The following is a 57,671-nucleotide window of genomic DNA, read 5'->3' as shown; positions in this document are numbered from 1 at the left end:
GCCCACCAGATAAATCTTAATACTTCATAATCAAACATAATCAGGTCCTCCGCCTAAGCATCTTGGTTTTCAAAATGGTAACGACCGGTTTTTAAACTGCTTGGGCCGAGACGTGCAAATTTAAACATCAAATAAGCCTCTATCACCAACAGAATAGTGTAGAAAACCGTAATCGAAATAATACTGAACCATAAATCGGCCGGCGTTAAACTCGATGCTGACATAAAGGTGGGTAATACTTCTGAGATGGTCCACGGTTGACGGCCAAACTCTGACACAAACCAACCACATTCAATGGCAACCCAAGGAAGCGGTAAGCTGTAAAGTGCTGCGCGCAGTACCCATTTTTTCTCAGCGATTTTATGACGAGTGCTTTGCCAAAATGCAGCGGCAAATACAAACAACATAATCACCCCGGCGCCAACCATAATGCGGAAGGTCCAGAACATAGGTGCTACCGTTGGAATAGAGTCATACGATGCTGCGATAATTTGCTCTTCAGTCGCATCAACCACTTTATCGGTATAACGCTTAAGCAAGAAGCCATAGCCTAAGTCGTCTTTAACGGCTTCAAATTGTGCTCTTACCTCTGGCGTTTCATCACCAGCACGCAATTTTTCAAGCAGTCCATATGCCACCATACCAGTACGAATACGCACTTCGTGCTCTTTAATAAGATCTTTAAGGCCAGTCACTTCTTCATCTAAAGAACGAGTGGCAATAATCCCCATTAAATACGGTATTTTAACAGCGTAATCTGTGTGCATGGTTTCTTGATTAGGGAAACCTACTGCAGTAAAGGCTGCTGGAGCAGGCTCTGTGTGCCACTCAGCTTCAATAGCCGCTAATTTAACACGCTGAACTTCACCGACTTCGTAGCCAGATTCATCACCCAGTACAATAACCGATAGGATTGAAGCTAAACCGAAACTGGCAGCAATCGCAAATGAGCGACGCGCAAACGGTAAGTCACGGCCTTTTAATATGTAATACGCGCTAATCGCAAGTACAAACATGGCGCCGGCTACATAACCAGAAGCAACAGTATGAACAAACTTAACTTGCGCTACAGGGTTGAATACCAAAGCCGCAAAGTCGACCATTTCCATACGCATGGTTTCATAGTTAAACACCGAACCCACAGGGTTTTGCATCCAACCGTTGGCAATCAAAATCCATAATGCCGACATGTTAGAACCAATGGCCACTAACCAGGTCACGGCAAGATGTTGACGTTTGCTAAAACGATCCCAACCAAAAAAGAACATACCCACTAAGGTCGATTCAAGGAAGAAAGCCATCAAAGCTTCAATGGCCAGAGGCGCACCGAAAATATCACCGACATAATGAGAATAGTATGACCAGTTAGTACCAAACTGGAATTCCATCGCTAAACCCGTAGCAACACCTAAGGCAAAGTTAATCCCGAAAAGTTTACCCCAGAATTTAGTCATATCTTTATATATCTGATTATTTGTCATCACATACAGTGATTCCATAATCGCAAGAATAAAGGCTAAACCGAGGGTGAGTGGAACAAATAGAAAGTGGTACATAGCTGTAAACGCGAATTGATAACGCGAAAGCTCAACAACCTCTTCAATAATCATTGGCAATTCCTTACTTCTTTCAGTACGACCAAATACAACACGGCAATAGCCTAATTACCACTGTGTGATGTTATACCTGAAAACGATAATTTAAAGACAATGGCGCTGCCACGTTTGCCGTTGGAAAGTGACAATTAACCATTAACTTACATTTTTAAATTCTATCTTAAACGCCCTATATCTTACGGTATAAAGTGTTGGTAGATCATATTTTTTACTCAATTATGTGACCAACATTAGATTTTTCGCATGGATATTTATTAGTATATATTATTCAGCGAGTTACGAATTTAACACTTGCGCTACATCGCACAAAAAAGTCAACTTTGTGACGCAAAGCAAATCAACTTTTGCGGTAAAAACCATCAAGACCATTCAATTAGCACTTACCCTCTCGCTAGAGGTATTGACAATACCAACCAAATTGCTAGGCGGACATCATTTAAGATTCAAAACATGAAGGAATGACGCTTAACCAGAAAGGGTTGATTAATCGCAGTAACACACTGCTATTATTTTGTTGCGGATAAGTAAAACTTTAACAAATTAAAACACACAAGAAATAATACTCATTATTAACAAGGTGATAGGAAAATCCCGCTAAGGACAAAGTCATAACAAAAAATCAACCCATTAATAAAACTAATCCCTGGCATCACTTTTTCTCATTTGAGCAAAATTCACACTCACAGTATAATTTGTGCACAATTAAGAACACGAATTACTACATTTATTGCGTCGTAGTCTTAATCCCCTCCCCTAAATGTTCCGAGATCTTGTTATGACGCTATTATTTGAAAATATTGTAAACCTATACAAACTTGCCTTTTCTGAAATGTTTACTAAGAAAGAAGATAAATAACGTAAACTTACGTATCTTATTGATTCCGTTTAGGCGGCAAAACGTGATGCGGTAGATTGTTTTTGTTAGCGCAATTCGATAAAGACCCATCATGGTTTTAATGCCATAGTAACAAAAAGCCCCACAGCCTAATGCCGTGGGGCTTTTTGTTTTGCTTATTGATTTACTTATTGATTAAATACAAAATTAAACCAATAAAAATGGCGACTCAATTGAGTCGCCATTTGTTTTTTAGGGCTTTATTTACAAAAGGTTGCTTACAGCAGTCATTTATAAACTGTAGCTGATAGCCAACCGATTTGAGGGCTTGCCTTCAACCTTAGCCAATCTTAACTCGCGCGTTACGGAACATGCGCATCCATGGACTGTCTTCGCCCCAACCATCTGGGTGCCATGAGTTAGCAACGGTTCTAAATACACGTTCTGGATGCGGCATCATGATGGTGACACGACCGTCAGTGGTACAAATACCCGTTAAACCGTCTGGTGAACCGTTAGGATTTTCTGGGTACTGTGTTGCAATGTTACCGTGACCATCAACATAACGCAGTGCAATTGTGCCTGACGCTTGGGCAGCAGCAAGCGCTTGGGCATTGGCAAACTCTGCTAAACCCTCACCGTGAGATACCGCGATTGGCATGCGTGAACCGACCATACCCTCGAAGAATACCGACGGTGTTTGTTGTACTTCAACCAAACTAAAGCGTGCTTCAAAACGCTCCGAACGGTTGCGCACAAAATGTGGCCAATGCTCACTGCCAGGGATGATTTCTTTTAAGTTAGATAACATTTGGCAACCGTTACACACACCAAGCGCAATGCTTGAATCACGCTCAAAGAAGCGGCTAAATTCGTCACGAGCACGGCTGTTAAATAAAATCGACTTCGCCCAACCTTCACCGGCGCCAAGTACGTCACCATAAGAGAAACCACCACAAGCCACTAGGCCCTGGAATTCTTCTAAGCTGACACGACCCGATAAGATATCTGACATGTGTACGTCACGGCTTTCAAAGCCTGCGCGGTCAAATGCTGCGGCCATTTCAATGTGCGAGTTAACACCCTGCTCACGTAAAATAGCCATTTTTGGCGCGGCGCCTTTTAAAATATAAGGTGCGGCAACATCTTCACTCGGGTTAAAGCCTAATTTTACGGTTAAGCCCGGTGCATCAGCTTGCTGTTTAAGGTCAAACTCTTGCTTAGCGCATTCTGGATTATCACGTAACGCTTGCATACGGTAGGTGGTTTCAGACCACAAAGTGCGTAATGCAGTGCGGGTGTCGGCAAAGATAACGCGTTTGCCATCAGTAATGCTGATCTTATCTGCAGCTTGTAAACCACCAATGTGATGACAGCTCACGCCTTTAGCTTCAAATTGCTCAGCAATGTCAGCGGCTTGAGCTGCGCTAACTTGGATTACAGCGCCTAATTCTTCGTTAAACAAACGCTCTAAATCAGTGCCATTTAAGCCTGCTAAATCGATAGTTAAGCCTGTGTTACCGGCAAATGCCATTTCAACTAGGGTGGTAAATAACCCACCGTCGCTGCGATCGTGATAAGCGATAACAGCCTGGTCTGATACTAATTTTTGTATCACTTCAAAGAAGCCAGCTAGGTTAGCCGTGTTGTCCAGTGTTGGCGCAATATCGCCAAGCTCGCTGTACACCTGCGCTAAACATGAACCGCCTAAACGGTTTTGGCCGTTGCTCAAGTCCAGCATCAATAATGCGCTATCACCTTTGTCTGAGCGCAGCTCTGGTGTAACGGTTTTACGAATGTCTTGCACAATACCAAAGGCAGTAATGACTAACGACATCGGCGATGTCACGGTTTTACTGACGCCGTTGTCTTGCCATGCGGTTTTCATCGACATGGAGTCTTTACCAACAGGAATAGTAATACCCAGCGCTGGACATAAGTCTTCACCGATAGCTTTAACGGCTTCATAAAGCCCGGCATCTTCACCAGGGTGACCGGCTGGCGACATCCAGTTGGCCGATAATTTAATTCTTTTGAACGAACCTATATCGGTACCGGCAATGTTCATAATCGACTCAGCAACAGCCATACGAGCCGATGCATCAAAATCGAGTAGTGCTAACGGAGTGCGCTCGCCCATCGACATCGCTTCGCCGGTGTAGCTGTCATAACTTGATGCCGTGACTGCACAATCCGCAACAGGTACCTGCCAAGGACCGACCATTTGGTCACGATTAACTAACCCGGTTACAGAGCGATCGCCAATGGTGATTAAAAAGGTTTTGTCAGCAACGGTTGGTAACGTCAGAATGCGTTTAACTGCCTCAGTTAGCTCAATTTTAGTTTGATCTAACGCGGGTGACACTGCCTTAGCAGACACCACATCACGACTCATTTTAGGCGCTTTACCTAATAATACTTCAAGCGGTAAATCAATTGGCTTGTTATTGAAGTGGCTGTCAGCAAGCGTTAAATGCATCTCTTCTGTGGCTTCACCTACAACCGCAAATGGCGCACGCTCACGAGCACAAATATCAGCAAACTGTTGCAGATTTTCTGGGGCAACCGATAACACATAACGTTCTTGAGATTCGTTACACCAAATTTCAAGTGGGCTCATGCCAGGTTCGTCCGAAGGCACATTACGTAAATTGAACACGCCGCCACGATTACCATCATTAACCAATTCAGGGAAAGCGTTTGATAAACCGCCCGCACCCACGTCATGAATAAATTGAATGGGGTTGGTGTCGCCTAATTGCCAACAGCGATCAATCACTTCCTGGCAGCGACGTTCCATTTCAGGGTTTTCACGTTGCACAGAAGCAAAATCTAAATCTTCACTCGATTGACCAGATGCCATAGAAGAGGCTGCGCCGCCGCCCAATCCGATATTCATTGCTGGGCCGCCCAACACAATGAGCTTAGCGCCAACGGTGATTTCGCCTTTTTGAACGTGCTCTTCCCGGATGTTACCTAAACCACCCGCAATCATAATCGGCTTATGGTAACCCCTTACTTCAACACCATTATGGCTCGAGACTTCTTGCTCATAGGTACGGAAATACCCGGTAATAGCAGGACGACCAAACTCGTTATTAAATGCCGCGCCGCCTAATGGGCCTTCTAGCATAATTTCTAATGGGGTGACAATACGATCAGGTTTGCCGTAATTACCTTCCCAAGGCTGTACAAAACCCGGGATTTTAAGGTTGGACACAGTAAAACCATTTAAACCGGCTTTTGGCTTAGAACCACGACCCGTCGCACCTTCGTCACGAATTTCACCGCCAGAACCTGTTGCTGCACCTGGATATGGGCTGATTGCCGTTGGGTGATTGTGGGTTTCCACTTTCATCAACACGTGCATAGGTTCTGTATGGTAATTGTAAACGCCATCAGGATCGGGAAAGAAACGCCCTGCAACCGAACCGGTCATTACCGCAGCATTATCTTTATAAGCTGATAATACAAAATCTGGCGTCACTTCAAAGGTGTTCTTAATCATTTTGAACAATGATTTAGGCTGCACTTCACCATCGATTGTCCAATCAGCGTTAAAAATTTTATGACGGCAATGTTCTGAGTTTGCTTGAGCAAACATCATTAATTCGATGTCGTTGGGATTACGATTTAAGCGAACAAAGTTTTCAACTAAATAGTCGATTTCATCATCTGCTAATGCTAAGCCTAACTTCGTATTCGCCACTTCTAACGCGCGGCGACCTTCGGCCAAAATGTTTACGCTGTTAAATTTAGCCGGTTCTGTGCGAGCAAATAACACTTGGGCGTCATCAAAGCTTGGCAACATGACTTCGACCATGCGGTCGTGCAATAAACTTTGTAATTGTGTTTGCTGTTCGGCTGTTAAGGTGGCCGACTCAACATAATAGGCAATACCGCGCTCTAAACGCTTTACCTTATTTAAACCACAATTTTGCGCGATGTCGGTTGCTTTAGATGACCAAGGAGAAATCGTGCCAGGACGAGGAGTAACAAACAGTAATGCACCTTGTGGAGCGTGCGATTCAATCGCTGGGCCGTAGGTAAGAATAGTTTCGAGTTGTAGACGTTCATTATCATCGAGTGGTTCAGTCAAATTGGCTAAATGCACATATTCGGCATAAATTTGCGACACTGGAAGCGATGCGTTTTCACAAGCCTCCATGAGTTTTTGAACTCTAAATGCAGATAGTGCAGGGGCTCCGCGAATGATTTCCATCACGTCTATTCACCTTATAATTTATATAGGAGGGTCAGAATTGGCGCTATTATAGGGAATTGCACCATACAAATCACCTTCAAGCACGGGTGAAAACAGTGTTTCCTGATAGGGAAAATATCCCATGATAATAATGCTAAAGTGAATAGCATGACGACTTTACATCTGAATGCAAAACAACCAAATTCTGCTGCTTATTTATACAAGTCTAGGCGTTTAGGAAAACACCTGATAAAGTATCGCAAAAAAAACGCTATCCCCCTGCATATTTAAAGGCTATTTACACTCGTTTTTCTCTTATTACTCTCGTGAATTTTACGAACAACTTAAGATAACCAGTTAATAAATATGATTAAAACCTTATTTGTCATTTTACTCTGCGCAATACTCAGCGCCTGTCAGCCAGTTGATATTCAACAGGTGGATATTGCTGCGCCAGCGCAAAAACGTACGGTCCTTAAGGTCGGTACGCTTTATGGACCACAGATATATCTCAATTCTGAGTTAGGTGAAACCGGCTTTGATTTTGAAATGGCTCAACGTTTTGCCGATTACCTAGCGGTTCCGTTAGAAATGATCCCTTTTACCGATCGTAAGGCACTGTTTAAAGCATTAAAAGATAATGATATCGATATTATTGCGGCAGGCATTGCCAAAACCCCCAATCGCAGTAAACAGTTTAAACTTGGCCCTACGCTATATAAAGTCAACCAGGTTCTGGTTTATAAAGAAGGCACGCCAGAACCTAAAGACATTGGCACCTTGTCTGGTGAAATTACCGTTATGGCGAACTCATCATCGGTAAATACTTTAACGCAATTACAAAAAGATCACCCTGAGTTAATGTGGAACCAGGTTAATGACAAAGATAACGAAGAGTTATTTGCATTGGTTGCCAAAGGTGAATTGAACTACACCATTTCAGACTCAAATAGCTTATTAATCAACCAACGTTTTTTACCCGAATTACGCGCGGGCATGATTTTGGAAGAAAAACTCGAAGTTGTTTGGTTATTACCGCCAAAAGACAGTGACCGTTTAATGAGTCAACTGCTGGCCTTTTGGCACAAAGAAAAACGTGCAGGTACTTTAGAGCACCTCAACGAAAAATATTTTGGCCATGTAAAACGCTTTGATTATGTTGATACTCGTGCATTTATCCGCGCGATTGACAATATTTTGCCCGAATATCGCAGCATGTTTGAAGAACATGCGGGTGAATTAGATTGGCGTAAACTGGCCGCAGCGAGCTACCAGGAATCACATTGGAACCCTACGGCTCGTTCGCGAACCGGTGTACGGGGAATGATGATGCTCACCCGCCCTACAGCAACCTATGTTGGTGTTGAAAACCGCTTGGATGCTGAACAAAGTATTCGTGGCGGCGCATTTTATTTAAAAGATATGATGGAACGTTTACCCGATACAATTTCTGAATCACAAAGAATTTGGTTTGCATTAGCAGCTTACAATATAGGGTTAGGTCATGTTGAAGATGCTCGCCGCTTAACCGAGTCGATGGGGAAAGATCCGAGTGCCTGGCGTGATGTTAAAAAGGTTTTACCCCTGTTACAGCAGTCAAAGTATTACAAACAAACTCGTTATGGTTATGCCAGAGGCAGTGAAGCGGTTCATTATGTTGACAGTATTCGCCGTTATTACGACACTTTAGTGTGGGTTGATAATCAAACCAAACAGATGGAAGTGATCGACGAAAGCGACAGCATGGAAGTGATTGCCGAAGAAGTACAAATTAATACCATTACGAATTAATAAGTGACCACTCAGAATGCATCCAGCGGTTTTTGATTAAGGCGTCGCTATGTAGTAATGGTGTTCCCTTTCAAATAGCGAGAACGCAAAGCAAAAGCCGCTGGGGCATTCCTTTCAGGCGAGTTTTAAAAGGGCTTACACTGCGTTGCATGACTTCGAAAGAGAACAACTATTCATTCAGTCATTCGCCTTGTTTAAGCCCTTTTAAATTCTCGCTGAGAGATCATTTACTAACGCGCAATGGTATAATACCAATGTGTCGGCTCAGCAGCCATAATGATACCAATTCCACTAATTATCTGGTCATTCAGCGGGAGTTCTGTGCCTTCTAGGCAAGTAATAGGATTGAAGACATAGTTGCTCTACGTCAAAATGCTATTAAGCAGCATAGAAGGCACAGAAACCCGCCTTGCAGGAGACACTCAGACTGTCCATTTCTTTGTTGCATTGTCTCAGAAGGGAATAACCATTATTTCAACAATGCGCCTCAAACTGAACAATCTGAGTGACTCTGATTGGTCACATAATTAATGGAATTGGTATGATTGCATTGTTAAGTGTGAAAAAATACTATGGCTTATCAACAGCGCTCACTTGCGGCGTTGTTAAGCGATTTAATTCAGCAACATGATTTAAAGGGTATCGGTATGAGAAGAAGAGCGATAAGCAACACCATGTCACGCCGTCGTGTCATGCTAAAAGTACATAAAAACCGCATTCAAAACCGTCAACGCGCACATTTTTTATTAGTTCAAACAGATAGTTAATCGACGATTAACTGCTCAAACAAATTAGTCTTCAATCTGTTGCTTTTTAGCTAATAGTTTGAGGGCTTTTTTTTCGGCTCGCCTGCGCTTAAAAAATGCACTTAACTGCTCTGCACACTCATCGGCTAACACCCCTGCACTCACGGCTAATTGATGATTAAACGCAGGATGTTGCAGTAAATCAATCACGCTACCCGCAGCACCGGTTTTTAAATCATCCGCGCCATAAACCACGCGCTTAATGCGTCCGTGGACCATTGCGCCCGCGCACATCGCGCAAGGTTCGAGTGTCACATACAAAGTCGTGTCTAACATTCGATAATTATTAAGCACCTTACCTGCCTGGCGAATACATTCCATTTCGGCGTGGGCGGTGGGGTCGTTATTGATAATGCTTAAATTAAACCCACTGGCAATCATGACATCATCTTTAACTAACACGGCCCCAACAGGCACTTCACCTTTTAACTCTGCTTGCTCAGCTAGCTGCATGGCCAAACGCATCCATTGGCGATCAATAATCTGTTGAGCTTCACTCACAGGTGTATCGATAACCTCTGGATTAGCATTCGCATGCGAAGCTGAACAGGAAGAGAGATTGGGATCAAGTTGAGTGGCACACTCTGCCTTGGGAATATTTGTCACGCGATTAGCCTAAGTCATGGGATCTACTCGACTATTCTAACAAATAAAAAAGACGCCGCAGCGTCTTTTTTGTTTAACCTCTACACAAGATTAACCCCGTTGGGTTATTCCCATTCGATAGTCGCAGGTGGCTTACCTGAAATATCGTAAACCACACGAGATATACCATCAACTTCATTGATAATGCGGTTTGAAACGCGACCTAAGAAATCGTATGGCAAATGAGCCCAATGTGCAGTCATAAAGTCGATAGTTTCTACTGCTCGTAGCGACACAACCCAATCATATTTACGACCATCACCCATTACACCAACCGAGCGTACCGGTAAAAAAACCGTAAATGCCTGGCTGACTTTATTGTATAAATCGGCTTTATGCAGCTCTTCAATGAAAATAGCATCAGCACGGCGTAACAGGTCGCAGTACTCTTTTTTCACTTCGCCAAGTACACGCACGCCAAGGCCAGGCCCTGGGAACGGGTGACGATAAAGCATGTTATAAGGCAGACCTAGTTCTAAACCAATCTTACGGACTTCGTCTTTAAATAATTCACGTAGTGGTTCAACTAAGCCCATTTTCATATCAGCAGGTAAACCGCCAACATTATGGTGCGACTTAATAACATGTGCCTTACCTGTGGCGCTACCAGCAGATTCAATAACGTCTGGATAAATAGTTCCTTGAGCTAGCCATTTCGCATTTGCACATTTTTTAGATTCTTCGTCGAAGATTTCAACAAAGACACGACCAATGATTTTGCGCTTAGCTTCAGGCTCAGCTTCGCCAGCCATCGCATCTAAGAAACGGTTTTCAGCATCGACATGAACAATATTGAGTCCAAAGTGATCGCCAAACATTTCGAGTACTTGCTCTGCTTCGTTTAAACGCAGCAAGCCGTTATCCACAAAGACACATGTTAACTTGTCGCCAATGGCGCGGTGCAATAGCATCGCCACTACCGATGAATCAACACCGCCAGACAGACCCAGAATGACTTCGTCATCACCAATTTGTTGCTTTAAACGCTCAATCGCATCTTCAATAATTGATGACGGTTTCCAGTTTGCTTCACATTCACAAATGTCTAACGCAAAATGCTCAAGCATACGCTGACCTTGGCGAGTGTGCGTCACTTCTGGGTGAAATTGCACACCGTAAAAGCGCTTTTCTTCGTTGACCATAGCGGCAAACGGACAGGTGGCCGTTTTAGCAACGGTCACAAAGCCTTCTGGGATCACAGATACCTTGTCACCGTGGCTCATCCATACATCAAGCAATGGCTTGCCATCTGCACTTACGGCATCTTCAATGCTTTTAAACAATGCTGACGTGGTTTGAAGTTCGATTTGAGCATAGCCAAACTCGCCTTCGCCAACGCCTTGAATCACTTTACCGCCAAGTTGTTCTGACATGGTTTGCATGCCATAACAAATGCCTAACACTGGTACGCCAGCATTAAATACGTATTCAGGTGCACGTGGTGAATTGTCTGCGGTTACGCTTTCAGGACCGCCGGCTAAAATAATGCCGTTCGGTGCAAATTCACGAATTTGAGCTTCGCTCACATCCCAAGCCCATAACTCACAATACACGCCAATTTCACGAATACGACGGGCAATAAGTTGAGTGTACTGAGAACCAAAATCGAGGATCAAAATCTTATGATCATGAATATTAATCATGGGTAACCTTTACAAATTGATTAAATGCCATGGCCAATACAGTGGCCATAATGCGTGTAACAAAAGGGCGACAAATGTCGCCCTTGCCGTAATTATGAACGATAGTTTGGTGCTTCTTTGGTAATGGTCACGTCATGTACGTGTGACTCACCCATTCCAGCTGAAGTAACTCTTACAAATTGTGCTTTTTCATTTAAATCTTTAATGGTGGCACAACCTGTTAAGCCCATGCATGAGCGTAAACCGCCCATGTGCTGGTGAATAATTTCTTTTAACTTACCTTTGTAAGGTACGCGGCCTTCAACGCCTTCAGGCACTAATTTGTCTGCGGCGTTGTCACTTTGGAAATAACGATCTGATGAACCTTGAGTTTGGCCCATTGCGCCAAGAGAGCCCATACCACGGTATGACTTATACGCACGGCCTTGATAAAGCTCAGTCTCACCAGGTGCTTCTTCAGTACCGGCAAACATTGAACCCGCCATAATGCATGATGCACCTGCGGCTAATGCTTTAGCTAAGTCACCAGAAAAACGAATACCACCATCGGCAATCACAGGGATGCCTAACGCTAATACCGCTTCAGCAGCATCAGACACGGCTGTAATTTGAGGTACACCTACGCCAGTAACAATACGAGTAGTACAGATTGAGCCTGGGCCGATCCCTACTTTAACCGCGTTAACACCGGCTTCAACTAACGCTAGCGCGCCAGAAGCCGTAGCAACGTTACCGCCAACAATTTGTAAATCTGGGTATTTAGCGCGGGTGTCACGAATGCGTTGTAATACGCCTTCTGAGTGACCATGTGATGAGTCGATCAACAGTACGTCAACACCGGCTTTAACAAGGGCGTCAACACGCTCTTCGTTACCAGGACCAGCACCAACTGCGGCACCAACACGTAAACGACCTAACTCGTCTTTACAGGCGTTTGGCTTGCGCTCAGCTTTTTCGAAATCTTTTACAGTGACAAGGCCTTTAAGTTTAAAATTATTGTCAACCACAAGGACTTTTTCAATACGATGAGAATGCATTAACTTTTGCACTTCATCTAACTTGGTGCCTTCGGTTACTGTCACAAGGCGATCTTTTGGCGTCATCATGTCGGCAACGGTTTTGCTCCAGTCGGTAACAAAACGTACGTCGCGGCCTGTAATAATACCCACAAGTTCGTGTGCATCATTCACCACAGGGTAACCAGCAAAACCATTTCGCTCAGTTAATTCACGTAGGTCAGTTAAACTTGTCGCGGGAGTGACGGTAACAGGGTCTTGAACAATCCCTGCTTCATAGCTTTTAACTTTGCGGACTTCTTCGGCTTGTTGCTCAATACTCATGTTTTTATGAATAAAACCTAAACCGCCTTCTTGCGCCATTGCAATTGCAAGACGAGACTCGGTTACTGTATCCATAGCAGCAGACACCAGTGGAATATTCAGTTCGATTTTAGTCGTTAAACGGGTTTTGAGAACAGCGGTATTAGGGAGTACGGTCGAGTGGGCAGGAACCAACAACACATCATCAAAGGTTAGTGCATCTTTCAGTAAACGTAGCATGGCAACATCTCCCTAGTAAGTAGGATTTGAGGTGAAATATTGCGGCGAGATTATACCTTGCATATTGCAGTTGGTAAATGGAAAATAGATTTTTATTACCGTTAGAATGAGAACATTCATGAGTGCCACAAAAAACAATGTTTACACCGTTTCGCAATTAAACGGCGAAGTGAGGCATATTCTTGAAGGTCAAATAGGTAAAATCTGGTTAAATGGTGAAATTTCAAACTTTTCCTCGCCAAGTTCTGGCCATTGGTATCTCACTTTAAAAGACAGCCAATCACAAATTCGCTGTGCGATGTTTAAAGGCCGTAATCAATCGGTACGCTTTAAACCTGTCAATGGTCAACAAGTCTTAGTTAAAGGCGCTATCAGCGTTTACGAGCCTCGTGGCGACTATCAATTGCTACTCGAGTCAATGTTACCTGCTGGCGACGGCTTGTTAGCACAAGAATTTGAAGCATTAAAGCTTAAATTAGCTGCAGAAGGTTTATTTGCCACAGAAACAAAGCGCCCTATTCCAAGCAATATTCAACGCATTGGCGTGATTACCTCTGCCACTGGCGCAGCGCTTCGAGACATATTGCACGTATTAGCCAGACGCGACCCATCTATCGAAGTGATAGTTTACCCAACCCAAGTGCAAGGTGCAGCCGCGAGCCAATTAATTTGCCAAGCCATTGCTACGGCAAATCAACGTCTTGAAGTGGATGTATTACTATTGACTCGTGGCGGCGGCTCGTTAGAAGATTTATGGTGTTTTAACAGTGAACACCTAGCTCATGCTATTTATAACAGTGCCCTGCCGGTAATTAGTGCTGTCGGCCATGAAATAGACACCACTATAAGCGATTATGTTGCCGATGTGCGCGCACCAACACCTTCTGCTGGCGCCGAGCTATTGTCTAAAGACAAAGGTAACAAAGCTGAAAAGCTGATATTACTGTTAGCCCGATTACAACAAAGCATGAAGCATTATCAGTTGCAGCAAAATGGTCGCTTAACCCAATTAACCCACCAGCTTCAGCGCCATGAGCCGCAGCGAAAACTGCAACAATTTGAACAGCGTTTTGATGAAATGCAGATGCGCTTAGAGCATGCCTTACAACACAAACTCAGCCGTTTAACGTTGCGCCACCAGCAACTGAACAATCGCTTACAACAGCGATCGCCAGTCAATACCTTAACGCTTGAAACACAACGCTTGCAGTACCTCACGGAGCGATTTAACGACGCCAGCACCGACTACTTTAAGCAGGCCTCATTGCGCGTAGCTCAAGCAGCCCATAAGCTTGATACTGTTAGCCCACTGGCCACATTGAGCCGAGGCTATTCAATCACTAGCGCGAATAAAAAGGTTGTCGAAAATGCCGAACTATTGAATAAAGGTGATGTGATTCATACTCGATTAAAACAAGGAAGTGTCACTTCGACTGTGACCAAAATATCGTTAAAATAATCCGCTATATAATGCCAAGGAAAATATGCATTCGCTAAAGGAACTAGCTTGAAGAAAATTAATTACCGTAAATACAAAAATGCTGAACTGTTACATGCTCGATATCGGATTAATCAGCAAGTATTTCCTGGAAGATATCAGCAATTATGTGATGAAATAGCTCGCCGCAAACAAAATGGCCAACTCAAAGTTGAAAAAAGTAGCGTGATCGATCATGTCGGCTTCTGGGATCATCGGGAGCTGATTATCGAGTTTACTCAAACCCACAAAATATTGCGCATCACTTTTCTGGTGCTGTATGTATTATCCAATATCATTGCGTTTACGTTTATTGCATCAAAGTATTGGGTAACCGACTTCAGTAAACTTCATCAATACACTGCTGTGCTCGATCAAGCAACATGTCGTAAAGATACAGTGGAAGATGAGGAGACAGGTAAAATTGATGAGTATTATGATGTCGTGGTTTCAATTTATCCTGAAATATTTTTAGCCCCAAACTTACCCGCCTCAACATGCAATAAGATTGCCGCAACATTAACGCCTGGCTCACAAATATCGATTTGGCATCAAGATGGACTTATTCATCAGCTGGTATTAGATCAAAGCACATTACTCAGTTATCGAGACATGAAATCAAAAATACGGGATTTCAATAGCCGTGGGTATTTATTCTTTTTATTCAGCTTATTTGGGATAGCTTTGATTTTCTTTAAATCGCTTTATAATGCGGTTTACCCTGGGACATATAAGAAGTATTAGCTTCAATATTTTCATTTGTTTCAGAAACTTAAACTTTAACTGCGATAATATAGATAGCAAAAAAGCCATCTTTCGATGGCTTTCATTTAAGTCGTAAATTAACTTACTCATTCGTTACTCAACGATGTGAGGCTGTTACTTACCAATCGGTGTTAATACAATTTCAACACGACGATTTTGCGCACGGCCTTCGGCAGTATTATTGCTCGCAATAGGACTTGCTTCGCCCATACCGGTTGATGACACGCGTGAACCATTTACGTTTTGGCTCGTGATGTATTGAGCCACTTCACTGGCTCGCACTTGCGATAAACGTAAGTTGTAAGAGTCTGAGCCTGAGCTGTCGGTATAACCAATCACGTTTAAGCGCGTGTCGTCATATTCTTTTGCCACTAGCACTACGCTGTTTAAAACTGACTTAGCGCGTTCACTTAACACCGTTTGATCAACGGCAAATGTCACTTCGTTTGGCATGTTAAGGATAATATTATCACCACTACGAGTCACGCTGACGCCAGTAGACTGTAACTGCTTACGCAATTTCGCTTCTTGTACGTCCATGTAATAACCAATACCACCGCCTACCGCAGCACCCGATGCAGCACCAATCAGTGCACCTTTACCGCGATCTTTTTTGCTTGCAGAGGCCACACCAATGGCAGCGCCGCCAATAGCACCAATAATTGCGCCATTCGTTGCTTTAGCATTTTCAGACTCGCCAGTGTAAGGGTTAGGTAATTGACAACCTGACAGCAACAATGCTGTACCCACTAAAGAACTGCATAACAACGATGTGTTTAACTTAACTAACATACTCTCTCCTAAAGACCTTGCCCGGGGAAAAGATGAGATAAAAGGTTATCCCAAGCAAAGGTTGACAACTCATTTTTGATAATAATAAAAATTCTTGATGAAAACGAAAAATTGATGAAAACGAAAAATGGCGACATCATAAAAATGCAAGTTTACCTGATGCACAACCAATCATTACGTTATTTTTTGTTCATAAAACTGCGACGGAACCATGCAAAAACGCCGAGCAAGCTAAAACTTAACCATGACAATGCGCCAGCATGAACCTCTTCGATATAGACCTCTTCAACATACACCGCATCTCGGTCGCTACTTTCAAGTGGCAGGGCATACAATGCATCCACATCATCACTGCTAATTGTGGCAACAGGATCGGCATAACCGAGCTCATAAAGATCGATTAACACGTCATAATGATCGGTTTGATAACCGTTCGCTAACGTCGTTAGCACTTCGTAATCGTCAAAGCTTGAATCTGCATTAAGCGTAAATACGTCAGTTGAGTAATAATGGATCCACGGACCACCATTTTGACTTAAATATAATTCTGCAAATACATCAGCTTGCACATCACCACCACTGCTGTTGATATCGGCATCAAAGGTCACGCTAAAGGTCTGATAAAACCCGTCGTAATCGTAATCTTCAAATAATCTCGACTGGGCGTCATAGAAAGAAAAATCATAATAAATCACCTGGTTTTGCTGAGCCAAGGCACGTTGCTGCTGGCTGGCTTGGGTCGCTGCGGCTTTTTGATGTACCGCCATACGTTGTTCACGTGTGACTTTGGGGCTGGTTTGCGCACTGCCCGTTAATAAGCTTGCTTGTTGATGCAACTGCGCCACTCGTGTTTCGGCATTATTGTCAGAAGTGGCCGGCGTCTCTAATTGTCTTGCCTGACTTATTGCACCGCTCACTTGACTGATACTTTTTTCAGCACTGTATACAGTGGCAGAACTTAACCCTAAGGCACATGCAACACATAAGCTTAATCCTAATTTGACGGTATTAAACGATGATGTAGTGTTGATTATGTTATTTGAATGCTGGTTCATGGTGATTCCTCACAACCTTAAATGTTGCGGTCATTAAAACCCACTCAAAATGAACACAAGCTGAACATTACCAAACGGTTAATCAAACCAAGATTATCAATCTGTCATTCAGTTAGTGTTCATCTGCATATCGGTATACTTGCCCAACAACACGTATTAACATCAACTGCTAGCGCAATTTTTTAAGTAGATGTTTCTATATAGAAAAGGATCTTTTACACTAAGAACAATGAGGTAAATAGGATTAACACTATGCAGCGTATGTTCAAGCTCAAAGCCACTCTTTTAGGCTTAATGTTAGTGATTTCATCACCCAGCTTTGCTGGCGCTTCGCTTGTTTTATCATTAAATTCAGCAACTCCATTCGCGCTTGTGCCTGGCCCTAAAGATAATCGCCAAGGCAATAACCTTGTGGTCAACAGTGCACAGCAAGCCATACAAATTGCTAAGCGCAGCTATTCAGGCAAGGTGTTAAAAGTACAATCTAGCAGTGTAAATGGTCATCCTGGTTATCGCGTGAAACTCCTCACCAACGATGGCGTCATATTTTATGTGTCTGTCGACGCCACTAATGGTTCAGTATCAAGGAACTAACTCATGAGATTATTACTGGTCGAAGATGACTTAGCCCTGCAAGCAAATATTAAGCAATACCTTATTGAGGCTCAATACACGGTCGATGTCGCCTCAGATGGCGAAGAAGGATTATTCCAGGCCCAGGAATACCAGTACGATGTGGCGATTATTGATGTCGGGTTACCCAAACTCGATGGACTGTCGCTCATTAGCCAATTGCGCGAGCAAAATATCAGTTACCCCATTATCATTTTAACCGCCCGTGATAGCTGGCAAGACAAAGTGATTGGCCTTGATGCCGGTGCGGATGACTATTTAAGTAAGCCGTTTCAACTTGAAGAGTTAGTCGCAAGAATTAATGCTTTGATCCGCCGCTCAGCCGGTAAAGCCAGCCCAGTCATTCAAAATGGGCCTTTTAGTATTAATACTCGCAGCCTTGAAATTAAAATGCATCAGCAGGTGGTTAATTTAAGCGGTTCAGAATACAAGTTATTTGAATACCTTATGCTGCATCCCGGGTCGGTACATTCTAAAAGCAGTTTGATTGAACATATTTACGATCAAGATTTTGATCTCGACTCTAACGTTATTGAAGTGTTTATTCGTCGCTTGCGTAAAAAGCTCGACCCAGACAATCAATACCAGCTCATCGAAACACTGCGCGGCCAGGGTTATCGTTTACGCCAATTAGGGCAACATGAATAAGTTATTAGGCTCGCTTAAAGTCCGCATTGTGGTCAGTGCATTACTGCTTATTTTAGTATTGCTGCCCATTATTGGCATTACCGTTAACAACGCCTTTGAAACCCAAATTAATGTGGCGGCAAAAAACCAGTTAAAAGCCTATGTTTATTCCGTATTAGCCATGGCCGAAGTGGAAAATGATGAATTACTTATGCCTGAGCACCTGCTCGAAAACCAATTCAATGTCATTGGCTCTGGGCTATATGCACTGATCACCACCAAAGACAATCAATTACTGTGGACCTCAAATTCGTTTTTAGGCTTAAACACCCCCATAAACTTACCAAAGCCTGCAACGGGTCGAAACAGTTACGCCAGCATTCTCATTAACGATAAACCGCAATTGATCTACAGTTTCAGTGTCAGCTTTGCCACCAGCGAACAGCCTTTTACCATGACGCTGCACATCATTAAAAACCAGCAAGAATACCAACAACAAATTAGCCAATTTTCAAAAACATTGTGGACCTGGTTATTGATATTAATGGCGCTGTTATTTAGCGTGCAATTAAGTTGGTTATTATGGACCCTCAAACCCTTAGGCCAATTCAGTCAAGAACTCAGTGCAGTAGAACAAGGTAAGTCGATGCAGCTGAGCACCCAATATCCCATTGAACTGCAAAAAGTAGCAAAACAGCTTAATACCTTATTGCAAACAGAACAAAATCAGCGAAAACGTTACCGTAACGCCCTGGCCGATTTAGCCCACAGTTTAAAAACGCCTCTCGCCGTAATGCAAACTCAGGCGAATTTAAATGACGCTTCGCTAGAGCAAATTAATCGTATTAATCAAATTGTGGCGTATCAGTTAAAGCGAGCGCAAAGTGCAGCAGGAACTGGCTGGCATCTTGGGGTGAATGTTGATGATATTGCCACTCGTTTGGTGCGTACCTTGGGGAAAATCTATCAACATCAAACCTTGACCATTGATTATCAAGGTGATGCTGAAGCTCGCTTTAAAGGTGATGAGTCTGACTTAACTGAAATGCTCGGAAACGTATTAGACAATGCCTGCAAAGCAGCCAATAGCCATGTGTTATTGAGCGTTAAGCAATTAGCCAATAGCTTACTGATAAGCATTGAAGATGATGGTGCTGGAGTGCCTAAAGACAAGCAACAGCAAATATTTGAACGTGGTATGCGCGCCGACACTTACGAACAAGGCCATGGTATCGGCCTCGCCATTGTGCGCGACTTAGTTGACAGCTACCACGGCACATTAACGGTAGCTGAGTCGACGTCTTTAGGCGGTGCCAAATTTGAGTTCGAATTTACCCATTAATAAAGTGCTGCAGCCTAGATAAAAATCATCGCCCTTTTTTATACCCAAACAACCTGAAGATGCTCGATTTCAGCAAGAATTTACACGCGTTTAGGCAAGGCATTGATTGCGGGTAATGGTTGTTCCCTTTCCAAAATCAATAACGCAGCATAAACGCGTGTAAAACTTGCCCTTTGGGAGTTTCACCGTGTTTCCCTGATTATTAAATCAAGAGCGTTGTTGCGCTAATTTATAAGGTACCTACATTAACGCGCCTAGTATTGAAAACACGGTGAAGCTCTGAAACACGTATCTTCAAGTTGTTTGGGTATATACCCTTTAGTTCACTTTCAGCTTATGTTCATCTTCAGCTCGCTATGATGAACATAACAGTCATCAATGACACTGGAGATAACATGAAAAAAGCCATTCAAACACCCGCTAAAGCGCTACTGGCGTTAGCTTTGGTTTGTATGCCATTAGCGAGTGTGCAAGCCGCGCAGCCAACTGAATCATATTCATACAATGCAGCTGATGATGTGGTGAGTGACGCTGAACTTGCGCAAATGCTCGCGCCTATTGCGCTATATCCAGACAGTTTACTAACCCATATTTTGATTGCCTCAACCTACCCGCTTGAGATTGTGCAAGCTAAGCGCTGGTTAGCCAATCAAGGTAATCGCGACACCAATCAAATTATGGCAGAAGTCGAGTCTCAAGATTGGGACCCAAGCGTTAAAGCATTAGTGGCTTTTCCTAATGTACTCGAGCGTTTAAATAATGATTTGGTTTGGACGCAAAACCTTGGCGATGCCTTTTTGCAAGACGAAGGCCGAATGCTCGATACCATTCAGGCATTGAGACAGCAAGCTGACGAAGCCAATAACCTGGCAGATCTTGAACAGGTAAAGGTATCGCGTGTTGAACGCCGCATTATTATTGAGTCTGTGCGTCCTGAAATTGTCTATGTACCGTATTACGACAGCCGTATTGTGTATGGCAATTGGCGCTGGAACCGTTACCCACCGGTATATTGGCATGCGCCAGCCTATGTCAACTATCGCCCTAACCATCATGCTATTTTTTGGGACAGCGGTGTACGCATTAGCTTTAACTTTTTCTTCAGTGGTTTTCACTGGCATGACCGCCGTGTAATAGCCGTACCTGTACATAAAAACTACCGCTACTACACACCACGTAAAATAAGCTACAGCCATGGTGCACAACATTGGCAGCACAAACCTAAGCACCGTAAAGGTGTGGCTTATCGCAGTCAGGTGATCAGCAAACGCTATAACGGTCACTATGAAAAACGAAATAAGCCAGTGAGTTACTCGCACGAGCCAAAGCGTCAACTCGCTAATGAGCCGCGCCGTGTTACGTCGCGAAATGATTCAATTAAGGTGAGCGAGCAACGTAAGCACATTAACCAAAGTAATAAACAAGACAAACGTAATGAGCACACTCGCGTGAAAAATGTGAGCCGTAATGAAGCTGCTGAACATAGAAGTACGCAGCTAAAACGTGAACTTAGCCAGCAACGTCAACCTACATCGCAGGTAAAATCGTTTGAACGTAAAAGTGAGCCAATGAAATCAACTTACAGCCGCGACAGAGAACCGGTGAGCCGCCAACGTGACGTAGTCAATATCAAGGCGAGAAATGAAGTTAAACCCGTGGCTAATGCTATTAATCAACCACGTGCTCAGCAAGTACAACAAGCACAGCATAATATCCGAGTAGAAAAGGTTCGTGAACCACAAGCTAAACCGATGCGCAGCCAACAACAAGAGGTCAAGACGCAGCGCCGAAGTGAGCCACAACAAGCGTCGCGAGCAATGAGTCAACAACGTGACAACTCAGCACGCCAATCGAGTCATTCACGAGACATTAAACCATCACGAGAAAGACGGTAATAAAACGAAAAAGATGAGTTGCTATAGGCCGCTCATCTTTTTTGTATTCAATGTTTCAATGACATTCAAAATTTAGGCTACACGATAATACTGACCTTGAGCCCGTGTGGCTCAACTTGAGTAAAATGTAACTCGCCGTGATGTAAACTAATAATATGCTGGCAAATGGATAAGCCAAGCCCTGCGCCTTGCGAGGTATTTTCATCCACGCGATAAAAGCGGTTTTTCGCTAAGCTGATTTCATCACTAGACATGCCACGTCCTTGATCGATTACCTCTATCAACGTTTGCACACCATGCGGAGTCGCTCGAATCGTAATTAGCGACTCTACTGGGCTGTATTTACAAGCGTTCTCAATAATATTTTTTAATACTAATTCAAGATAAAATGGGTCTGCGTTAATGGTCATTCCGGCGGGAATATCAATATGCCATTCATAATCAGCTATGACATGTAATAACTGATTGACCACATTATCAATACTATTTTGCAGTTTACAGTCTGAGCGATTTAGCGCCTCAATGGCATCAACCCGCGATAACAGCAGCAACTGCTCAACCGTATGATTTATCCTATTCACCCCTTCACCAATGGCATCAATGTAAGGCAATGTCATTTGCTGAACGTTTTGATGCTGAGCTGACAACACATCATTTAAGCCATCGCTGTGTAACTTAATAATCGCTAATGGGGTTTTAAGCTCGTGAGCGGCATCGGCACTAAATCGACGTTCACGCACTATGGTATCGGCAATACGCAACAAATAACTGTTAAGCGCTTTTTGCACAGACGCTAACTCCGTTGGTAAGGTGAAGTTAATTGGCGTGAGATCTTGAGCGGGACGCTTATCTAAATGACGCTCTAATAACTTAAGCGGTTTAAACAGAAAATAAATAAACAACAACATAAAAAACATCATAATGGGAGTGATAATCAATGGGGTTCGCCAGGTATTACTCACAATTAACGACACTAACTCCTGGCGCACATCATGCCGTTGTGCCGTAACAATCCACACTTGATGAGCCGCTGAAAAATAACTGTACACATGCCATAAATTGCCATTGATGCTGCGCGTATCATAACCTTGAGTGAACTGGGTTAACGTTTGCTCACCAGAACTGTCTGAATAGGCAAGTAATTGCCCGGTAGTCGACAAGAGTTGAAAAGACAGTTTGTGTTCATAAGATAGGGATATCGGGTTGGCTTGTTCGGCAAAGGTTTCGATATTGGAATCATCAACATGAAATAATATAGGTCGTTTTACCAACTGGGCAAGCTGTTTTTCCGTGAGTTGATTAACATAAAACTGCTCAAGCATTTTTGCCGTTTGCACCATTTGCGCATCAAATAGCTCTTCAACTTCATGCATGGCATCGCGAGAACTTAATACACTCGAAAACGTGACTGTAAGTACAATGCCGAGCAACATCAACACGCTAAATAATAATCGTAATGAGAACATAACATCCTTTAAAAATAGTCACGAAGGTTGACTAATCACTTATGCACAATCGATAGTCGATAGCACCACCCTACAGCGTCTCAGTCAAGATATAGCCGATGCCCCGTACCGTTTTAATTAATTCAGTGGCCATTTTTTTACGTAAATGATGTATGTGCACCTCAATCGAATTACTGCCGACCTCGTCCCAACCATAAGTTAATTGTTCGAGTTGACTGCGGGTTAATACCCGTCCTGCTGATTGAGCAAACTCCAGTATTAACTGATACTCACGGCGTGACAATGACACTAATTCACCTCGAAAATGCACTTCACAACGAGTAAAATCTATGTCGAGTGCGCCGTAGCTAAATTGGTTATTGTCTAAACCATGTTGGCGTCGAATAATGGCTCGTAGCCGTGCAATTAATTCTCTAACATCAAAAGGTTTACTGAGGTAATCATCTGCACCTATATCTAAACAAGCCAAGCGAGTATCAAAGTCAGTATTCGCTGTGAGCACGATAATCGGTAAAGACACACCACTTCGGCGCCATTGTTTTAACAACTCGGCACCGTCGCCATCGGGTAAGCCTAAATCAAGAATAATCGCGCTAAAATCTTCGTTGTTGAGTGCCACTTGCGCCTGCTTAAACGATGATAAATGATCAACTTGAATGCCTTCCTTAGCCAAACTCATTACCACGCCTTGGGCGAGTAATTTATTATCTTCAATCAGTAATACACGCATATTTTTTACCCTCGAAATACCTTAAAGTCGACACCTTGTTGCTGTAAAAAGGCTTCAGCCTCTGATCCTTTTAACATCGCCATGGTGGCTAACATTCCCGCCATCACACAATTAGGTGCAAGCACGGTGACAGACAAAGGCGCCTGCTCAATAGGATAACCCGTTGTGGGATTAATAATGTGGCCATAACGTTTTCCATCCACCTCAATATAACGGCGAGTCGTACCGCTGGTGGCTAGCGCACCTTGACGAATGGTTAAGAGTGCTGCGGCATTATCTAATTTTTGCGGGTTTTCAATTCCCACCTGCCAGCCATCGCTTTTGGTGATCGGACAGGCAATATCACCGCCAAAATTAACCAGCACTGAATGATGAGGCCAGCGCTGCGCAATCATTTGAGCCGCTTTGTCTACCGCATACTCTTTACCGATACCACCAAAATCGATACTCATCCCGACAGGAATATGAATATGGGTTTGCGTGATAGTGATATTGTTTAAGCCGACATGTTGTAAGGTTTGCTTAATATCATGTTGATGAGGGATTTCTTGCTGGCCATCAAAACGCCACAACACCATAAGTGGGCATGCACTGATATCAAATGCACCGTCACTCAATTGATAACATTGCTGGGCAAAATGCAATAAATGCAAGGTCTCAGCATCAACGGGGATCGCTGTACCGTGAGCATGATTTATCTGCCAAATGAGATTGTCTTCAATAAAACGGCTGAACTTTTGCTCAATCCGTTTAGCTTCCTGGTAAGCCATCTGTAGCATTTGCATGGCTACGCGCTCATCATTAACGGCCATCAGCACTTCACAAGGACTTGCCATTGCCTTAAATGAGCCTAAAAAACCCCATTTACGCGGCTGTAAGCTGATGTCACTGACTGTGTTAGTTTCAGAACGTGATAAATTGGCTGGCATAGCACTCTCTGTTGGCTGCATAACATTATCTTAATACCAATAGCCAGTAATTGATAATAGATTCAGCATCTTGAATATACTTCTATCTTAGATTGCCGTTACCAATAAACAATGCCTTGCCTAAACGCGTGTTAATTGTTGTTGAAATCGAGCATCTTCAAGTTGATTGGGTATAGACTTGACCATTATCACTCTTGCAATAATGGCCAAGTCTGTCAGCTTTGAGGTAAAGCCTGTTTAAAATGAATAACTCACTTGAGCAACAATCGCTTTTACTGATGGGAACAAATCATAGTTTTGTAACTGCCCCGGAATGTCAGTGCCGTTGTTTTCAGGATTTTGCTGATAATACTCAAGACGATAAGTCATCTCATGACCGCCAGATAAACGCTGCCCAAACTTAAGCCCGATGGTATAAGCTGTCATATCGCCAATGCGATAATCGGCGCTGGCATAGTCTGGTAGGGTATCGCCCATCATTAAGAAAGGTTGATAAAACTCCGCCGCTTGTTGTTGGTAATAACGTAAGTGTAACTGCCCATAAAAACTCGGACTAAAGTAATAGCGATAATGCGTTTCCAAGGTGTGCGAGGTAATGTCCCAATCATCGGTACTATAGCGATAAGAAAAATCAACCACGCCAGAATCTAATGCACCTTTTGTCATCACATACACGCTGTGCTTTAAACGTGAATCAGGTCTATTCTCGTAGCGATACCCTTGAGTAATCCCATTGCTATCGACTTCACTCAAAATTTTATACGGGTCGTTCATATAGCCAGACACACTAGACAGGCCATAGTTTGCCTGCATTAACCAATTGCGATTAAGAATTTGAGTGACACCCAACATGACATCCGATGTTTGCTTGGTATCATCGCCACTTAAACGAGTTTGATCAAACGCCGCTTGGTACTCTGCGTCACTGTTGTAGTTAGCCCGATAAACCATCTCACTAAAGGCAACAGGGCGGCCACCTACAGGATCGACCACATCTTGTGTAAAAGCACCCGATAACGCCAGGGTGGTATTGTTTTTATTAAAGCTACGTTCAAGGCCAGCGTTTAATCCCATCGATAAGTAGTCAAACTCTTTTGAGCCATATACGCCGACGTTACCAGTCCAATCTTGATTAAACACTTCTTGCCAGTTAGCACTTAACTGAACTCGCGTATCGTGGAAAGTATCATCAAGTGGAGTATCACCTGCGCCAACAGTGTACTCGCCTTTACCAGATGGACGTGTAAACGTCTGGCTTTCACCTTGAGCCACAGCGCCCGATGCAGATGAGCCCGTTAAACTGTCGACTACCACCTTCATGTCTAGTAACGAGGTGTCACCAAACGCTTTTTGCACATTACCAATGGCCTCTACAGCTTGTACACGCTCTTGCTCGCCATAATACATAATGGCAGCATCCACTTTCCAGTCATCATTAGCTGGCACAGTTTCGGCTGCATTGGCTTGGCCAATTAAACTACAACTTGCAATGGCTAAGGCGCTGGCAATGCTCTGTTTTGATGTTAGTTGCATCCACAACCTCCGCCCGCCAATGAACGACCGCCACTGGTGCCTTCTTTACTGAAATAAATATGATCATCTAAAGATAAATCGAGTTTCTCGCTGTTTAATGCCATGTCTTTACGGGCAAATTGATCTTTTTCCCAAGGTTGAACACCTAAACTTGAGCATCCCACAAGACTGCTGGCAATGGCTAACGCCACGACCGTTTTGCAAAAGGGTTTAAACACGTTAGTCATGAGTTTACTCCTGTAATAATGTTTGGATTTCTTGCTCGTAGGCAGAAATGTTCTCTTCAAAAAAGCCCATATGCGTTTGCACTAATTCGCCTTGGCGATTAAACAAAAAGCTGCTGGGCATTCCTTGTAAATCAAATGCTTTGGCAACATCACCTTCAGGATTAAACGTCAGATTAAATGTGGCAGGTATTTTAGATAAAAACTCATGAGCTAATGCAGTGTCAACATCAAGGTTAATGGCCACAACCTCTAATCCCTGTTGCTGATATTTAGCTTGCATGGCATTCATCCAGGGGAATGACTTACGACACGGCCCACACCATGACGCCCAAAAATCGACGTATACCACTTTACCTGCATATTGCTTTAGGCTGACAGGTTGAGCTTTAGCATCTAACACAGTGTGATCTAATGAAGGAGCTGCAATGACCGCGGTACTGAAACCAAGTGCAAGGCTCAGTAAAGTCGCGGTGATGTTTGAGGAGAGTGAAAATAACTTCTTTGGCATTATATTTTCGCCTAATGACTAGATGAATAACACACTAGATGACCAATCTTAAGGTTTACTTAAGCAATAAACTGCACTCACAAAAATAGCTCAAGACATTGTGTCGTGAGCTATTTAACCTCTCTAACCCTATTGTTGTAATCACCATGTTGGTCTTCTGCCATTTTGATTGTTTGTCACCAGTTCAATCAGGCACATCGATGCAACAATGGGAGAAGCAGTAGGAGAAGCAGTAGGAGAAGCAATGGGAGCAGACCATCACATCAGATTGATTAACCACCAATCATTTTAGAGACTAAACCTTTATCATGACCGGCTTCTGCCAGCAAAATACCCGCTAAATGCAAACTGATAAATGGGATAAAATACCACAATGCGAGTTTATGAATAGTTTCGACTTGTTGCTCTATGGGCTCTGGACCAAATTCAAGTAATAACCCAGTGCTCACTGACATGGCGACGCCGGCATAAAATAACCAATACACCCATGCTTGAAATTTTTGCTTCGTGGTAGCCTGAGCGCTGAATGCCGATGGATAATGCAGGCCAAATTTAGCCATGTATGCAAAACGAGCAACAACAAATACGCTTACCGCATAGCCAAAGTAAATATGCCATTTAAACATCACACCACGGATCCCTTTTGCAATGCTAACGGCTTGCTTGTCGGTGATCAGCACATCAATTTTGGCTAAGCCCTGTGTAATCACCGCCGCCATATGATTTTTCTCCATCCATCCTAAGCGTAACAACACAGTGAGTAACATCACCATCATGGTCAAGGCTAATCCCCAATGCAACAGACGATGAAGTAACGGAAAATGAACTTGAGTACGCATACAAACCTCGATAGATTAAGATAACCACGCCATTATTACGTTATAACCTTAACAATCACTTACGGTTTATAGTTTTATACCAATTCTATTAAGTGCAATAAGATCTAATTGTGGGCGCAGCATAAAACGATTTATAAATAGGACTTCCTCATGACTGAGTTTTTTAAACGAACCCAAACACTTGCATTATTCATTGCCGGCTTGGGTACCTCTTTGGGAGGGTTATATACATTAGCGCCTCGATGGGCTTTAGCGCAGCTAAACCAATTACCCTATATTGCCAGCGACACGATATTTATCCAGCATTGGGGCTTTTTAGTATTGATGATGGGGTGCAGCTTTTTTATTGCGATATTTCGTAATCACTGGATTATCCCAGTGTTTTGGGTGGCGTTAATTGAAAAACTATTTTTTGTCAGTTTAGTTATAGGTTATTCAAGCCAACCTTTTACTAATGGCTTTTGGTTATCCATGGCAATGGACAGTGTTATCTGCCTGTATATTGCCGGTTACCTGTTGAGCTGTAGACAGTCGAAAACGAATACTCTCAAATAGCATCTACAGGTTCTTCACGGTCACATTTTTTACAGCTAAGCAGCTCGCCTAAGTGTTGTTGACGACCAAGATCGGTAGTGACCCACTCTCTAACGGTCCAGGGTGGGTCATGGCGCACATGTTGAAAATGGCCACATACTAACTGCGCAACCCAATGACGCTCTTCATCTTGGTGATAACCCACTATTTGCTGCTGCATATACCTCTACCTTACGCTTTTAATATTCCAGCCACAAAAAAGCCTGAACAAGTCAGGCTTTTGTTATCTGTAACCGTTATTTTTTACGGTCACGAATATGTGTCATTGCACGCTTACGACGACGCTCTTGTCCTAAGGTTAACTTTTCAGTTCTGCCTTCAAACGGGTTAGAACCTTCATGGAAACGTAATTGGATTGGCGTACCAACCACTTTTAATGAACGACGGAAATAGTTCATCATATAACGCTTGTACGAGTCAGGCAGCTTGCTGACCTGGTTACCGTGTACCACAACAATCGGTGGGTTATAACCACCAGCGTGAGCATACTTCAGTTTCACACGACGACCATTAACCAATGGTGGCTGGTGATCATCTTGCGACATTTGCATAATACGCGTCAACATTGAAGTACTTACGCGGCGCGTGGCACTGTCGTAAGCTTCTTCGATTGACTCATACAAATGGCCAACACCGGTACCGTGTAATGCAGAAATAAAGTGAATACGGGCAAAATCGATAAAGCCTAAGCGGCGATCTAATTCACTTTTAACGCGATCTTTAATCTTTTGATCAATACCGTCCCACTTGTTTATCGCAATAACCAAAGCGCGACCCGCGTTTAAGGTAAAGCCTAATAAACCCAGATCTTGTTCTGCAATCCCTTCACGGGCATCGATAACTAACAGTACAACGTTAGCATCTTCAACCGCTTTCAAGGTTTTAATCACCGAGAACTTCTCGATAACTTCATGTACTTTGCTACGACGACGAACACCTGCTGTGTCAATCAATACGTATTCACGACCTTCACGCGACATAGGAATGTAAATACTGTCACGCGTGGTGCCTGGTTCGTCATAAACCACAACACGTTCTTCACCTAAAATACGGTTAATTAGCGTTGACTTACCCACGTTAGGCTTACCAATAATAGCAAGCTTAATCGGCAAATTCTGAAGACGAGTTTGCTCTGCTTCAGCTTCTTCTTCAGTATATTCACGCTCTACTTGCTCGCCTTCCTCGTCTAATTCACGAACAATGCCCATAGCCTCAGCATAAGGTGTTAGTGCGTAATCAATCATGTTGGTCACACCACGGCCTTGCGCAGCAGCCATTTGGTAGACTTCGCCTAGACCTAGAGACCAAAACTCAGCACAAGCAGAATCAGCATCAATACCATCAACTTTATTGGCCACAACAAAGGTCACTTTATCGCGACTACGTAAATGCTGAGCAATTGCTAAATCAGCAGCCGTCATACCAGCGCGCGCGTCTGTCATAAATAATACGACATCCGCTTCTTCAATCGCCGCTAATGACTGTTCAGCCATTTTTGTTTCGATCCCTTCTTCGGAGCCATCAATACCGCCGGTATCAACAACGATAAACTCGTACCCAGCTAAGAAAGCACGGCCGTATTTACGGTCACGTGTTAAGCCAGGAAAATCCGCTACTAACGCATCACGAGTACGTGTAAGACGATTAAATAATGTCGATTTACCGACGTTTGGTCGCCCCACAAGGGCCACTACAGGGATCATGATTTTGCCTCTAAAAAACTTTTCAATAAAAAGCCCCCGGAACACTTCCAGGGGCTCTAGTGAAGACATTATACCTTAATTAATACTGAAATGGTCCTAGGACTTATTCAGCACTCGCGTCGGTATCTTCTTCAACTTTCATTTCTTGTTTGCTCAAGGTGACAATGGAGACTTTACCACTGCGACCTTGAACATAGATTTTGTCGTCAACCACAAGTGGCTGAGCGTATAAACCGTCACTGTCGACTTGTATACGGCCGACAACATCACCACTGCTACGGTCGATGAAATGTAAATAGCCTTCTAAGTCGCCAACCACGATATAACCTTCAACAACCGCTGCTGCTGTTAATTCGCGATTTTTAAGCGTTGAATTGCTCCAAAGCTCTAAACCATTACGGCGATCGACTGAATAAATACGGCTATGGTCATCCACTAAATACAAGCTTAAACCAGCTTCAGCAAGTTCATTAAAGCTTGAGTATTTACGCGACCAAATAATACGGCCACTGCGTAATTCCATTGACACTAGGTTGCCGTTATAGCTAGCAACATATAAGTTTTCGCCAAGGATTAACGGAGTCATATCCACATCAGCCATACGAGTAAACTCGTTACCACCGCTTGGACTAAAAACCGGTTGTTCCCATGCGGCTTGGCCGTTATTTTTAACAACAACTGCCACTTTGCCGTCAGCTGTACCGACAAAGAATCCACCAGCTTCATAAGCTGCTGAAGAGGTACCACGTAATGTTAAGTTGGGTAGCTGACTTTCGTACGTCCAAAGCTTTTCACCCGTTTCAAGATTAAAACCTTCAAACGCGCCTTTAGCAGTATTTACCGCTACAACGTCTTCGGCCACCGTTGGCGCTGACAGTAATTCACCGTTAGCTTGGGCAGACCATAATACTTCGCCAGTGGCTTCATCTAACGCCACTAATAAACCGGTTTCGCCACCCACAAACACTTTTTTACGTGCAGCGGTTACACCCGCGGCTAAGCGAATACCGTTGGTTTTAGTTTTAAGCTTCTGCTCAAACTCATCGTTAAAGTTTTGCGTCCATAATTCTTCGCCAGTGACTTCATCAAAAGCAACAACAACGCCACTACGATCAGCAACAAATAATTTTCCATAACGGACGGTAGGGCGAAGCTGCGAGTAATAATCGCCAACGCCGTTGCCTACACTGGTGTCCCAACTAATTTCTGGAAACACGGTTGCTTGAATATCAACTAATTCACTGACAGGCTCTTCTTCAACATCACTTGAAGAGCAAGCTGATAAAAAAGCAACACTTAGCCCAACGGCAAGTAGATTTCTACACCACGACTTCATTGGCTAAATTCCTTATGCCTTATTTAGATTGTCTAGTTTCATTGTCAGCGCAGGACTGGCTAATGCGCCGCCATTATCTACCGCTGCTTGATAAGCTAACTTGGCTTTATCCAAATCACCTTGACGCACTAAAAAGTCGCCTTTTAATTCTTCACGCTGTGAAGCAAACGCTTGATCGGTCACTTGCTCAAGCGTGGCTAATGCCACACCTAAGTTATTTTGTTCAGCTTGTACACGTGCTAAACGGATGGTTGCGACCATACCTAAGCCTGAGCCTGGTTGTGCGGCAATCACTTTAGTGAATGCCGTTTCCGCTTTAGCTAAATCGCCCGCGTCAACCGCTGCTTTGGCAACCATTAATTCAAGCAGTGCTTGATAACCCGCTTGGTCATGCTCAGCAGTAAACGCTTCTGCTTGAGTTAAAAACGCTGCAGGATTAGTTGATTGCTCAGCAATAGCTTGAAACGTCTCAGAAGCTTGCTCTGCTGACTCGACTTTCATGTCTGAATAAGTGTTCCAACCATATAGGCCGCCAAGGCCTACCACAGCACCTACTGCAATTGAGGTACCGTAATCTTTCCAGAACTGCTTGATAGCATCTACTTGTTGTTCTTCTGTGCTATAAATTTCCACGTGCACTTCCCCTTTTAAATCAGTTCTGCAATTTTAGTTACCAGTTCATCACGGGCGACTAATTGTTGTTCGTTGTTGTTTCGTAATGGTTTAATAGCAACCTGATTATTGGCAATTTCGTTTTCGCCAATAATTAACGCATATTGAGCACCGCTTTTATCTGCGCGCTTCATCTGCTTTTTAAAGTTGCCACCACCGCAATGACTCATGACTTTAAGCGTTGGTAACTGTTGACGCAACTCTGCAGCAACTTTAATTGCTTCAACTAAGCAATTGTCGCCCATCGCTGTGACATATACATCAACTTCAGCTGCAATATCATTGGTTAGTTCAAGAGTTTCAAGCAACAATACAATGCGCTCTAATCCCATAGCAAAACCCACTGCTGGCGTATCTTTACCGCCAAGCTGTCCGACTAAACCGTCATAACGACCGCCCGCCAACACTGTACCTTGCGAACCTAAGCTCGAGGTTACCCACTCAAATACCGTGCGGTTATAGTAATCTAAACCGCGTACGAGACGCGGATTGATGGTGTATTGGATGCCAACAGCGTCTAAGAGTTCACATAAAGTTGAAAAATGTGTTTTGGTGTCATCACCTAAGTAGTCCATTAACGCGGGTGCGTCAGCTAAAATAGCCTGCACTTGTGCATCTTTACTGTCTAGCACTCGTAATGGATTTGAATACATACGGCGTTGACTGTCTTCGTCTAACTTATCTTTATGTTGCTCTAAAAAGGCAATCAAAGCGTCACGATAAGCAGCACGTTCAGCCGGATCACCAAGCGTATTAAGCTCTAAGGCAACATGATCTTTAATACCTAACTGATCCCATAAACGGGCAGACAACATTAATACTTCAGCATCAATATCAGCACTGCCAATACCGTAGACTTCAACACCAAATTGGTGGAATTGACGGTAACGACCTTTTTGAGGACGTTCATGACGGAACATCGGTCCCATGTACCATAAGCGTTGCTCTTGGTTGTACAGTAAACCGTGTTCATTGCCAGCACGCACTGTTGAAGCAGTGCCTTCTGGACGTAGTGTTAAACTGTCGCCATTACGGTCTTCAAAGGTGTACATTTCTTTTTCGACGATATCAGTCACTTCACCAATAGAACGTTTGAAAAGATCGGTACTTTCAACGATAGGCGTACGAATTTCGCTATAACCAAATGCGCTTACTGATGAACGTAATACCGCTTCGACTTTTTGCCAAATTGGGCTTTGAGTAGGCAGAATATCGTTCATTCCGCGAATTGCTTGGATTTGCTTTGCCACTGTTACTTGTCCAATTTCGAAATTAGTTTGCACTAATAAAATGTAAATTGACTCGTTAAGGTAGTTACTACCTTTAACAAGTTAGAGAATTATTCTGTTTTGTCGGCAATCTCAATACGATTAGCCATCATCGCCGCTTTTGCACGAATTTTGGCTTCTAAACCATCAACAATACTGTTGTTATCGAAGCGCTCTTTTTGGCGCACACCATCATCGTAATAGCCACTTTTAGCATGACCACCCGTTAAGCCAATGTGCGACACCAATGCTTCACCAGGTCCGTTTACAACGCAACCAATAATAGACACGTCCATTGCAGTGGTGACATCTTCTAAACGACGCTCAAGTTCGTTAACGGTGCTAATCACATCAAATTCTTGGCGTGAGCAAGATGGGCAGGCAATAAAGTTAATCCCGCGGCTACGGATACGCAGTGATTTTAAAATATCAAAACCGACTTTGATTTCTTCAACAGGATCGGCGGCCAATGAGATACGAATAGTATCACCGATGCCTTCTGCTAAAAGCATGCCTAAACCTACTGCAGATTTTACTGATCCAGAGCGCATTCCGCCCGCTTCGGTAATACCTAAATGCAATGGTTGACGAATTTGTTTAGCCAGTAAACGGTATGAGGCAACGGCTAAAAAGACATCAGAGGCTTTGACACTGACTTTAAATTGGTCAAAGTTAAGACGATCTAATATGTCCACGTGACGCATAGCGGATTCAAGTAATGCCTCAGGCGTTGGCTCGCGGTATTTGTCCATTAAATCTTTTTCAAGCGAACCGCCATTTACACCGATTCGAATGGGAATGTTTTTATCGCGAGCACATTCAACCACACTACGAATACGCTCTTCGTTACCAATGTTACCTGGATTAATCCGCAAACAATCAACGCCATATTCTGCCACTTTTAAGGCGATACGGTAATCAAAGTGAATATCAGCGACTAACGGTACATTGACCGATTGCTTGATGATTTTAAACGCTTCAGCAGCATCCATTGTCGGCACAGACACACGCACAATGTCAGCACCCACTTTTTCTAATGCATTAATTTGCGCCACAGTTGCTGCTACATCTGTGGTTTTTGTATTGGTCATCGACTGTACAGCTATCGGTGCACCATCACCAATAGGCACATTGCCCACGTATATACGAGTGGAAGGTCTGCGAATAATTGGGGATTCGTTATACATGCAAATACGCTCTACTACTGATGCAAAAGCTCGTTATGCTTTTGGCAGGGTTAATCTTGCGACTCGACCGTTGGTAAACTCAGCAAGGCTGACTTTACTTCCGTCAAGACTAATACTGACGACCTGTGGTGCACCCAGTATGATTTTGAAAGGTTTGAGACCGCGGACTTCAACTAACTTAGCAGCTGTTTTGACACCATCAACCAACACTTTACCGTTAGCATCGGTTACGTTAATCCAGCAATCACCGCTTAACTCAATAGCGAGAACACCTTCAACACCAGTGCCAATAGCAGTACTTGCATTGGTATCGATAGTCGACGCAGTGCTAGCCTGATTAAGGGTACTGGTTGATGTTGGATTTAAGGTACTTGCAGGCAAGGTCGTTGCTTGTGTTGCGCTCGGATTTGCTGAATTAAGATTACTGGCAGCATCAATAACAGCATCACTCTCGGGTAATACGTTTGAAGACGTTGCGTTATCAGTAGAAGGTACTTGCTCTAAAGCGTTTTCAGCGGCAATTTGCGCGCCTACATCCTGCTGACTAAGGCTACGAGTAATTTGTTGCGGCTCAGGCATGGCTGAGTCGGCAGCAATTTCTTCTACCGTTGGCAGTGAAACATCTACGTCGGTCAATAAAGACGACTTTTGAACCCACCAAATCACCAGCATTGCGATCAATACGGTAATGATAAAGTAAGTGACTAAATTAAGTCGGCTATTACGGGCTTGATGAGTGGTTTTTCGCGAAAAGCTTTGCATTGCCGGTGGAACAATTTCAGGCAACTGATGCTTTAAGCATTGTTGTATCTCATTAATATCAGCGTGAACAAAACGCGCATAATTCTTGATATAGCCTCTAACATAAGTTGTTGAGGCGATATTTTCAAAAATGTCTTGTTCAATATCACTGATAATTCTTGGACGCAAATGCAATTGTGTTGCAACGGCTTCGATAGACAACCCTTTTGCTTCACGAGCTGCCTTTAATATAGCGCCAGCGGTAACAACATTTTTTAACAATGCCGCTTTTTCAGCGTCTTGTTCTACTTCGAATTCTTTAGTCATTAATTCAAGTTAGCTCTATAATTTTTGGCTTGTGGAGATGCAGGAAACTTCGCAATTAATAAAATGCCAAATCGTTTTACGGCTTCTTCGTTATTTGCCGCCTGCTCAATCTTGATCCCTAAGGCTAAACTTTCTGCAGATTCACTTACAACTCGATGGTATCTTGCGAGTTGTTCGCGCGCATCGCCGTAGTCAGCATCTTCCATGGCTAACTCGGTTAACTCTAATAACGTTACTTTTCTTCTTTGATCATACTTTAACGCCATATTAAAATACTGTCGCGCTTTTTCTTTATTTCCCGCTTTTCGGCTGCAGACCCCTAAATTTTCGTAGCTTGAGGCTGTACGAGTATATTTAGGTGTATTAATCGCGGCTAAAAACATCTTTTCTGACTCAGCGAATTTGTTTTGCTGGCATAAAAACACCCCAAAATTATTACGTGCATCTCCAGTCGCATCGCTAAGCGATATGGCGCGTTGGTATGACTCTTCTGTGCGAGCCAAATCTCCAACTACTTGATAGTAATATGCCATGGATACATGCACTTCACTCATTTCTGGCGCGTATTCTACTGCTTTATTTAAATTATACTTTGCTTGCTCGCTGTTACCGCGATTTAAATACGTTAACCCCAATTGCATACGCTCACGCGCAGCGCCAACCTTGTCAAACTTACGCTCGGCAACTGGGATGTCGGTACCACTGTAGGTGCGCTCGGTGACACAACCGCCAAGCGATATCGCCACTACAGTCATCACTAAAATCTTTTGCATTCCATGCTTCATTTATAAGCCTATTATCTATGCAAACAAAGAGTTAATCCATTGTGACTGAAATCTGGTTTTGTTGCATTTGTTTTTTTGCTAAACGCTTTGTTCTATCACGAATATCACCGGCTAATTGACCGCACGCAGCGTCAATATCATCGCCACGGGTTTTACGTACAATGACGGTAAAACCGTATTCCATCAATACTTTAGAGAAGCGATCAATACGTGAATTAGATGAACGCCCGTAAGGTGAACCTGGGTATGGATTGAACGGGATTAAATTAATTTTACATGGCGTGTCTTTCATTAACTTAGCAAGTTCATGTGCTTGGTCAGTGCTATCATTGATATGGTCTAGCATCACATACTCAACGGTCACACGGCCACGGTTCGCGTTAGATTTCTCTAAATAACGACGAATACCGGCTAAGAATTCTTGTAAAGGATACTTTTTGTTTACAGGCACAAGTACATCACGCAGCTCATCATTTGGCGCGTGAATGCTCACCGCTAATGCAACATCAATAGCATCGCCAAGTTTGTCTAACGCAGGGACTACGCCAGAAGTCGATAGGGTTACGCGACGTTTTGATAAGCTGAAACCAAAGTCATCTAACATAATATCCATTGCAGGAATGACATTAGCGAGGTTTAATAATGGCTCACCCATGCCCATCATCACAACGTTAGAGATTGGACGGTCGCCAGTGTCTTTATGAAAACCTAAAAACTGCGAGACACGCCAAACTTGACCGACAATTTCAGACACGGTTAAGTTGCGGTTAAAGCCTTGCTGTCCCGTAGAGCAGAATGTACATTCTAATGCACAACCCACTTGAGATGACACGCATAAGGTCGCGCGGTCTTCTTCAGGAATATAGACAGTTTCAACTTCTTGGCCCTGGCCAACGTTAATGGCAAATTTAATTGTGCCATCATTCGACTTTTGAAAACTTGCAATTTCTGGTGCAACGATTTCACATTTAGCCGCAAGCTTACCTCGCAGTACTTTGTTAATGTTGTTCATTTCTTCAAAGTCGCTGACGCCAAAGTGATAAATCCACTTCATTAATTGATCGGCGCGGAACGGTTTTTCACCCATTTCGCTGAACAACGCTCGCAGTCCTTTACGATCAAGATCTAATAAATTGATTTTTTTTACACTCATCTGCCTAACCTCAAAACACCAAAACCTGTAACAGGGCGGCAAATTATACAGGTAGCATGGCCTTTTAGCCAGTATATCTACACGCTATCAACCTGAAGATGCTCGATTTCAAAAAGAATTTGCACGTGCGTAGGCAAGGCATTGATTACAGATAATAGCTTTTCTCTTTGCAACGTCAGCTAAATTAACCAAAGCCACTGCATAAGCGCATGTAAAACTAGCCCTTTGCGAGTTTCATCGTGTTTCCTTGATGGTTAAATCAAGAGCGTTGTTGCGCTAACGTAGAAGGTACCGACATTAGCGTGTCGAGTATTAAACATACGGTAAAGCCCTGAAGTAGCACCGTCAGGTCAATTGGGAATATACTCACCTTTACTGGTTTAGGTGATGATATTTAATCTTGTAATCGTGCAGCCGGCTTAAACGCCCGAATTGACTAAAATAAAATACTCAAAATATATTCAGATTATATTAACTAAGCTTGTGATATCCTGCGGCTGGGCTATGTGGCCTGCCATGAGGAAGTGTTTACTTTCCCTGTATGACAACCCTTCTGTTTATCGTGTTTTTTGCTATATCCATTTCGTTTTTATGTAGTATTTTTGAAGCCGTGCTTCTGTCGGTTACACCAAGCTATATTGCAAACCTAAAAGAACATCACCCCCACGTTGCTGCCAGATTGCATAAACAAAAGCAGAATATTGACTCACCGTTAGTGTCGATCCTGACGCTCAACACTATCTCTCACACCATGGGTGCCTCGGTTGCCGGAGCTCAAGCCGCGATTGTGTTTGGTAGTGAAATGTTGGGTATTTTCTCCGCAGTATTAACCTTTTTAATTTTATTTTTGTCTGAAATCATTCCTAAAATTATTGGGGCGAATCATTGGCGTAAATTAGCGCCCACGGTGTCGATATGTCTATATTGGATGGAAAAGCTGACTTTACCGTTAATATGGTTGTCGCAAAAAGTGACCGGCGTTTTAGGCAAAGGCGATAACAATCTTTACATGCGACAAGAGCTGAGCGCCATGAACCAGTTGGCAAAAGACAGCGGCGAGTTAAGCGAACAAGAATCGCAAATTTTAACTCAGATGTTGGCCATGAAAGACATGTCAGTCACACATATTATGACGCCACGTACGGTTATTTTTAAATTACCGACAACTATGACCAACCAACAATTTATTGCCGATCATTTAAGTAGCCCTTTTACCCGATTTCCGGTTTATCAAGATGATCGCGACAACGTGATTGGTTACGTCAATCGTAATGACATCATCTTACAAGCCAGCTTGTCGCCGCAAACGGCCATCGGCGACTACGTGAAAAACTTATTGGTTTTACAGTCGTCGGTAAGCGTACTGCCGTTGTTTCAAACCATGATAAAACGTAACAGTAAAATGGCATTGGTTGTTGACGAATATGGCTCAAGCGAAGGCATTGTGACCATTGAAGATATTATCGAAACCTTAATAGGTTTAGAGATTGTTGACTCAAAAGACATTGCCCCAGACATGCAGGCACTGGCTCGTAAATTGTGGCAACGACGCATAAAGAGCAAAGGTTTAGTGATTTACGGCGAAACCGAAACAAACTAGGGCTACGACATTTATTTTAATGCCAGAGACTCTGCTTACCATAACCCGTTACCACTAACGGGTTATTTTTTATGCGAATTGGCTGTATTTCAATATTGCTGTGGGTGACATCATTACGCCTGATACGTTAAGATAATGACATTACACAGAGGGAACTAATGCAAAAATCTTATCGTTTATCCATCGCTCATATCAACGACACGCATTCTAATTTTGAACCTAGCTCAGTCCAATTTACGCTAACAGCCAATCAACAATCATATAAGTTGGAAGGACATTCTGGTGGTTATGCACGCTTAGGGTTTCAAATCGAGCAAGCAAGGCAGCAAGCGGCCTCTGAACAGTGTCCATTTTTGTTTTTACACGGTGGCGATAGCTTTCAAGGTACCTTGTACTTTCGCGAATTCCAGGGCGCGGCCAATGCTCATCTGCTAAATTTATTAAAACCTGATGCCATGGTATTGGGTAATCATGAAATCGATGCCGGTAACAGCCCGGTGCAAGCATTCTTAAACCGTATCGACTTTCCCGTTTTGGCTGGCAATATGGATTTAAGCCAAGAAGACAGACTCAAAGACGGCAGATTATACGGTCATCCAATGCTGTATGATTTTGATGACAGCAATGAAACCGCTAAAGTGTTAATTAAGCCTTTTCATGACACTAAAATAGCCATTATCGGCATTACGTTAGACCAAATGCGCCTAATTGCGAGGCCGGATCCCGACACTCATTTTGTCAATGCCATCGACACCACGCGTGCAACCATTGCTCGCTTAACTCGTCAAGGTATCAAGCATATTATTGTGTTGAGCCATTTAGGTTTAGATCAAGACCGCGAGCTAGCTGAACATGTCGACGGCATAAGCCTTATTATTGGCGGCCACTCTCATACGTTACAAGGCAGTATGAGTGACATAGGTTTAAGTGACATCCCTTATGCCGAAACCATCAATTCAACGCCCATTTTACATGCAGGCAAGTATGCGGAAACACTTGGCCTAGCGGAAATCGTATTTGATCAACAAGGTCGAGTCATTGAGCTTATTGGCAACAATTACTTTATGCTCGATGACAATATTGACGTGACTCAAACAGACGGAACAGCAGTTGACAGTGTTCTTAGCAAGCAATTAATCACCCAGTTATTGGCTCATCCGAGTATAAAAGACGCACAACATGACGAGCAAATACATCAAGTGATCCATACCCAATACCGTCCGTCACTTGATGCCTTAGAAAACCAGATATTGGCGCATATTCCCCGCGACTTTGTCCATACTCGCTTACCAAGCAAGCATTTACCTCACGGCAGCGAAATTGCGCCATGGGTGAGCCGCAGTATGTACAAAGCGGCTAAATTTATTGAACCCAATATTGATTTTGCACTGCATAATGCTGGCGGTGTGAGGCAATCATTAAACAAGGGGCAATTGTCGCTTGCTGATGTGGTTGGCCGAATTTTACCGTTCGAATTGCCATTAACCTTGTATCAAATTATGGGCAAGTACGTCATTGAGGCGCTTGAATCATCGATTAACAGTGCAACCAATAACGGCATAATGGGTACTGGCGCAGGAAGCTTCCCCTACCCTTATGGGCTTCGTTATTTTTACGATGGCAAACAAGCTAAAGGCCAACGTATTACGCAAGTCGAAATTTATAAGCAAGATGCCTGGCAATCACTTGAGGCGAACAAATTGTATATTGGTGTGTCCAGCGCTTATACCGCAGCAGGAAAAGAAGGATATGACGCCCTGTTGCATGCTCACTGGCAACAACCTATTGAGCATCAAACCTTACCCGAAGCCTTTATTGATTTTGTCAGTCAACATGGACATTTAATTGAAGGACAACTGTTTGCTAATGTTCACTATATTAGCCACCGCGAATAACCGCGGCACGCCTCCCTGAAATAGCGGTATAAAAACACTAAAAAATGTCCTACTTGAAAACAGACCGCGATAATTGGGGTTAGATCACAGACCCCAATCAGCTTAAATGCTTAAATGCTGAAGTAATCCCTTGCGGACCTCTTCTAAATCGTATGACAGGACATTAATATGAAAGCTAAATTGATCGCATTTGCTGCCGCTGCCACCCTAGCATTAGGAATTTCATCTGTTTGGGCACAAGGTGCATTACATCAGGGCGAAGTGCTCGACACCATGAATGGTGGTGGTTACACCTATGTTCAAATTAAAGAAGCAGACAAAACTTACTGGGCTGCGGGTCCACAAACCCAAGTCAGCAAAGGTGATACGGTAGAAATGTCAGAACAAATGTGGATGACAGACTTTGCCAGCTCAAGCCTAAACAGAACTTTCGATAAGATCATGTTTGTTGGCAATATCAGCAAAAAATAGTTCTTTTACGCGCTAAAAAACACCATAATTGACCAATCTTTCGGATTGGTCTTTTTTATGGAAAATACACACACATTGCCCTATAAAATTATTGATTTTTCTGCACAGTATGCCGCTCAAGTCAGCCAGTTATATCATGCCGCAGTGCAGCATATTAACCATCCTCGATATCCACAAGCTAAATTAAACGCCTGGTCATCAGCACCACGGTCAAGAAAATTTTGGCAATTGAGATACCAACGCAATCGCGCTTGGCTAGCCGTGAATGACCAGCAAGAAGTCGTGGGATTTATTAGTGTTGAAACTCACTTTAGCCAACAAGGTTATATAGACTGCTTATATGTTGCGCCAACAAGCCAACATCAAGGTATCGCTCGTGCACTGTATAAAACATTAGTGCTCTGGGCAATGCAACAACAGTATTCCCACTTGAGTGTCGACGCGTCATATTTGTCTAAAACATTGTTTGAAACAAATGGCTTTGCACTTAAACAAGTCAGTTATCAGCAAAAACGCGGCCAAACGTTTACCGGCTTTTACATGAAAAAACGATTAATAGACTAGATACATTAATAGACTAGATACTCGGGCGGACTTCGTCCTGCTAGGGTCGCTTCGCTGCTATGATTTTATAGCATCTAACCGCGCAGCGTTCTAGTTGCTAGGGTTTTTCGTTAATTCGCTTGTCAGCGCTTTAACAGGGGTTGCAACATTTCTTCTAAGCCATTGAGTTTCACTTCATACATTAGCGCTAATTGCTCACCAAGCTTGCCCGCAGGAAAACCTTTGGAATGAAACCACACTAAATAAGGCTCAGGCAGCTGCAACAACTTTCGCCCAGCATATTTACCAAAAGGCATGGTTTGGTTTATCGCTTCGAGTAATTGTTGCTCATTCATGATTCGGGTTCCAAAAATAGCTAACATATGCATAAATTATATCACGCCGTTTTTAAAAATAAGTGGAATTTTACCTCGCACCCACTTATATCGATTTGAAATAAACAAAGTTATTAAGTGACGTAAAATGCATATAGTGCTTAACGACAGGCAAATTTAACCACCTGTAAAAGCTGACAAGTAAAGACTCAATACGCACATTATCAGCCTAAGTGTTTATACCATTTAACTTTTCAGTAACATTGACGCACATAACCAATTAACGTCAACTTTTTGCCATACTCCCTCTTTTTGTCAAAAAAACATCTTGATGACTTTTATGAAAAAACGTCAAAAATCAGCTAATTGACGAAATCATCCTGAGAACATAAAGTGAAGATAAGCATTAGATTTGGCCATAGTTTACTCTTACTCATTTAGGGTATGGCCCGATAAAGAGGACAGTGTCGATGATCATACTAGTCGGTGGAGAAAAAGGCGGTAGCGGTAAAAGTTGTCTGGCACAAAACATTGCCGTGTTTCTTACAACAGAGGCTCAAGCCAGTGTCATTATGGTGGACTGCGATCCACAACGCACGACATCGGACTGGATCCAGGCGCGAAACAATAACCCAGACTTAGCCACCATCAATTGTGTGCAGCTCTATGGAAAAATTCGTAATGACTTGCTCAGTTTAGAGCAACACTACGACTATGTGATTGTCGATTGTGGCGGCCAAGACAATCTTGCATTACGCGCATCCATGTCAGTTGCATCGCATGTGTTAATGCCATTACGACCAAAACGTCGCGATTTAAAAACCGTCAGCCACATGGATGACATCGTTTCAACTTGCTTAATGATAAACCCTAAAATGAAGGCCTCTTTTGTCATTACTCAGTGCCCTAGTTTGCCCAATCAAGCAGGTCGAATTATTGAAGCTAAAGATGTCTGCCGCACCTATAACATCAATGTGCTTGATGCGATTAATTACTGCCGTAACATTTATGATGACAGCGAAGAGTCAGGCTTGTCGGTATTTGAAATAGAACCCGATGGCAAAGCAACAGAAGAAATGCGCAGCATTGCATGTGAGCTATTGGGTATTACTGATGCAAAACAGCTTATTGAACAACACAACAATGTGTCTAACGAAACGACATTGAGAGGAAATTATGGGACTAGCCGATCTCAAGAAAAACGCTTCGTTATGTAAAACAGAGCGGCCCATTACAGTATCAATAGATGACTTTATTGCCGCTGCTGACTTATACGCGGCGGGCAAACCAACATCTCTCAATTCAGATAAAGGTCTGCGCAATAACCTGCAGGTTGAACCGACAAATGTGGTTGATTTTTTACAACGAAAATACCCTAATCAACCACAAGCAATACCTAAAATGAACAGTAGCAAACCATTTAAACGCTGTACATACACGTTAAGCGAATCGGCAATAGATCAACTCACGCAACTTAGCCAACAAGGCAATATTGCTAAATCAAAGTTGATCAGACAATTAATCAGCCACTATTTTTCACTCACGCCCGAGCAACAAAAATGTATTGACGCTCACTTAGGTTAATCTTATTCGTTAATGAGTACTATCCCCACCCTTTGGCTGGCAGCAAATATCCGAACGATATTTGTTTGCCAGTTCTTTTATATTCATCATCGCTCTGTCGTTAGCACTCAACGCCTCACAAACGCTGATAAAAAGCCGTACGCAAATCCATAAGCTATGATCTCAATCACGACTTAAACAGCGTCCTAAACAACAGCCTAAACAGCTGTATTAAATTGGCAAACTTGAATTTAACGCTAACCTCCCCCATACATAGACTATGTAGATTTATTTTTAGGTTAACTTTATGGTTGCGATTGTCTTTGTCGTGTTTATAGCAATATTTGCAATCGCCTGGATTGGCAGTAGTCGTTGGCGTAAACAACGTCAACGTCAGCAAATTACAGCTCAGCCATTCCCGAATGCATGGCGCGCAATACTTAAAGCTCGCTTTCCATACTTTAAAGCCATGCCAACAGATTTACAGTTACAACTCAAAAAGCACATTCAAGTGTTTATCGCTGAAAAACAATTTGTCGGTTGCAGTGGCTTTATCATCAATGACGAAGTTAAGGTCACCATTGCCGCCCAAGCCTGTTTATTACTGCTCAATCGTCAAACAGATTACTACCCCAAATTAAAACAGATTTTGGTGTACCCAGCGGCCTTTATTGTAGAACAAAACCGCACAGACATTGCAGGAGTTCAGTCAACTCAACGTAATGTATTGTTAGGAGAATCCTGGGAGTATGGCAAGGTCGTATTATCGTGGAACAGCACTGTTGAAGGCGCAGCAGATCCGTTTGATGGTAGTAATGTGGTTATTCACGAGTTTGCACATCAACTCGACCAGGAAGATGGCACTGCCAATGGGGCGCCACCATTAACTGACATTACCGCTTACCGTTCTTGGTCACAAACGCTAGGCGAAGAATTTAAACAACTTCAGCATTGCGCAGTGCATCAGAAACCGTCATTATTTAACTATTATGGCGCAACCAATCCAGCAGAGTTTTTTGCGGTTATTAGCGAAACCTTTTTTGAACGTCCTGCGGAGTTTTACCAACAACACCAAAAACTATATAAAGAACTCAGTCAGTTTTATCACTTAGATCCAATCCATTGGCATTAACACAAACCCACAATAAATCACAGCGAGAATGGCATTAACAACGTAAGGAATATTATGCAATCAATTATTCACCGACTTGGCTTTATCGCCATGTTAGTTACCACAGCTGCAGCTTTCGACTTACACGCAACAGAAGCGAATGACTTAACAACGGATCATACTCAAACAGAACCTAAAAATGCGGCAGTGAGTCAGCAAGTGAGCTCTGAAAGCCAAGCCGTTATAAAAGATCTCAACAATGTACCAGATATTGAAGATAGCCAAGGCTTGTCAGAAGAAGACCGTCAAGAAGTTAGCGCGCTGTTAAACAAACTGCATGAAAGTGCAGCGGTAGCCGATTGGAGTAGTTATTTCAGCTTGTATCACCCACAAGCGGTATTTATTGGTACTGATGATTCAGAGCGTTGGAATATGGTCGAATTTGAACGCTATGCAAAGCCTACAAAAGGTTGGCACTATGAACTTCAATCTCGTCATTTACTCCAAATAGACGATACGATTTTATTTGACGAGCAACTGTTTAGCCCAGCTTATGGCGTAAGCCGAGGTACTGGCGCTTTAGTCCACACGGAACAAGGCTGGAAAATCGCCCAATACCATTTAAGTTTTCCTATTCCTAATGAGAAAGCTAAACGTATCACCAGCTTGATTATGCAGTAATGATCTAAAATATTGAATCGAAAAAAAAGAGATGGCCATTGGTCATCTCTTTTTTTATATATACCCAATCAACTTGAAGATACGAGTTTCACAGCTTCAGGTTGATTGGGTATAAAGCTAACCACATTAACTCATCGACACAGCAAAACAGACATTAGCTAACTGGCAAAAATGGGTAAAGCTGTCATTGTCTTGTGGCTCAAAATGGCGAGCGGTGCCATGCCTGTCAGCATAAAATAAACCAAGCACTTTATTACCAATGGCTAACGGTGCAATCAAAAAACCAAACGAGGATAATTTTTCTACAAGCGCATCATCAACTTGCACTTTGCAATCTTGCGAAGAAGGCGCGTTAATCCAAATACTGCGTTTTTGTTCAATACATTGACTAAACACAGATTGAGGATCATTGAGTTCAATCACAAAAGCTTGTTTAAGCATCTCAGCATCGTCCCCCATCATTACCCGAGGTTGCAGTAATTTACGGCTTGGCGATAACAACAACACCCCACATCGATCGACTCCCACTCCCGTTAAAATGCCTTCCAGTGCTGTTTGCATAATTTGATTAAAATCAGTTTTCACCACAGCATACTGAGTCAACTGTCGTAACTTGCTGAGTTGATATCCTTGATCCGTTTGACGAACAATGACTTCTTCGACAGGTGTTTCGATACAATCAACTATGCGGCTCGGTTCAGGTAAATATGACACAATCGCTTTCGCACCATATTCAACCGCCAGTTTGTGGGTCATTTCATTACAATGAATTATCCGTTTAGTGATTTCTTCGACACTCACATCTAGCATTTCGGCGGCTTGAGTTAATCTTTTTTGTAATTCTTTGGGATCAGAATAAGCTTGTGATAATACTTCCGAAAGTTTGTCTGCCAAAAATATGCAACGTATTTCAGGCATACGTTCGTCAGGTTGGGCCAAGGATTTCAACAAAACCTCTCCTAATCCCCAACTTCGGGCTATCCCTTGAGTAAGCTGGATAAAGGACGTGCCTAACTCAGCCCTAATTGCTGCGTTTTGATCTACTTTGTTATCAATATGGGCTAACTTAAGGTCAAGATTCTCAGTAATATCGCCCCCCATACTCCAAAAAGCGCTCTCGCCAATGCGGTATAACAACGAGGCAATAAACACTTCTTCGCGTAAAGATTCACCGCGATCGCTCATCATCATCCGCGCCAACATCGCAGCTTGAAATGACTGGGCCATCAACTTTAACAAACGCTGGTATACGCCTTCAGACAGGTGCTTATTTTCTAAAAGACTAGTGAGAAGTTTTGCGGTAATACAAATATTGCGGATAGTATCAAAACCCAACACAACGGCTGCACGACTAACCGTAGAAACCTGATTAATGCCTTTATTATAAATAGCACTGTTAGCCACCCGTAAAATACGTGAGGTTAAGGCGTTATCATGCATTACACTGCGACCGAGCAACGCCAATGAAGACACATCATCTTTGGCGAGTTTCTCTAAGTCACGCACCGTTGAGCATAACGCGGGCATTTCTTGATCACTGATACGTTTAGTCCAGTAATCGGCCCCTTTTGACTGAGTTGTGGGTTTCAATAATTAACCTAAAATAATTAACCTAAAATAATTAACCTAAAATAATTAACCTAAAAATAACAATTGTAAATTTTAGTATACTCAATTTTGTTCAACTATCGTGTACTGTTTATGCTTTATTGTACTCATCTCTAAAAAAATCACGTAATTGAACATTGAAAGTTTATTTTATATACACTTTAATAAAATGAGCGCAAAAAAAACGGCTCATCAGAGCCGCAATCACAAATTCGTGGTTGGGAAAGCTTACGGGTAGGAAGTACCCAAACAATTAAAATCAACAACTAAGCAATTGCTTATGATCTAACAGATTGGATAAAAATCCCGTGCGACCTGTAGGTGAGCCGCACGGGGTTACAATAGCCACAAAGTGGCTAAACTTGTAAAACGGTTGAGCTAACGATTAACACTGTTGTTCTTCAGTAGAAACCGTTAATGCGGTGACTGATGACGTCCTCCACGGAATGCAGGTAGTAACCTGGCCAAAGTAACCGGTGCCCACTTCTTGCAGATGCGATACGAATGCATTTGTGGTTGACGAGTTAATTGTGTCGTCATAGTGGCGCTCCTTCCTGACTCAATAAATAGGCAAAGTGAATATCTTCGACCTTGCGCTATGCGCTCTTTACTAATAAATGGGTCAATAAGCCGTCTTTACGCAGTTAACAGTTCGTAACCAGGTAAAGTTAAAAAGTCGACTAGCTCATCTGAGGTAGTAATTTGTTCAAATAACGCAGCCGCTTGTGTAAATTGACCGGCATTAAATCGTTCACTGCCGAGCTCTTTTTTCACGTTAGCTGTTTCTTGTTTCAACATGTCTTTAAATAAATCTTTAGTGACCAACTTACCGTTTGATAATGTTTTATGGTGCTTTATCCATTGCCAGATAGACGTTCTTGATATCTCAGCCGTTGCGGCATCTTCCATCAGGCCATAAATCGGTACACATCCATTACCTTGGATCCACGCTTCGATATACTGAAGTGCTATACGAATGTTTAAACGCATGCCTTCTTCAGTGCGTTCACCTGCGCAGGTTTCTAACAACTCACTGGCTAAAATTGGCGCGTCTACGTCGCGGGTAATGTGCAATTGATTGGTTTTGTCGCCGCCGATGTAATCGTTAAAAATCTGCATTGCGGTATCGGCTAAACCCGGGTGTGCAACCCACGTTCCGTCATGACCATTGCGCGCTTCTAATTCTTTGTCACCACGTACTTTTTGCAATACTTTGGCATTGGTTTCTTCATCTTTAGCAGGAATAAAGGCCGCCATGCCTCCCATGGCTAATGCACCACGCTTATGGCAGGTTTTGATCAGTAAGCGGGAATATGCACTTAAAAACTTAGTGTCCATGGTCACGGCTTGACGATCTGGCAATACTCGGTCTGGATAATTTTTTAATGTTTTGATGTAGCTAAAAATGTAGTCCCAGCGACCGCAATTAAGCGCCACGATGTTTGAGCGAAGCTCATATAGAATCTCTTCCATCTCAAATACGGCAGGTAGCGTTTCAATTAAACAGGTACATTTAATCGTGCCTGGCTTTAAGCAAAAACGTTCTTCTACGAAGGCAAAGACCTTTGCCCACCAACGCGCTTCAACATGGCTTTCTAACTTAGGAATATAAAAGTACGGTCCAGAGTTTTTAGCTAATAATTGGCGATAGTTGTGATAAAAATACATCGCAAAATCAACAAGCCCGCCAGGGATAGGGCTGCCTTTATAAAGCACATGTTTTTCAATTAAATGCAGGCCACGAACACGGGCTATTAACACGGCTGGATCGGGGTGAAGTGAATACTGCTTACCCGTTTCTGGCGCTGTAAACGAAATATCGCCATTAACCGCATCACGAAGGTTAATTTGTCCTTCAACTACTTTTTGCCAGCTCGGTGCTAATGAATCTTCAAAATCTGCCATAAACACTTTTGCGTTAGCATTTAAGGCATTAATAATCATTTTGCGATCGACTGGACCGGTGATTTCCACACGACGGTCAGTTAAATCTTCAGGCATGCCACGGATAGTCCAATTGCCATCACGAATAGCACGGGTCTCAAGTAAAAAGTCAGGCAGTTCGCCATTATCAATGCGCGCTTGCTTTTGCTTACGCTTCATTAATAACTCTGGCACTTCAGCAGCAAATGTTGCACACAACGAGTTTAAAAAAGCCACAGCACCTGAGTTGAAAACATCTTGCTGACCTTCTATTACAGGGCCTACAAAGGTAATGTCGGTGGCTGCCGAGTCATCTGTTGATGTGGTCTTATTATATTGAGCTACCAACTGTTCTGCCGTCATATATGGCCCCCTAAGTGCTGCATCGTTTTGTTTGTGATGACTCATCAGTAACAACATCTGTGTTTGCATTTAATCGCAACATGTTGTCTGTTACCCCAATTGAGCCAAGGTCCAACGGTGCTGATTAATGTTCAAACTCAATCTCAGTTATTACTTTTTTACTTAATCATTTATCGCGACAAACAAAACGTTCAAATGTCTGCTTCGAACTAAAAATTAACCAAAAACATTTGTAATTGCAACAGTTTGAATTTAACCAAAGCCTTTATCTCCTCTCGAAAATATCGCTAAAAAACCGCTAAAATCAACATAAAAATAAAATGCAAGCATTTGATAAATAAGGATTTAAATATTTAGAGTTAATAATCTAAATCATATTTTATTAATTCATCTTACCAATTTACCAAGAAATACATTTGGTAAAAATCAATGTAATAAAGCTACTACCTGTAAACATTTAATTACTAAACTTCAGTCTAAATAAGAAAGTAGAACAATTTGATTACGTTTTGAGCTTACCTATAGGTAAGGATTAATTTTTCATACTAAACATAATCTTAACAATTAAGCATACAAACCATAATTTAAACGATCGTTTTAATATTACGTTTACGTAAACGAGACCAGCGAAAGATTGAGATCAACTAAAAAGATGAGTTACGTCACCCGATCAACAAGAATTGATAGATTGGTTTCTTGCAAAATAAATGCATTTATTTTCAAAAAAGTGATAAAAACGTCATTAATGGTGCATTTAAGATGATAATTTGCTTAGAAATGGTGCAGGTGATTGAGCTGACGAAAGGTAAATTCGACAAGATGAATTTGATCATGGGTTTGGATAAACGCCAAATGACTCTCTTAACGCAACGCTTATATCGCAATATTGATTGATATAGCAATATACAGGGTATTTATCTGCTTTTCTGTCGACGATGTTGCATGCGAATACGCTTTCTTTGTCGATAATAAATCAACGTCATTGATGCATAATTCGAATGCATAATTCGGATGAATAATACTGCACAAGGGAACAGCACATGCACCAAATGAGACGTTTAACGACGCTTAGTGATTAGCTCAAAGGATTAGCTCAAAGGATTAGCTCAAAAGATTGGCTATAGCAGATTTGCACGACAGAAATAACATGATGAAGAATAAGCATAATAAATAAGATGATAAGTTGATATTAAGAGCTAGCCCTAAGCTCACCGAATTTGCGAAAGAGATGTCACCGCAGTAACGAATTGATGCTTAAGCATAAGGATAGATCAAGCGGGATTAATTTGAAAATAAACGAGTCGGCTTTGCCATTGATTCGTTGTAGCAAACAACACAGTTACGGCCATTATGTTTTGCGCTATAAAGGGCGACATCTGCACGTTGAATGAGTGGATCAAGGCTTAGGTCGTCTTTAGTCGCTGTGCTAACGCCACTACTCACTGTGATGGTGAAGTCGTGTCCTGAGTAACGGGTATTAATGCCTAATAATTCAATACGCACACGTTCTGCAAACTCTGCTGCTGCGGCTTGATCTTGCTTGGGCATAAAAATAGCAAACTCCTCTCCCCCCATTCGAGTAAAGATATCATTTGGCCGTATCATCGCTTCAATCACAGAGGTGACTTTTTTGAGGGTCCAATCTCCTGTTGCATGACCAAATTGATCATTGATGTTTTTAAATAAATCTAAATCCATCAGCAATACAGAAAACGGTTCGTTAATCGTTTGCGCCTCGACAAACTCGTTTTCAGCTAATTCCTGGCCAGTTCGGCGGTTGTAAATCCCGGTTAGCCCATCACGCTGAGCTTGCTTCATAAATTGATTACGTTGCAGCCATGCTGAGATCAGCAGCAATAGCAACCCTACAGAAACACCCACCAATAAGGTCGAAAACATAATTGATGAACTTTTATCTTTCATGAATAAATCTTTCTGCTGTACCAGTAATTCATGATCTTGCATCAAACTATTGTTTTCGCGATTTTTCTCAACACTGTCAAAACGCGCCATTTGATAGGCGTTTTCCTTTACTTTTTGTTCGTTTAATATCTGCAGGCTCAATGCATTTGCCACCACTTGATATTGATAAGCTTTATCAAATTGACCTTGCTTACCTGCCACTAATGACAGCGCTTCATTCACGCGCTTTTTCACTAACCAATTATTTGGCGCTATAGGCAGCTGATTGACTTTGTCGGCAAAGAATTTGGCTTGCTGAAAACGGCCTAAATAAAAATAAGTCATGCCTAGATATGAATGAATTTCATTAATTTCGACTTCAAACTTAAACTTTTGATAACCTTCTAGTGAGGTTAATAATAACGATTCAGCCTGGAGATAATCTTCTTTTTCATAAGCCACTATGCCTCGGCCTTTAACCGACATAACGGCAATAAGCGGAAAACCTTGTTCGGCACAATATTGCTCTGTATCGCTAAAAAGGCTCGATGCTTGTTCAAGCTGCTTTAAACGCAAATGGGCCACTGAATAATACAACATCGAATAACATTGATTTTTAGGGTTTTTGCCTTGATTCAGATCCAGCGCTAATCGCGAAATACGTAACATTTCGTCGTACGCTTCTAATTCTAAATAGACATTTAGTAGGCGATTGTAAGTAGCAATTTTAATGCTATTGTCTTGGTAGTTATGTATGCGGGCTAAATTAATCTCTAGTTGGGTAAACGCTTGCTTGTAATCTTTAAGCCCTATGCTGGCAGTGACTTTGTATAAGTAAATCCGCGTTAAAATATCGTCAGGCGGATTAAAAGATAGCGCTTTTTCTAATGCGATATCGGCGTCGTTATACTCTGCTAAATACAGGTGCTTAACGCTTATCAGCATATAGAGGCGACTTTTTTGACTACTCGACAACGTTGCTTCATGGCTTAATACCGAATTAAGTTTAACAATCGCACTTTGGGTGTCGGTATGCATAAAACTTTCAGCGGTATCAAGCTCTGTATCTATTTCGTCTGCATGAGTTATCACCGCGCTACTTAAAAGCAACACGGTAACAATCCATTTAATGCAAAAGCGAATCAGCAATGTGCCTACCTACTATGGTGTTGTGATTATCTGGAACATCTGCATCTCATCGTCTCCGGCTAATTGACGAATAAGGGCTTTATCTCCAGACATCACAGCAGCGATTTCTTCATCGGTAATGCCATTGGCTTTCATCACGCCTCGCGGATCTTGTTGATAAGCTTCTAACAATGCGGCATCGGTGCCTAATTGAGTAAAAAATTGACTTAAGTTCGACATATCATGTCCTTAATTATAAATTTATTATGTGACACTAAAATGTTTTTCATCCGAGATCGGTCTCAGTTATTGCTAATTTCGCAAGCATTTCATGGTTAAGCCTCAGTGGTTGGCTTGGTGGAATAAGCAACGTACTGATGGTCGTTAATTGAACACCCGCTAATTCACCCAACTTAATTCTTTCTATGCGAGGTGCTTGTACCGCTAAATTTGCCGCTTCATAGATAACCACGTCATGATCAAGCGAATACCACTGCGTTAAGTGTTCAACCAATATCTGCATTCTTGCTTTTGTTGTACCAAATTGCGTTAATGTATGTTCTCCAGCCAGCGCAATTTGCCACAACACAAGATGCGCACACGTATCGGGTACATGTTGATACAGCATAAATTGGGTGGCTTCATAACTTTGATGACCACTACTGCCAGGATCTATCCCAAGGTCTGCCCATAAACAAGCTTCTGCTGAAACACCCGCGAGCATTTTTGCACTAAAACCTAGCTTTTTTGTTTGTGCAATGGCCATATGGGACACACAGGAAAACACCCCAGGATGCCCATACAAAGCGCATACCACTATTTTATTGGCGCGTACTTCAACTAACATAGCATCAACCATTTGCTGATAACTATCACGTCGATTTTTAATTTCACCCGCTTGCGCGTAATAAAGTTGTAACGAACGAACATCATCATTAAGTGTCGCCAACCACCTGTCGGTAAAACCATCTGGTACCAACGAAAACACCACATCAGCAAGCTGAATGTAACTGACGCTTAGTCGGCCTATTTGTCCTGCAAGTTGTATCCCTGTGCCGACACAAATTAATTGACCGCTTTTTACCGATTCGCTTGATGTGTCTGGTGGCTCTATTATCATTGTGCCATCTTATTTAATTGATGAATAACACTATTTTAACGCTACTAGCATTAATGCCAGCAATAGGGCCTGTTGATCTTTCAAGGTTGTTTTTGCAGCGAATTGCTGGCCATTTTTACAAGGCAGAGACTTTGAGGTGTAGTTATTCTACATAAGAAGTCGATAACGCCGCAAAAATGGCCAACAAACGCTGCCCGAAGGGTTCGGCTAAAAACGTTTTACTCTTTGTTGAATGACTCTTTGTAAATAAAGAGTTGCTTAGATGTCTAGGCATCAATCCATTCGCCTCGATTAAAACGTTTTTAACTCGAACAAAATTCAACCAGTAAAGATCAAAAGGCCCTAGCACTACTGTTTAAATTAAACACTTTAATGACTATTTACCAACATTACTACAACACGATGGTGTAAATATCGTCAGTATAACGACAACACCCAGTTAGAGACGGTGTGATATGTTGCGAGCGCGCCATATTTCTGTGATGGTCAAGTATTCCTCGACAAGATTGAAATAGCATCATTTAAAAATTAAGATTGAAACTCAACTGGTGTTGGGCTAATACCATTTCGCATTAAGTAAGTGATCACTCAGAATGCGTCCAGCGGTTTTTGATTAAAGCGTCGCTATGATGTAATGATTGTTCCCATTCAAATAGCGAAAACACAGAGCGAAAGCGGCTAAGGTATTCCTTTCAGGAGAGTGTTAATCGCAATATTGTTTTAAATGAGCTTTTCTGGTCATTTAATTGACAAAAAAAGGAACTTACGCCCAGATATTCACTCAAAGCCACAACATCTTCTAATCGGCCCTTGTCAGCATAGGGACAGCTTGGGTATGATGACCGACAGAATTTAGGAAGTAGCGCAGACAATGATAAACAAAAAACAAAGTCTTACCCTTGTAAGCGCAGTAGCGCTTTCACTATCTATGAGCGGATGCAGCGTTTTCGATTGGCTAATTTATAAGCCTGATATTCCGCAAGGTAACTACATGGAAACGCAACAAGTTGAAAAACTGCGCGTGGATATGTCCAAAGAACAAACTGAATATATTTTAGGGCGTCCTGTTTTACGCGACAGTTTTTCTGACGACACTTGGTACTATGTGTACCACTTTAAAAGTGGCCGTAATGCAAAAATCACTCATAAAGAACTCATCGTTCATTTTACCGGTGATAAAATCTCTAGCGTAACAGGCGATTACGATTTAAGTAACGAGTTCAGTACTCCACTTGAGTTGAGCACTTTACCGTCGGTAAACGAGGCTGATTTACAGCCGTTATTGCCTGAAGTGCGTCCAGACGCAAAACCTCTCGTTGAAGAAAAACGTCCTACGTTGACCAATCAACCAGAAAAAACCAACGAGCCAGATTAATTCTTAATCCGCGCCGACAAAAAAGCAGAATCAACTGATTCTGCTTTTTATATCTGCAATAAAATCGAAAGTGAACGTACTTCGATTAACTGACCTTAGCACCGGTAATTTTATTAATCCGGCCTTCATCTTTCGCTTTCTCGGCACGTTTACGACGCACGTCTTTAGGATCGGCAATCAAAGCGCGGTATATTTCAACACGTTGCCCAGGCACGAGCACTTCATCGTGTTTTGCCGCTCGGCTGAAGGTCCCCAGCTTAACGTCATCAAGGTTTATTTCAGGAAAAAACTTCACAATATTACTTTGAACCACCGCTTCAATGAACGTTGTGCCCGCGGTAACCATTGTTGTGATGATTTTTTGCTGCTTTGGTAAGGCATAAATGACATCCACGGCAAATTGTTCTGTTTCACTAGTCACGATAAATTACCTTTGCTCTTTCGGTAAATGCCATCACCATCGACGACATTAACTCTTTAAAAACTTTACCAAATGCCATATCAACTAACCTATTTGAAAATTCAAAGTCTAAGTCAAACTCAACTTTACAGGCTTCGTCAGTTAATTCAGTAAACTGCCATAATCCATGCATATACTTAAAAGGACCGTTTTCAAGCTCAAGAGAAATCGTTTTTGCCTCTACAATCTGGTTGCGCGTCGTAAAGGTTTTACTGATCCCAGCCTTACTCACATCAACAGATGCCACCATGGTTTTACCGTCAAACTCTAGCACCTTCCCCCCTACACAGCCGGGTAAAAAAGCATGGTACGACTCAACATCATTGACTAAATCATACATTTCTTTAGCACTAAACCTAACCAGCATACTTTTGGCAATCTTGGGCATCTGACATCACTATAGTAAAAACAATGTGTGGATTTTATCACGTTACACAAAAAAGGCATCCGCCTTGATGTTAAATCGCGTGGGAAATAACACAATCGTTAAGAAACTGGGTATAATCGTTGATATATCAAAAATCTCCCCCATATCTTTTATATCAATGGTGTTAATTTAAAACATTAATATAATAGCGTTTATTAAATGGGCTAACTGCTGACTGTCAGCTCGCTCTGTTAAAGAGTGATAGCGACATTCACTACGGTAAATACAATGGTAAAGAAAAAAACAGCAAATGCCTCAGCAAGCATCGCACGCAACAAGCGCGCGACCTTTGAATACCGCATCGAAGACAAAGTCGAAGCGGGATTGCAGCTGATGGGCTGGGAAGTTAAGTCTATCCGTATGGGTAAAGTTAACTTATCAGACTGTTACGTATACATTAAAGAAGGCGAAGCCTTTATGCATGGTTGTACAATTCAACCACTGAATACGGCATCTACCCACGTAATATGTGACCCAATCAGAACCAAAAAACTGCTACTAAAGCGCAGTGAAATTGACAAACTTGCCGGTTTAATTGAACGTCAAGGCTACACCTTAGTGCCATTATCAATGTACTGGCGCAAAGGCGCTTGGGTAAAAGTTGAGATTGGCTTAGGTAAGGGTAAAAAAGATCACGACAAACGTGAAGACACGAAAGAACGCGAATGGAAAATTGAAAAAGCACGCGTAATGAAAAAAGACAAAGAAAACGCTTAATCTCGTCAGTAGGCTGCACAAACAATTAAAACAGATAAGTTGTTATTGAACATAGGCCTATAACGAACAGATAGTGAACAAACGATTATATTTTGTTAATGGACACTAGGTATTCGTCCAACAACACGTTATGATTAACTCAATTGGGGGCGATTCTGGATTCGACAGGATTCACGAAACCCAAGGAGCATGTCGAGGGGCGGTTGGCCTCGTAAAAAGCCGCACCGTTATAGTTGCAAACGACTCTAACTACTCTCTAGCAGCTTAGGCTAGCTAGCCATCACCCACACGTTTCGCACGTGGACAGTGGATTCTGATGGTCATATTACAGTGTGCTAGCGAGGGAACTCCGTCCGGGGGTGAACCGCGAAACAGTACCGGACTCACCAAGTAGCATCCTGTCTTTCGGAGACTGCTTGGTTAAATAAAAGAGAGACTAAACATGTAGTGCCGAGGATGTAGGCTTTCTGGACGCGGGTTCAAGTCCCGCCGCCTCCACCAATTTATAGAAGGGCTTAGCAGCAATGCTAAGCCCTTTTTGTTTGTCTAATGGCGACAAAGTGGCGACAGCCACAAAATGTTCAAACTTCGTTTGAAATAGGATCGCAAGGTTCCCCCCTGCACGGGCCAAAAGGGGATTGATGTGGTCAAGTAAATCTGTACACAAACAAGAGTTGTGCTTTAAGCAGCATTTTCAGCTGCTGTTGGGGTCATATAATTATTATAACTATGCCCACGTTTTGTATTGTAGTGCTTCAATATATAC

At 42.6% G+C, this 57,671-nt stretch carries 51 protein-coding genes and 1 other RNA gene (1 of these 52 running past the window's edge); 20 read left to right on the top strand and 32 right to left on the bottom strand.

Features of this window, described 5'->3' with window-relative positions:
• The 3 genes from cydB to purL all read right to left on the bottom strand — a co-directional run.
• Window positions 1-38: the beginning of a cytochrome d ubiquinol oxidase subunit II gene (gene cydB, locus AC19MV_RS20225; protein ID WP_498309762.1), read on the bottom strand. It extends 1,102 nt beyond the left edge of the window; 38 of the gene's 1,140 nt are visible here — the first part of the coding sequence; it begins with the start codon at window positions 36-38; its stop codon lies off the left edge, out of view.
• A 15-nt stretch (window positions 39-53) separates the two neighbouring features.
• Window positions 54-1,610 (bottom strand): cytochrome ubiquinol oxidase subunit I, encoded by a 1,557-nt coding sequence (locus AC19MV_RS20220; RefSeq protein WP_432405540.1) that lies wholly within the window; start codon window positions 1,608-1,610, stop codon window positions 54-56.
• 1,181 nt (window positions 1,611-2,791) lie between these two features.
• Complete coding sequence (gene purL, locus AC19MV_RS20215; RefSeq protein WP_498309761.1) at window positions 2,792-6,673, bottom strand: phosphoribosylformylglycinamidine synthase; 3,882 nt, start codon at window positions 6,671-6,673, stop codon at window positions 2,792-2,794.
• A 348-nt stretch (window positions 6,674-7,021) separates the two neighbouring features.
• Between purL and mltF the strand changes: the two genes are divergently transcribed.
• Together mltF and AC19MV_RS20205 are read left to right on the top strand one after the other, a co-directional pair.
• Window positions 7,022-8,446 (top strand): membrane-bound lytic murein transglycosylase MltF, encoded by a 1,425-nt coding sequence (gene mltF / locus AC19MV_RS20210; protein ID WP_498309760.1) that lies wholly within the window; start codon window positions 7,022-7,024, stop codon window positions 8,444-8,446.
• 572 nt (window positions 8,447-9,018) lie between these two features.
• The gene (locus AC19MV_RS20205; RefSeq protein WP_498309759.1) at window positions 9,019-9,213 is read left to right on the top strand and encodes a hypothetical protein; all 195 of its coding nucleotides are present in this window, start codon (window positions 9,019-9,021) and stop codon (window positions 9,211-9,213) included.
• 24 nt (window positions 9,214-9,237) lie between these two features.
• Here the strand turns inward: AC19MV_RS20205 and tadA are convergent, their stop codons facing one another.
• From tadA to guaB, 3 genes are all read right to left on the bottom strand, one after another.
• Window positions 9,238-9,765 carry a tRNA adenosine(34) deaminase TadA gene (tadA, locus tag AC19MV_RS20200; protein WP_498309776.1) on the bottom strand — a complete coding sequence of 176 codons (528 nt, stop codon included), beginning with the start codon at window positions 9,763-9,765 and terminating at the stop codon, window positions 9,238-9,240.
• A 197-nt stretch (window positions 9,766-9,962) separates the two neighbouring features.
• Window positions 9,963-11,540: a glutamine-hydrolyzing GMP synthase gene (gene guaA, locus AC19MV_RS20195; protein WP_432398883.1), complete on the bottom strand. Its 1,578-nt coding sequence runs from the start codon at window positions 11,538-11,540 to the stop codon at window positions 9,963-9,965.
• Window positions 11,541-11,632: 92 nt separating this feature from the next.
• Window positions 11,633-13,099 carry an IMP dehydrogenase gene (gene guaB / locus AC19MV_RS20190; protein WP_188954458.1) on the bottom strand — a complete coding sequence of 489 codons (1,467 nt, stop codon included), beginning with the start codon at window positions 13,097-13,099 and terminating at the stop codon, window positions 11,633-11,635.
• Window positions 13,100-13,217: 118 nt separating this feature from the next.
• Between guaB and xseA the strand changes: the two genes are divergently transcribed.
• Window positions 13,218-14,558, top strand: a complete 1,341-nt coding sequence (gene xseA, locus AC19MV_RS20185) for an exodeoxyribonuclease VII large subunit (RefSeq protein ID WP_498309758.1) — start codon at window positions 13,218-13,220, stop codon at window positions 14,556-14,558.
• Window positions 14,559-14,606: 48 nt separating this feature from the next.
• A complete protein-coding gene (locus AC19MV_RS20180; RefSeq protein WP_498309757.1) occupies window positions 14,607-15,320 on the top strand; it encodes a hypothetical protein in 714 nt (237 codons plus the stop codon).
• Window positions 15,321-15,455: 135 nt separating this feature from the next.
• On the opposite strand, the gene AC19MV_RS20175 is transcribed toward AC19MV_RS20180, so the two are convergent.
• Window positions 15,456-16,133, bottom strand: a complete 678-nt coding sequence (locus AC19MV_RS20175; protein WP_498309756.1) for a YiaD family glycine zipper/OmpA-like lipoprotein — start codon at window positions 16,131-16,133, stop codon at window positions 15,456-15,458.
• 179 nt (window positions 16,134-16,312) lie between these two features.
• A complete protein-coding gene (locus AC19MV_RS20170; protein ID WP_498309755.1) occupies window positions 16,313-17,188 on the bottom strand; it encodes a choice-of-anchor H family protein in 876 nt (291 codons plus the stop codon).
• Window positions 17,189-17,440: 252 nt separating this feature from the next.
• On the opposite strand from AC19MV_RS20170, the gene AC19MV_RS20165 reads away from it, so the two are divergent.
• The 4 genes from AC19MV_RS20165 to AC19MV_RS20150 all read left to right on the top strand — a co-directional run bounded on the left by AC19MV_RS20165 (window position 17,441) and on the right by AC19MV_RS20150 (window position 21,685).
• The gene (locus AC19MV_RS20165; protein ID WP_498309754.1) at window positions 17,441-17,782 is read left to right on the top strand and encodes a PepSY domain-containing protein; all 342 of its coding nucleotides are present in this window, start codon (window positions 17,441-17,443) and stop codon (window positions 17,780-17,782) included.
• Between the two features lie 3 nt (window positions 17,783-17,785).
• Window positions 17,786-18,469, top strand: a complete 684-nt coding sequence (locus AC19MV_RS20160) for a response regulator transcription factor (protein ID WP_160053762.1) — start codon at window positions 17,786-17,788, stop codon at window positions 18,467-18,469.
• Window positions 18,462-19,790 (top strand): ATP-binding protein, encoded by a 1,329-nt coding sequence (locus AC19MV_RS20155; RefSeq protein WP_498309753.1) that lies wholly within the window; start codon window positions 18,462-18,464, stop codon window positions 19,788-19,790. The genes AC19MV_RS20160 and AC19MV_RS20155 overlap by 8 nt, the downstream gene beginning before the upstream one ends.
• 395 nt (window positions 19,791-20,185) lie before the next feature.
• Window positions 20,186-21,685, top strand: a complete 1,500-nt coding sequence (locus tag AC19MV_RS20150) for a DUF3300 domain-containing protein (RefSeq protein ID WP_498309752.1) — start codon at window positions 20,186-20,188, stop codon at window positions 21,683-21,685.
• 77 nt (window positions 21,686-21,762) lie between these two features.
• Here AC19MV_RS20150 and AC19MV_RS20145 read toward each other — a convergent pair whose 3' ends face one another.
• From AC19MV_RS20145 to AC19MV_RS20115, 7 genes are all read right to left on the bottom strand, one after another.
• Window positions 21,763-23,151: an ATP-binding protein gene (locus AC19MV_RS20145; protein ID WP_498309751.1), complete on the bottom strand. Its 1,389-nt coding sequence runs from the start codon at window positions 23,149-23,151 to the stop codon at window positions 21,763-21,765.
• Between the two features lie 70 nt (window positions 23,152-23,221).
• Window positions 23,222-23,881, bottom strand: a complete 660-nt coding sequence (locus tag AC19MV_RS20140; protein WP_498309750.1) for a response regulator — start codon at window positions 23,879-23,881, stop codon at window positions 23,222-23,224.
• A 5-nt stretch (window positions 23,882-23,886) separates the two neighbouring features.
• Entirely contained in the window at window positions 23,887-24,717 is an 831-nt protein-coding gene (locus tag AC19MV_RS20135; protein WP_498309775.1) for an FAD:protein FMN transferase, read from the bottom strand.
• Window positions 24,718-25,047: 330 nt separating this feature from the next.
• On the bottom strand, window positions 25,048-26,343 hold the full coding sequence (locus tag AC19MV_RS20130) for a DUF3570 domain-containing protein (protein WP_498309749.1): 1,296 nt from the start codon (window positions 26,341-26,343) through the stop codon (window positions 25,048-25,050).
• Complete coding sequence (locus tag AC19MV_RS20125; protein WP_160053756.1) at window positions 26,334-26,570, bottom strand: DUF4266 domain-containing protein; 237 nt, start codon at window positions 26,568-26,570, stop codon at window positions 26,334-26,336. Before AC19MV_RS20125 ends, AC19MV_RS20130 begins: the two co-directional genes overlap by 10 nt.
• A 4-nt stretch (window positions 26,571-26,574) precedes the next feature.
• Window positions 26,575-27,078, bottom strand: coding sequence for a TlpA family protein disulfide reductase (locus tag AC19MV_RS20120; RefSeq protein WP_498309748.1), 504 nt, complete (start codon window positions 27,076-27,078; stop codon window positions 26,575-26,577).
• Between the two features lie 272 nt (window positions 27,079-27,350).
• Window positions 27,351-27,917, bottom strand: a complete 567-nt coding sequence (locus AC19MV_RS20115) for a cytochrome b/b6 domain-containing protein (RefSeq protein ID WP_498309747.1) — start codon at window positions 27,915-27,917, stop codon at window positions 27,351-27,353.
• 150 nt (window positions 27,918-28,067) lie between these two features.
• Here AC19MV_RS20115 and AC19MV_RS20110 point away from each other — a divergent pair, with 150 nt between their 5' ends.
• Window positions 28,068-28,472 carry a hypothetical protein gene (locus AC19MV_RS20110; RefSeq protein ID WP_498309746.1) on the top strand — a complete coding sequence of 135 codons (405 nt, stop codon included), beginning with the start codon at window positions 28,068-28,070 and terminating at the stop codon, window positions 28,470-28,472.
• Here AC19MV_RS20110 and AC19MV_RS20105 read toward each other — a convergent pair.
• The 9 genes from AC19MV_RS20105 to rlmN all read right to left on the bottom strand — a co-directional run bounded on the left by AC19MV_RS20105 (window position 28,465) and on the right by rlmN (window position 37,683).
• Window positions 28,465-28,671 (bottom strand): DUF3565 domain-containing protein, encoded by a 207-nt coding sequence (locus AC19MV_RS20105; protein ID WP_498309745.1) that lies wholly within the window; start codon window positions 28,669-28,671, stop codon window positions 28,465-28,467. The two genes, AC19MV_RS20110 and AC19MV_RS20105, sit on opposite strands and share 8 nt — an antisense overlap.
• 76 nt (window positions 28,672-28,747) lie before the next feature.
• On the bottom strand, window positions 28,748-30,214 hold the full coding sequence (gene der / locus AC19MV_RS20100; RefSeq protein WP_432398901.1) for a ribosome biogenesis GTPase Der: 1,467 nt from the start codon (window positions 30,212-30,214) through the stop codon (window positions 28,748-28,750).
• 103 nt (window positions 30,215-30,317) lie between these two features.
• Entirely contained in the window at window positions 30,318-31,550 is a 1,233-nt protein-coding gene (gene bamB, locus AC19MV_RS20095) for an outer membrane protein assembly factor BamB (RefSeq protein WP_498309744.1), read from the bottom strand.
• Between the two features lie 12 nt (window positions 31,551-31,562).
• Window positions 31,563-32,183: a tetratricopeptide repeat protein gene (locus AC19MV_RS20090; RefSeq protein ID WP_498309743.1), complete on the bottom strand. Its 621-nt coding sequence runs from the start codon at window positions 32,181-32,183 to the stop codon at window positions 31,563-31,565.
• Window positions 32,184-32,197: 14 nt separating this feature from the next.
• Entirely contained in the window at window positions 32,198-33,472 is a 1,275-nt protein-coding gene (gene hisS / locus AC19MV_RS20085; protein WP_498309742.1) for a histidine--tRNA ligase, read from the bottom strand.
• A gap of 89 nt (window positions 33,473-33,561) precedes the next feature.
• Window positions 33,562-34,677 (bottom strand): flavodoxin-dependent (E)-4-hydroxy-3-methylbut-2-enyl-diphosphate synthase, encoded by a 1,116-nt coding sequence (gene ispG, locus AC19MV_RS20080; RefSeq protein ID WP_432398905.1) that lies wholly within the window; start codon window positions 34,675-34,677, stop codon window positions 33,562-33,564.
• A gap of 33 nt (window positions 34,678-34,710) precedes the next feature.
• A complete protein-coding gene (locus AC19MV_RS20075; protein ID WP_498309741.1) occupies window positions 34,711-35,745 on the bottom strand; it encodes a RodZ domain-containing protein in 1,035 nt (344 codons plus the stop codon).
• Complete coding sequence (gene pilW / locus AC19MV_RS20070) at window positions 35,745-36,530, bottom strand: type IV pilus biogenesis/stability protein PilW (RefSeq protein WP_432398907.1); 786 nt, start codon at window positions 36,528-36,530, stop codon at window positions 35,745-35,747. Before pilW ends, AC19MV_RS20075 begins: the two co-directional genes overlap by 1 nt.
• A gap of 31 nt (window positions 36,531-36,561) precedes the next feature.
• Complete coding sequence (rlmN, locus tag AC19MV_RS20065; protein WP_432398908.1) at window positions 36,562-37,683, bottom strand: dual-specificity RNA methyltransferase RlmN; 1,122 nt, start codon at window positions 37,681-37,683, stop codon at window positions 36,562-36,564.
• Window positions 37,684-38,224: 541 nt separating this feature from the next.
• On the opposite strand from rlmN, the gene AC19MV_RS20060 reads away from it, so the two are divergent.
• From AC19MV_RS20060 to AC19MV_RS20045, 4 genes are all read left to right on the top strand, one after another.
• Entirely contained in the window at window positions 38,225-39,283 is a 1,059-nt protein-coding gene (locus AC19MV_RS20060; protein WP_432398909.1) for a CNNM domain-containing protein, read from the top strand.
• 158 nt (window positions 39,284-39,441) lie between these two features.
• Entirely contained in the window at window positions 39,442-41,178 is a 1,737-nt protein-coding gene (locus tag AC19MV_RS20055; RefSeq protein ID WP_498309740.1) for a bifunctional metallophosphatase/5'-nucleotidase, read from the top strand.
• Window positions 41,179-41,346: 168 nt separating this feature from the next.
• Window positions 41,347-41,649 carry an NrfJ gene (locus AC19MV_RS20050; protein WP_188954409.1) on the top strand — a complete coding sequence of 101 codons (303 nt, stop codon included), beginning with the start codon at window positions 41,347-41,349 and terminating at the stop codon, window positions 41,647-41,649.
• Window positions 41,650-41,706: 57 nt separating this feature from the next.
• Entirely contained in the window at window positions 41,707-42,213 is a 507-nt protein-coding gene (locus tag AC19MV_RS20045) for a GNAT family N-acetyltransferase (protein ID WP_498309739.1), read from the top strand.
• 122 nt (window positions 42,214-42,335) lie between these two features.
• On the opposite strand, the gene AC19MV_RS20040 is transcribed toward AC19MV_RS20045, so the two are convergent.
• The gene (locus tag AC19MV_RS20040; protein ID WP_188954405.1) at window positions 42,336-42,548 is read right to left on the bottom strand and encodes a DUF3820 family protein; all 213 of its coding nucleotides are present in this window, start codon (window positions 42,546-42,548) and stop codon (window positions 42,336-42,338) included.
• 449 nt (window positions 42,549-42,997) lie between these two features.
• Here AC19MV_RS20040 and AC19MV_RS20035 point away from each other — a divergent pair, with 449 nt between their 5' ends.
• The 4 genes from AC19MV_RS20035 to AC19MV_RS20020 all read left to right on the top strand — a co-directional run bounded on the left by AC19MV_RS20035 (window position 42,998) and on the right by AC19MV_RS20020 (window position 45,882).
• A complete protein-coding gene (locus AC19MV_RS20035) occupies window positions 42,998-43,744 on the top strand; it encodes an AAA family ATPase (protein ID WP_432398912.1) in 747 nt (248 codons plus the stop codon).
• On the top strand, window positions 43,704-44,111 hold the full coding sequence (locus tag AC19MV_RS20030; RefSeq protein ID WP_498309738.1) for a hypothetical protein: 408 nt from the start codon (window positions 43,704-43,706) through the stop codon (window positions 44,109-44,111). The genes AC19MV_RS20035 and AC19MV_RS20030 overlap by 41 nt, the downstream gene beginning before the upstream one ends.
• 286 nt (window positions 44,112-44,397) lie before the next feature.
• The gene (locus tag AC19MV_RS20025) at window positions 44,398-45,222 is read left to right on the top strand and encodes a M90 family metallopeptidase (protein WP_498309737.1); all 825 of its coding nucleotides are present in this window, start codon (window positions 44,398-44,400) and stop codon (window positions 45,220-45,222) included.
• Window positions 45,223-45,276: 54 nt separating this feature from the next.
• Window positions 45,277-45,882: a nuclear transport factor 2 family protein gene (locus AC19MV_RS20020; protein ID WP_498309736.1), complete on the top strand. Its 606-nt coding sequence runs from the start codon at window positions 45,277-45,279 to the stop codon at window positions 45,880-45,882.
• A 126-nt stretch (window positions 45,883-46,008) separates the two neighbouring features.
• On the opposite strand, the gene AC19MV_RS20015 is transcribed toward AC19MV_RS20020, so the two are convergent.
• From AC19MV_RS20015 to AC19MV_RS19995, 5 genes are all read right to left on the bottom strand, one after another.
• Entirely contained in the window at window positions 46,009-47,472 is a 1,464-nt protein-coding gene (locus AC19MV_RS20015; protein ID WP_498309735.1) for an HDOD domain-containing protein, read from the bottom strand.
• A 654-nt stretch (window positions 47,473-48,126) separates the two neighbouring features.
• Window positions 48,127-49,776 carry a malate synthase A gene (gene aceB, locus AC19MV_RS20010; RefSeq protein WP_498309734.1) on the bottom strand — a complete coding sequence of 550 codons (1,650 nt, stop codon included), beginning with the start codon at window positions 49,774-49,776 and terminating at the stop codon, window positions 48,127-48,129.
• A gap of 1,281 nt (window positions 49,777-51,057) precedes the next feature.
• The gene (locus tag AC19MV_RS20005) at window positions 51,058-52,791 is read right to left on the bottom strand and encodes a tetratricopeptide repeat-containing diguanylate cyclase (protein ID WP_432398918.1); all 1,734 of its coding nucleotides are present in this window, start codon (window positions 52,789-52,791) and stop codon (window positions 51,058-51,060) included.
• Window positions 52,792-52,839: 48 nt separating this feature from the next.
• Entirely contained in the window at window positions 52,840-53,046 is a 207-nt protein-coding gene (locus tag AC19MV_RS20000) for a hypothetical protein (protein ID WP_498309733.1), read from the bottom strand.
• Between the two features lie 46 nt (window positions 53,047-53,092).
• Window positions 53,093-53,926, bottom strand: coding sequence for an SAM-dependent methyltransferase (locus tag AC19MV_RS19995; protein WP_498309732.1), 834 nt, complete (start codon window positions 53,924-53,926; stop codon window positions 53,093-53,095).
• Between the two features lie 871 nt (window positions 53,927-54,797).
• On the opposite strand from AC19MV_RS19995, the gene AC19MV_RS19990 reads away from it, so the two are divergent.
• A complete protein-coding gene (locus AC19MV_RS19990) occupies window positions 54,798-55,301 on the top strand; it encodes an outer membrane protein assembly factor BamE (protein WP_498309731.1) in 504 nt (167 codons plus the stop codon).
• A gap of 85 nt (window positions 55,302-55,386) precedes the next feature.
• Here AC19MV_RS19990 and AC19MV_RS19985 read toward each other — a convergent pair whose 3' ends face one another.
• Both AC19MV_RS19985 and AC19MV_RS19980 read right to left on the bottom strand, forming a co-directional pair.
• A complete protein-coding gene (locus AC19MV_RS19985; RefSeq protein WP_498309730.1) occupies window positions 55,387-55,722 on the bottom strand; it encodes an RnfH family protein in 336 nt (111 codons plus the stop codon).
• Window positions 55,715-56,149, bottom strand: coding sequence for an SRPBCC family protein (locus tag AC19MV_RS19980; RefSeq protein WP_498309729.1), 435 nt, complete (start codon window positions 56,147-56,149; stop codon window positions 55,715-55,717). Before AC19MV_RS19980 ends, AC19MV_RS19985 begins: the two co-directional genes overlap by 8 nt.
• Before the next feature lie 267 nt (window positions 56,150-56,416).
• On the opposite strand from AC19MV_RS19980, the gene smpB reads away from it, so the two are divergent.
• Both smpB and ssrA read left to right on the top strand, forming a co-directional pair.
• Window positions 56,417-56,905: an SsrA-binding protein SmpB gene (gene smpB, locus AC19MV_RS19975; RefSeq protein ID WP_188954380.1), complete on the top strand. Its 489-nt coding sequence runs from the start codon at window positions 56,417-56,419 to the stop codon at window positions 56,903-56,905.
• A 145-nt stretch (window positions 56,906-57,050) separates the two neighbouring features.
• Window positions 57,051-57,406, top strand: a transfer-messenger RNA (tmRNA) gene (gene ssrA, locus AC19MV_RS19970).
• The last annotated feature ends 265 nt before the right edge of the window (window positions 57,407-57,671 follow it).

This window comes from Shewanella sp. MF05913 (assembly GCF_059758095.1).
This window is presented reverse-complemented; position numbering and strand designations above follow the sequence as displayed.

Coding starts and splice junctions, on each gene's coding strand:
- guaA (WP_432398883.1), bottom strand. CDS start 11,540: ATGATTAATATTCATGATCATAAGATTTTGATCCTCGATTTTGGTTCT.
- AC19MV_RS20030 (WP_498309738.1), top strand. CDS start 43,704: ATGGGACTAGCCGATCTCAAGAAAAACGCTTCGTTATGTAAAACAGAG.
- AC19MV_RS19995 (WP_498309732.1), bottom strand. CDS start 53,926: ATGATAATAGAGCCACCAGACACATCAAGCGAATCGGTAAAAAGCGGT.
- AC19MV_RS20040 (WP_188954405.1), bottom strand. CDS start 42,548: ATGAATGAGCAACAATTACTCGAAGCGATAAACCAAACCATGCCTTTT.
- rlmN (WP_432398908.1), bottom strand. CDS start 37,683: ATGAGTGTAAAAAAAATCAATTTATTAGATCTTGATCGTAAAGGACTG.
- ispG (WP_432398905.1), bottom strand. CDS start 34,677: ATGTATAACGAATCCCCAATTATTCGCAGACCTTCCACTCGTATATAC.
- AC19MV_RS20060 (WP_432398909.1), top strand. CDS start 38,225: ATGACAACCCTTCTGTTTATCGTGTTTTTTGCTATATCCATTTCGTTT.
- AC19MV_RS19990 (WP_498309731.1), top strand. CDS start 54,798: ATGATAAACAAAAAACAAAGTCTTACCCTTGTAAGCGCAGTAGCGCTT.
- AC19MV_RS20045 (WP_498309739.1), top strand. CDS start 41,707: ATGGAAAATACACACACATTGCCCTATAAAATTATTGATTTTTCTGCA.
- AC19MV_RS20165 (WP_498309754.1), top strand. CDS start 17,441: ATGCAGCGTATGTTCAAGCTCAAAGCCACTCTTTTAGGCTTAATGTTA.
- AC19MV_RS20150 (WP_498309752.1), top strand. CDS start 20,186: ATGAAAAAAGCCATTCAAACACCCGCTAAAGCGCTACTGGCGTTAGCT.
- AC19MV_RS20130 (WP_498309749.1), bottom strand. CDS start 26,343: ATGCAACTAACATCAAAACAGAGCATTGCCAGCGCCTTAGCCATTGCA.
- AC19MV_RS20160 (WP_160053762.1), top strand. CDS start 17,786: ATGAGATTATTACTGGTCGAAGATGACTTAGCCCTGCAAGCAAATATT.
- mltF (WP_498309760.1), top strand. CDS start 7,022: ATGATTAAAACCTTATTTGTCATTTTACTCTGCGCAATACTCAGCGCC.
- AC19MV_RS20020 (WP_498309736.1), top strand. CDS start 45,277: ATGCAATCAATTATTCACCGACTTGGCTTTATCGCCATGTTAGTTACC.
- AC19MV_RS20155 (WP_498309753.1), top strand. CDS start 18,462: ATGAATAAGTTATTAGGCTCGCTTAAAGTCCGCATTGTGGTCAGTGCA.
- bamB (WP_498309744.1), bottom strand. CDS start 31,550: ATGAAGTCGTGGTGTAGAAATCTACTTGCCGTTGGGCTAAGTGTTGCT.
- purL (WP_498309761.1), bottom strand. CDS start 6,673: ATGGAAATCATTCGCGGAGCCCCTGCACTATCTGCATTTAGAGTTCAA.
- xseA (WP_498309758.1), top strand. CDS start 13,218: ATGAGTGCCACAAAAAACAATGTTTACACCGTTTCGCAATTAAACGGC.
- AC19MV_RS20135 (WP_498309775.1), bottom strand. CDS start 24,717: ATGGCAAGTCCTTGTGAAGTGCTGATGGCCGTTAATGATGAGCGCGTA.
- AC19MV_RS20170 (WP_498309755.1), bottom strand. CDS start 17,188: ATGAACCAGCATTCAAATAACATAATCAACACTACATCATCGTTTAAT.
- AC19MV_RS20000 (WP_498309733.1), bottom strand. CDS start 53,046: ATGTCGAACTTAAGTCAATTTTTTACTCAATTAGGCACCGATGCCGCA.
- AC19MV_RS20115 (WP_498309747.1), bottom strand. CDS start 27,917: ATGCGTACTCAAGTTCATTTTCCGTTACTTCATCGTCTGTTGCATTGG.
- AC19MV_RS20105 (WP_498309745.1), bottom strand. CDS start 28,671: ATGCAGCAGCAAATAGTGGGTTATCACCAAGATGAAGAGCGTCATTGG.
- pilW (WP_432398907.1), bottom strand. CDS start 36,530: ATGAAGCATGGAATGCAAAAGATTTTAGTGATGACTGTAGTGGCGATA.
- AC19MV_RS20120 (WP_498309748.1), bottom strand. CDS start 27,078: ATGCCAAAGAAGTTATTTTCACTCTCCTCAAACATCACCGCGACTTTA.
- AC19MV_RS20110 (WP_498309746.1), top strand. CDS start 28,068: ATGACTGAGTTTTTTAAACGAACCCAAACACTTGCATTATTCATTGCC.
- AC19MV_RS20125 (WP_160053756.1), bottom strand. CDS start 26,570: ATGACTAACGTGTTTAAACCCTTTTGCAAAACGGTCGTGGCGTTAGCC.
- AC19MV_RS20035 (WP_432398912.1), top strand. CDS start 42,998: ATGATCATACTAGTCGGTGGAGAAAAAGGCGGTAGCGGTAAAAGTTGT.
- AC19MV_RS20025 (WP_498309737.1), top strand. CDS start 44,398: ATGGTTGCGATTGTCTTTGTCGTGTTTATAGCAATATTTGCAATCGCC.
- AC19MV_RS20055 (WP_498309740.1), top strand. CDS start 39,442: ATGCAAAAATCTTATCGTTTATCCATCGCTCATATCAACGACACGCAT.
- AC19MV_RS20050 (WP_188954409.1), top strand. CDS start 41,347: ATGAAAGCTAAATTGATCGCATTTGCTGCCGCTGCCACCCTAGCATTA.
- AC19MV_RS20145 (WP_498309751.1), bottom strand. CDS start 23,151: ATGTTCTCATTACGATTATTATTTAGCGTGTTGATGTTGCTCGGCATT.
- smpB (WP_188954380.1), top strand. CDS start 56,417: ATGGTAAAGAAAAAAACAGCAAATGCCTCAGCAAGCATCGCACGCAAC.
- guaB (WP_188954458.1), bottom strand. CDS start 13,099: ATGCTACGTTTACTGAAAGATGCACTAACCTTTGATGATGTGTTGTTG.
- der (WP_432398901.1), bottom strand. CDS start 30,214: ATGATCCCTGTAGTGGCCCTTGTGGGGCGACCAAACGTCGGTAAATCG.
- AC19MV_RS20220 (WP_432405540.1), bottom strand. CDS start 1,610: ATGATTATTGAAGAGGTTGTTGAGCTTTCGCGTTATCAATTCGCGTTT.
- AC19MV_RS19980 (WP_498309729.1), bottom strand. CDS start 56,149: ATGCCCAAGATTGCCAAAAGTATGCTGGTTAGGTTTAGTGCTAAAGAA.
- AC19MV_RS20205 (WP_498309759.1), top strand. CDS start 9,019: ATGGCTTATCAACAGCGCTCACTTGCGGCGTTGTTAAGCGATTTAATT.
- AC19MV_RS20075 (WP_498309741.1), bottom strand. CDS start 35,745: ATGACTAAAGAATTCGAAGTAGAACAAGACGCTGAAAAAGCGGCATTG.
- aceB (WP_498309734.1), bottom strand. CDS start 49,776: ATGACGGCAGAACAGTTGGTAGCTCAATATAATAAGACCACATCAACA.
- AC19MV_RS20175 (WP_498309756.1), bottom strand. CDS start 16,133: ATGTTAGTTAAGTTAAACACATCGTTGTTATGCAGTTCTTTAGTGGGT.
- AC19MV_RS20140 (WP_498309750.1), bottom strand. CDS start 23,881: ATGCGTGTATTACTGATTGAAGATAATAAATTACTCGCCCAAGGCGTG.